We start from the raw sequence: 44,705 nt of genomic DNA, 5'->3' as shown, positions 1-44,705 counted from the left end.
ACCCTGACATTCTGGAGTGCCCATATAAAAACAAAGCCCCGGCTAAAGAGCCAGGGCTTTGTCAGCAGTCTGAGGCCGCCTTAGGGCGGCCTTTTGTATGTGTAAGATTTCTGCCGTTTAAAACGGGACCCAGTCTGCAATTGCGGGCTAGATGACCTGCGGCTGCGGACGTTCTGCGGTATACCGACCGCGTAGCGAAGCAGGGTGGCTTCGCAGTGATTTATCCCGGAGGCTGGATGAACAAATTATGCAGGGCGGCGCTGATCGCTGTACTTTTCTTGGCTGGCGGTTGTGTCACCAGCGAGCTTTACAAAACGCGCGAGTACACCGAGACCCTGGATGCGGTGATGGTGTCGGCGGATGAGCAATGGATGGTCGTGTTGACGCCAGATCATCATTATGTGTTTCCCCTGCCAGAGGTCGTACGCAAAACCTTTGCTGCTGAATTTCACGATCAGGTTAACGCCAGCTTTGAGGGTTTCAGCGTCAGCTCGATGCAACGGGTTTCAGGGCAATACCGGTTTTCTATCCGCCGGGCGCGCGAGGCTGATCGGTCTGCGGCCCTGGCCATTGGTTACCACGCTGAGGGTGATCGGCTGGTTTTTGAAGGCAGCGTTGACGGCACTCGCTATCCGGCGAATGGGCTGCGAGTGGATGAGTCCATGCAAACTCAGGCGTTGAACCGACCTTATCAAATTCGCGTAGAAGAGAGTCTGCGGCCGCATCTGCTGGGTTTGCGCACGCTCGTCACACCGCTTGCGGTTATGGCCGACGGTCTGCTGGTTATTTTTTCCGTTCCGCTGGTGGTGGTAGTTGGCACCGATATCGCTATCAATGGAGTACAGCCTTTCTACAAAAACTGAAGGTTGTGTCGATCTATTAGTGCGACGCTGAGCGGGTATAGCGCAGCCAGATTCCGCCCCTTGACTGCGGTGGTGGGGCGGGTATTGCTGGTCGAGAGGGCATTCGACCGCTTGAGCCCTGCGCACGCTCAGCGTCGGTTGAAACGTTCCACCAGGTTCACCTGTTGCTCGGCCGTGGCGCTCAGTTCGCCGCTGAGGTCGGCGCTGCGTTGCGCGTCCTGTGAGGTGCTGTCGGCCAGGCTGGCGATGTTGGTGACGTTGCGGTTGATCTCTTCGGCGACGTGGCTCTGTTCCTCGGCGGCGCTGGCGATCTGTCCGGCCATGTCGTTGATGCGCTCTATCGCCTGGCGTATCCCCTCGAGCGCCTCATCCGCGGCGATGACCTGTTCCACGCCACGTTCGGCTTGCTCGTTACCGACTCGCATGCTCTCTACAGTGCCCTGTGCGGCTTGCTGCAGGTTGGCTATCAGGCTATGAATCTGCTCGGTGGATTGCGCCGTGCGGCTGGCCAGCGCGCGTACCTCGTCGGCCACCACGGCAAAGCCGCGGCCCTGTTCGCCAGCGCGCGCGGCTTCGATGGCGGCGTTCAGTGCCAGCAGGTTGGTCTGCTCGGCAATGCCCTTGATCACATCGACTACTGTGCCGATTTCGCGCGCATCACTGGCCAGTTTGTTGGTGACGCCCGAAGCGGCATTGACCGCATTCAGCAGGCTCTCGATGGCGCCTCGCGCCTGGGCGGCGACTGTCTTGCCGTGCAGCGCCAGATCGCTGGCGTCGCGGGTGGCGGTGGCGGTGCTTTGCACGTTGCCCGAGACCTCTTGGGTGGCGGCGGCCATTTCGTTGATGGCGGCGGCTACCAGATCGGTTTCGTTGCGTTGCTGCGCCAGTCCGCTACTGCTCTGGGTGGCCAACTGGCTGGCTTCGACCGCCTGCCGTTTGAGTTGCTCGGCGCTGTCGGCAAGGCGTGTTAGACAGGTTTGCAGCCGCGCCTGTTGACTGTGGATGGCCATCTCGATCTGTCCCAGCGCACCTTGGTAGGGCGTGTACATCTGTGCCAGCAAGGGGTCGGTGATGCTGCTGTCGGCGACATTGATGATGCGGGACAGGCGTTGGTCAAATATGGCTTTCAATGCCAGGCCGGCGGGCAGGCCGATAGCTGCACCCAGAGCCACGCCGGACCAGCCCATGGCCGCGCCTGCGGCGGCGCCGACTGCCAGCATCAAGGCACTGGGTATCACGTGCAGCGCTACGCCGGACCAGTCTGCGCCAAAGGCTTTCTTGCCCTTGTTCAGGCGGGCATAGAGGGCTTCTGCGCGTTGCACCTGGCCGGCGGTGGTTTTGACCCGCACCGACTCATAACCCTGGATCTGCCCGCCTTCATAGATGGGAGTGACGAAGGCATTAACCCAGTAATGATCGCCGTTCTTGCAGCGGTTTTTTACGATGCCCATCCAGGCGTGACCCTTTTTCAGGTCGGCCCACATGTGCGCAAACACGGCGGAGGGGGTGTCTGGATGGCGCACCATGTTGTGGGGGCTGCCGATCAGTTCGGTGCGGTCAAAGCCGCTTACGTCTACGAAGGCGTCGTTGCAGTAGGTGATGATACCCTTGAGATTGGTGGTGGAGATCAGGCGTTGCTCTTCCGGAAAGGTGCGCTCGCGCTGAGTTGTTGGCTGATTATTGCGCATGGATGGCGTCCTTGGCTGCAGTAGTGGGAATGAATTCCCATCGAGTTGTCTATTCTTAGGATATCGGCAGCAACCGGAATGGCTGAATAGCCAGTTGCAGACGTGTTTGATCATCAGTACGGTGAAAAGTATAGCAACTAAAGTGCTGGCAATGAGCTAGCCACAAAGAGGATGTCTGAATGTCCGTAGCCAATAGCCTGAATACCCAAGCCTCGCTCGATGTCGAGGGCAAGACCTATGAGTACCATTCGTTGGCGAAAGCCGCGGAAAGGCTCAAGGGCATCGACAAGCTGCCCAAGTCGCTCAAGGTGCTGCTGGAAAATCTGCTGCGCAACGAGGATGGCGTGACCGTAACCCTGGATGATATTCAGGCGATGGCCGGGTGGCTGGATGAACGCAAGTCCGCCCGCGAGATCCAGTACCGCCCGGCGCGGGTGCTGATGCAGGATTTCACCGGGGTGCCGGCGGTGGTCGATCTGGCGGCGATGCGGGATGCCGTGGCCAGGGCGGGTGGCGACCCGCAGCAGATCAATCCGCTGTCACCCGTGGATCTGGTAATCGATCATTCGGTGATGGTGGACCGCTTTGCCAGCGAGCAGGCGTTCGAGCAGAACGTGGAGATCGAGATGCAGCGTAATGGCGAGCGTTACGCTTTTTTGCGCTGGGGTCAGACGGCTTTCAATAACTTCCGCGTGGTGCCGCCAGGCACGGGCATTTGCCACCAGGTAAACCTGGAATATCTGGCGCAGAGCGTGTGGGCCTCCGAGGTGGGCGGCAAGCTCTGGGCCTATCCCGATACTCTGGTAGGTACCGACTCGCACACTACCATGGTCAATGGTCTGGGCGTGCTGGGCTGGGGTGTGGGTGGTATCGAGGCAGAGGCGGCGATGCTCGGCCAGCCGGTATCGATGCTGATCCCCGAGGTAATCGGCTTCAAACTCACCGGCAAGCTGCGCGAAGGCATGACCGCCACCGATCTGGTGCTGACGGTCACGCAGATGCTGCGCAAGCGCGGCGTGGTGGGCAAGTTTGTCGAATTCTATGGCGACGGCCTGGCCGATCTGCCGCTGGCGGACCGTGCGACCATCGCCAATATGGCGCCGGAGTATGGCGCGACTTGCGGCTTCTTCCCGGTGGATGACGTGACCTTGCGCTACCTGCGCCTGAGCGGCCGGCCGGAAGAGGTGGTGGCGCGGGTTGAGGCTTACAGCAAGGCCCAGGGGCTGTGGCGTGACCCCGGTGATGAGCCGGCTTTCACCGATAGTCTGCATCTGGACATGTCCGAAGTAGTAGCCAGCCTGGCCGGGCCCAAGCGCCCGCAGGATCGCGTGGCGTTGCCCGATATTCCCCAGGCCTTTGATGACCTGCTGGCGCTGCAGGTGGCGCCGGCTGACCAGGAGCAGGCGCGGCTGGAAGGCGAGGGCGGCGGTGGTACGGCGGTGGGCGCACAGAACGCCCAGGCGACCATCACGGTCGACGGCAAGGAACATGTGATGAGCCACGGCGCGGTGGTGATTGCGGCTATTACCTCCTGCACCAACACCTCCAACCCGAGCGTGATGATGGCCGCCGGGCTGGTGGCCAAGAAGGCGGTGGAACTCGGGTTGGTACGCAAGCCCTGGGTCAAGTCTTCCCTGGCGCCGGGTTCCAAGGTGGTCACCGATTATCTGGACAAGGCCGGGCTGACGGATTATCTCGACCAGTTGGGTTTCAATCTGGTGGGTTACGGCTGCACCACCTGTATTGGCAACTCCGGCCCGCTGCCGGACGAGATTGCGCATGCGGTCAGCGAGAATGATCTGGTGGTCTCGGCGGTGCTGTCGGGTAACCGCAACTTTGAAGGGCGGGTACATCCGCAGGTGAAGGCCAACTGGCTGGCGTCGCCGCCGCTGGTGGTGGCCTATGCGTTGGCCGGTAACACCCGGCTGAATCTGGCGGAAGAACCGCTGGGTCTGGATGCCGACAACAACCCGGTATTTCTCAAGGACATCTGGCCGAGCAACGCCGAGATTGCCAAGGCGGTGGCGCTGGTGGAAGACGGTATGTTCCGGGCGCGCTATGCCGATGTATTCAGCGGCGACGAACACTGGCAGGCGATTGAGACCAGCGCAGGCAAAACCTATGCCTGGGATGACAACTCCACCTACGTGAAGAATCCGCCGTACTTCGATGATATCGACCAACCGCTCAAGCCCTTGCAGCCGGTCGATCAGGCGCGGGTGCTGGCGGTATTCGGTGACTCCATCACCACCGACCATATCTCGCCCGCCGGCAACATCAAGGCCAGCTCGCCGGCTGGTGAGTATCTGCAGAGCCTGGGCGTCAAGCCCGAGGACTTCAACTCCTACGGCTCACGGCGCGGTAACCACGAGGTGATGATGCGCGGCACCTTCGCCAACATCCGCATCCGTAACCGCATGCTGGGCGGTGAAGAGGGTGGTGAAACCATTCACACGCCCAGTGGCGAACGCATGTCGATCTACCACGCGGCCATGCGCTATCAGCAGGAAGGCACACCTCTGGTGGTGTTTGCCGGCAAGGAATACGGTACCGGCTCCAGCCGCGACTGGGCGGCGAAGGGCACCAATCTGCTGGGCGTGAAGGCGGTGATCGCCGAAAGCTTCGAGCGTATTCACCGCTCGAATCTGGTTGGTATGGGCGTATTGCCGCTGCAGTTCCAGGATGGCCAGAATGTGGGCAGCCTTGGGTTGGATGGGCACGAGCTGGTGGATATTCAGGGCATTGATGATGACCTCAAGCCCGACCAGACGCTCAAGGTAGTGGCTACGACCAGCAACGGCGACAAGGTCAACTTTGAGGTGCTCTGTCGAATCGACACCCGCAACGAAATCGACTACTTCAAGGCCGGCGGGATTCTGCATTACGTATTGCGTGATCTGATCGGTTCCTGATGCGCTGTAGCACCGCTGATCGAGCGCGCTGAACTGCCCGCGGTTCTGCTCGCGCTTGTTAATGAAAGGCCCTGGGTCCTACGCCCGGGGCTTTTTATTGCTTGTTGGCCGGACTGGTGACTGCGCTTCGATAAAGGGCTGAAACCGACACAATTTTTACGCAACGCGGCTGACCGGGAGTATGCTCGGTGAGTGGGGTATTTTCTTGTATGGGATTGGTAAAGGCGAGCGCGCTGAATGCGCGGCTACGTGGGTGCCTTTAGTCCTGCTATATCAATGGAATGCTGTTGTCGCATCGAGGATCAGGATGTTCTTAGAACATGCAGTTGGACCTTGCCCGGAGCTCGAAACCGAGCGGCAACGGCGAGTTGATGAGCTCTATCTCACCAGCCATGGCCAGGATCAGGCATTGGAAAAGCTGGTTGAGCTTACCGCCAGGTGCCTCAAGGCCCCAATCGCCTTTGTATCGATCCTGGATAATCAGCGCCAGTGGTTCCTGGCCCGCGTGGGCCTGGGGATCGAAGAGACGCCGCGCCATCAGTCCTTCTGCGTATATGCCGTTCCGCACCAGCCCCCGCTGCAGGTTACCGATGCCAGTACTGACCCGAGATTTCGCGATAATCCGCTGGTAACCGGCACGCCGGGCATTCGTTTTTATGCGGGCGCACCGCTGATTACAAATGACGGCCTGATGCTGGGGTCGCTGTGCATAATAGATACCAAGCCGCGTAGTGAACTGGATGAACGCCGAGCTGACCACCCTGGAGCAACTGGCCGATCTGGTGATGACGCGGATGACGGCGATGCGTGATCGAAGCTTTATCGATCCGGCCACCCGTTTGTTCAACAGTGTGCGGCTGAGTGACGACATCCTGCGTCTGCATGAGCGGGCGGCCCACAGCAATGTGATCCTCGTAGACGTGTTTGGAGTGCAGTATGTCGAGGATGTGGTAAAGGCGCTCGGGTACGGTTTTTTCAACGACATGCTGATTGAAACCACGCGCTCACTGCAGGAAATGCTGCCTCGCGGCACCAACCTCTACAAGGTGAGCCCCACACGCTTCGCGGTGCTACTGGAAGACAGCTCGCGTGAGACCTGTGAAACACTCAGCGGCCAGTTGCTGGAAAGGTTGAAGCTGCCCGTCCTGTGTCAGGGTATTCCGATTCAAACGCAGGCGGCGATTGGTTTGTTGCCGCTGCATCCAGGCGTGGCTGATCACGCCAGCTGGCTGCGTCTGAGCATCAGCGCCGCCGATTACGCCCTTGGCTTCAGCGAAAGGTGGGCCTGGTTCAAACCGGAGCTCGAAAGGGCGCATCAGCGTTCCTTTGCCTTGCTCGGTGGTATTGCCTCTGCGCTTTCGGCCGACGATCAGTTTCGCCTGGAATATCAGCCCAAACTGAGCATGGTGGATGACCGTTGTACGGGTGTGGAAGCTCTGTTGCGCTGGGAGCATCCAGAGCTGGGCAATGTTGGCCCGGCCGAGTTTATTCCGCTGGCGGAAAAGACCGCGCTGGTGCATGACCTGACCCTGTGGGTGCTGCATGAAGCGTTACGGCAGCTACAGGAATGGCGCTCACAGGGTCTGGATCTGGTGGTCTCAATCAATATTTCGGCCGGTGACCTGGAAACCCCAGTGTTTGCCGAGCAGCTACGGGAAAATATGCAACGCTTTGGCGTCGAGCCCGCAGCGCTTGAGCTGGAGTTTACCGAAAGCGTATTGATCAGCAATCCGCGTGCCGTCAGGGAGCAACTACTGCGCCTCAGGCAGGAAGGTATCCAGGTTGCCATCGATGACTTTGGTACAGGCTACAGCAACTGGTCATATCTGCGCGAAATACCGGCATCGGCGCTGAAGATCGACAAGTCCTTTGTGGATGGCCTGCAGCAACACAGTGTAAATCGGCGGCTGGTTACCACCATCATCGAGCTGGCGCACGAGCTGGGCTATCGGGTCATAGCCGAGGGGGTAGAAACCCAACAGGACTATGATTTGCTGTCGTCCTGGGGCTGCGATGAAGGGCAGGGTTACCTGATAGCCAAGCCGATGTCGCCGGAGGCTCTGGTCACCTGGCTTGCCGGCAGGGCACATCAGGCCTGAGCGGCTAACGGGTCGGCCATACACGGGTGCTGGTTGCGCGTCAGGTATTTGCCAGCGGGCGCCGGGTGACACCCGGCCCGCATGGGTAAGACCGGCTGGCGAGCTTCAGTTGCTCTGAACCAACTGCCGCGCCTGTTGCCAGTCGAAGGTTTCACCGCGTGCTTCGGCCTGGGCGCGATGCTCATCCAGCAACTGGTACTGAGCTATCTCTTCATCGGGCATGAAATGCAGGCAGTCACCGCCAAAATACCAGAGCAGGTCGCGCGGGATCAGGTGGGCGATTTGCGGGTAGCGGCTGATAATCTGGCAGAGAATGTCCTGCCCCAGATACAGGCTGTCGTGGTCGCCCTGTTCCAGCTGTGTCAGCAGCTCATTGAAGCGCTCCATGAACAGCTCGTTGCTTTCTTCCGGCACCTGTTCCAGCAGGGCGGATTGCGCGCGCAGGGTGTCGTACAGGCTTTGCAGCAGGGCAAGGTGATAAGCGTGGTAGCTAAGAGGGGTGGTCATGGCGGGACTCCTGGTTACTCTGGCGCGGGAGTCTAACAGAAAGCATGGCCTGACGTGTCGATGCAGACACGCCAGGCCAGTGGCTCAGGCTTTGTCTTCAGGTGGCGGGAAGGGCTGGTTTTCCAGCACCGCTTCCTGTTCCTGCGCTCCCGTTTCGGCCGGGCTATCCTCCGTTTTCCTGGTGGCTTTGCGGGTCTTTGTGGCGCTTGCCTTGCGCGCTGTGGGATCCATCTCTTCCTTGGAGAAGTCATCCACATCAATCACCGCGCGACGGGCAATGCGCGCGTCGCGCACCAGCTCGGCCTCATCCGGGCTGATCACGCCGGATTCGGCAGCCACATTGAGCATGTCGGCGTCGCTGTCGTGCTCCAGCTCACCGGTGTGAATGGCTTTCGCCAGGCGGGCTTCAATGGGGTCGGCGAGCAACACCTTCTCCAGTGTGCTGTTGACCAGGCCGGTCACATCGTCCGGATCCTGGCTCTGATAGCAGCCCTGCAGCAGGCGATCGCGCGCCGCTCCGGGCTTCATCAGACGGCGCGCGATCTCCGCGCCTACCGCGTCGGATGGCGGCGCCAGGCGGCGGCCCAGTGGGAACACCACTATGCGCAGCAGACCGCCAACCCGCGGGTCAGGGAAGTTGAGCAGCACCTCGTGCAGGCTCTGCTCGATCTTGTACAGCAGATCCTCCACGCCCCAGCGAACAAAGGGCAGGTCTTCTTCATGGCGGCCCTGGTCGTCAAAGTGCTTGAGTGTGGCGCTGGCCAGATAAAGATAGCTGAGCACGTCACCCAGGCGCGCTGACAGGCGCTCACGACGTTTGAGTTCACCGCCCAGCATCAGCATGGCGGCGTCGGTCACCGTAGCAAAGGACGCAGCCAGCCGCGACAGTTGGCGATAATAGAACTGCGTGGCCGGGTAGTCTGGCGTATCAGCCAGGCGACCGCCGGTGAGGCCCAGCAACAAGCTGCCCGAGGCGTTGCTGAGCGAGAAGCCGATATGACGGAACAGCAGGTCGTCGAACTCGGTCAGCGCCGCTTCGTGATCAGGGTTCTGGGTGGCGAGCATCTCCTTGAGTACGAAGGGGTGGCAGCGAATGGCACCCTGGCCGAAGATCATCATGCTGCGGGTAAGGATATTGGCACCTTCTACCGTGATTGAGATGGGAATCGACTGGTAGCCGCGGGCCAGGTAGTTGCTGGGGCCCATGCAGATGCCCTTGCCGCCGTGCACGTCCATAGCGTCGTTGACGCATTGGCGCATGCGCTCGGTGACGTGGTACTTGACCACGGCCGAGAGCACCGAAGGTTTTTCACCCAGGTCGACTGCGCCGGCGGTCATGGTGCGCGCCGCATCCATGACGTAAGCGTTGCCGCCAATGCGCGCCAGGGCTTCCTGAATGCCTTCGAACTCGCCAATCGGCAAGTTGAACTGGCGGCGGATGCTGGCGTAGGCGCCCGTGGTCATGCTGGCCATCTTGGCTGCGCCGGTACCGCCGGCCGGCAGGGAGATGGAACGACCGACCGAGAGGCAGTTCATCAGCATGATCCAGCCCTGGCCGATGCGTTCCTGGCCGCCAATCAGGTAGCTCATGGGAATGAACACATCTTCACCGGAGTTTGGGCCGTTCATGAAGGCCGCATTGAGCGGGAAGTGGCGGCGGCCGATGTTGACGCCCTGGGTATCGGTAGGAATCAGCGCCAGGGTGATGCCGAGAGACTCTTCCTCGCCCAGCAGATGGTCGGGATCGTAGGCCTTGAAGGCCAGACCCAGCACGGTGGCAACGGGACCGAGGGTGATGTAGCGTTTTTCCCAAGTGACCCGCAGGCCGATGACTTCTTCACCTTCCCATTGGCCTTTGCAGATAATCCCCCGGTCGGTCATCGAGCCTGCATCGGAGCCGGCTTCAGGCGCGGTCAGCGCGAAGCAGGGGATTTCTTGGCCGGTGGCCAGGCGCGGCAGATAATGCTGTTTCTGCTCGTCGGTACCGTACTGCAGCAGCAGTTCGGCCGGGCCCAGGGAGTTGGGGACCATGACGGTGGAGCCCAGGTCGCCACTGCGGCTCGCCAGTTTCATGACGATTTGCGAGTGCGCGTAGGCTGAAAAGCCCTTGCCGCCGTATTCCTTGGGGATGATCAGGCCGAAGAAATCGTTGGCCTTGATAAAGTCCCACACAGCTGGCGGCAGGTCCTGGCGCTCGGTGGTGACCTCCCATTCGTTGGTCATGCGGCAGAGTTCTTCTACCGGACCGTCAACAAAGGCCTGCTCTTCGTCAGTCAGCCGCGGTTTGGGGAAGCTGTGCAGCTTGCCCCAATCGGGGCGGCCGCTGAACAGCTCGCCGTCCCACCAGACGGTGCCAGCATCCAGCGCCTCCTGTTCGGTATCGGACAACGGCGGCAAGACTTGTTTGAACCATTTGAACAAAGGTGCGGAAATCTTGTTGCGGCGCACCTCGGGAATGTTGAGCGGAATGGCGATGCAGAGAAATACGGCCCAGAGGACCAGATCGATCACCCAGTGCACCGGACCCAGCAGGGTCATGGCCAGCAGATAAGCGCCCACGCCCAGACAGGCGTTGAGCAGGCTGGTACGAATGTAGGCAACGGCGGCGATGCACAGCACCAGCCCCAGCAGCCAGAGCAGAGTCAGCATGAAGTCTTCCTTCTTCCGGAGATCCAATTGTCAGCATAGTCGCTTTGGCGGGCAGCTAGCCAACAGGTGTCAAAGAAGTGGACCGGCAAGAAGCCCGGCGGTTCCGATGGTAAGGGCGGAACCGCCGGGATAAAGCAGGAAAATCAGCCGACCAGGTTGTCGGTATCTTGTTTCAGGGTTTTGCCGGCAAGGTAATAATGTGCCGAGGCCCAGATATTGACGAAGGTGGCAGCCAAAAGTGCATAGCGCAGGCTGTCGCTTTCGAACCACACGCGCATCAGATCGCTGGCAATGCCGATCAGCTGCGGGCCAAAACCCAGGCCAAACAGATTGAGAATGAACAGCATGATGGCCGAGGCCAGCGCGCGACTACGCAGGGGCGTAAGGCTCTGGATCATGCCGAAGCTGGGCCCGAGGTAGAAGGCGCCCAGGAAGGCGGCGGGCATATAGAAGGCCAGCGCCAGGTAAAGGTTGTCGACCAGATAAAAGGCACAGATGAACGGAATCGCCAACATCTTCGCGGCGCCGACAATCCAGGCATTCCAGCGTGGATCCTTGGCGGCCAGATGATCGGCCAGCATGCCGCCAATATAGGCCCCCAGGCCGCCGACGATCCCCATTACCGGACCCAGGAACATGCCTACTTCACTGGGCGACATGCCGTGGCTACGGATAAGGAAGGCAGGTGCCCAGACAATGGTGCCGTAGCCAACCAGTGCGGTGAGCGTCACGCCGCAGACTACATGGCGGGTGGTGCGTACGCGCCACAGGGAGGCAAAGCCGGCGCGCACATTGACCTTGCCCAGTGGTGGCGGTTTTACCCCGTCAGCAAAGCCGCGTGGCGGCTCTATCATGGTGTAACGCACCAACAGGGCGATCAGCAGGCCGGGTGCGCCAACGATAAAGAAGGCGGCGCGCCAGCCCCACCATTCCGCGACAAAACCGCCGATCAGGAAGCCCAGCATGATGCCGAAGTACACGCCCAGGGCGTAGATCGACATGGCGCTGGAGCGCTTTTCCTTGGGGTAGAGGTCGGCGATCATCGAATGGGAAGAGGGACCCGAACCCGCCTCGCCAATACCCACGCCCACACGGGCGATGGCCAGTTGCCAGAAACTCTGGGCGGTACCGCAGACGGCGGTCATGGCGCTCCAGATGGCGATGGACCAGGCGATAATATTGCGGCGGTTGGAGCGGTCGGCGAACACGGCAATCGGGATGCCCAGTGTGGCGTAGAACAGGGCGAAGGCGATGCCAGACAGAAAGCCCATCTGGGTGTCGGAGAGCATCAGGTCGGCCTTGATCGGCTCGATCAGAATGCCCACGATGTTGCGGTCGATGTGGCTAGAGGTGTACGCCAGTACCAACAGGATAAGGGCGTAGCGGCGATAGGCTGGGGTGATGCGACTGGACATGTCGGTCGCGTCAACCGGGGTTTCCGGCGTCGTGGCCATGGAGTTCTCCGGGGCGATTGTTGTTGTGCCGGCGAGAATACGATGTCTCCATGTGAGCCACAATCGACTGCGCGGTCACATTTGTAGCAAATTTGTAAGTGTTTCTGGGTATTGCAAAAATCCTGACCGAGCGGCGGATCTGGGGTTGATAATCCGCGCTTTGCCCCCATTGTCTGGACTCCACTTCACTGGCTTAAGGCATCTGCATGACGGCAGCTATTCGTATCAGCGGGCTGGAAAAAACCTATTCCAATGGCATGCGTGCGCTCAAGGGGATTGACCTGGAGGTGCGCGAGGGTGATTTCTTCGCGCTGCTGGGGCCCAATGGCGCAGGCAAGTCTACGACCATCGGCATCCTTTCATCATTGGTCAACAAAACCGCTGGTGAGGTCAGGGTGTTTGGCCACAATATCGACACCGACCTGCTGGCTGCCAAACGCTGCATTGGCGTGGTGCCGCAGGAGTTCAACTTCAGCCAGTTCGAGAAGACCATCGACATTCTGGTGAACCAGGCCGGTTACTACGGCATCCCGCATCGCGAGGCCACCCGGCGCGCTGAGCAGTACCTCAAGCGCCTGGGATTGTGGGAGAAGCGCGATGTGCCGTCACGCATGCTCTCCGGCGGCATGAAGCGCCGCCTGATGATCGCCCGTGCGCTCATTCATGAACCCAAGCTGCTGATTCTGGATGAGCCGACCGCCGGAGTGGATATCGAGATTCGCCGGTCCATGTGGCAGTTTCTGCAGGAGATCAATGCGCAGGGCATCACCATAGTGCTGACCACGCACTATCTGGAAGAAGCCGAGCAGTTGTGCAAGCACATCGCGATCATCGATCAAGGTCAGATCATCCACAACACCAGCATGCGCAAGCTGCTCAAGGAGCTGCATGTGGAGACCTTTCTGCTCGATTGCAGCAATTGCTTCGAGCAAGTGCCCGAGATCGCCGGTTATCCGTGCCAGTTGCTGGACGAGCATACCCTGCAGGTGCAGGTGGACAAGCAGCAGGGCATGAACACGCTCTTTGCCGAGCTGAGCCGGCAGAACATAAACGTGGTGAGCATGCGCAACAAGAGCAACCGTCTGGAGGAGCTGTTCCTCATGCTGGTTGATGAAAACGCTGACAAGAAAGGGGCCGCGTGAGATGACGCATTGGCGCAGTGGTTGGGTGGCTTTCACCACCATCCTGTTCAAGGAAATCAAACGTTTTACCCGTATCTGGCCGCAGACGCTGTTGCCGCCGGGTATCGTCATGGCGCTGTACTTCGTGATCTTCGGCAAGATGATCGGCTCGCGCATCGGCGAGATGGATGGCTTTGCCTACATCGATTACATCGTGCCTGGGCTGATCATGATGTCGGTGATCACCAACAGCTATTCCAACGTCGCCTCGAGTTTTTTCAGCACCAAGTTTCAGCGCTCGATTGAAGAGCTGATGGTGGCGCCGGTCTCGCCGCACGTTATTCTGCTGGGTTACACCTTTGGCGGTGTGGCGCGTGGGTTGGCGGTGGGTCTGATCGTGACCTTGATGTCGATGTTCTTTACCCGTCTGCAGATTCACCACATAGGCCTGACCATCTGCGTGGTGTTCTTTACCTCGCTGGTGTTCTCCCTGGGCGGCTTCATCAACTCGGTGTTTGCGCGCACCTTTGATGACATCTCCATCGTGCCGACCTTCGTACTCACGCCGCTGACTTACCTGGGCGGTGTGTTTTACTCGATTCACCTGCTGTCGCCGTTCTGGCAGGGGCTGTCGATGGCCAACCCGATCCTGCACATGGTCAATGCCTTCCGTTACGGCATTCTGGGCGTGTCGGATATCCCCATTGCCACAGCGCTGATCATCATGGCGGTGTTTACGGTGGCGCTGTACAGTCTGAGTTATTGGCTGCTGGTGCGTGGCACTGGCATGCGACAATAATCGAGCTGCTCGCTGGTGTATCGCCAGCGAGGCGACCCCATGGAGACCTTGAGCATGTCTGAACACTCGGCGGAGTCCTCGCCGCTTGGCAAGTCCAGCGCCTATGTCAGCGTTTATACGCCGTCGCTGCTGTTCCCGATCCCGCGTTTGCCCAAGTGGCAGGAGCTGGGTCTGGATGCCACCGCCTTGCCGTTTCACGGCGCGGATATCTGGAACTGCTATGAACTCTCCTGGCTGACGCCCTCTGGCAAGCCTGAAGTGGCTGCGGTTGAGTTTGTATTTCCGATCAAGGCGGCGCGCATAGTCGAGTCCAAGTCGTTCAAGCTCTATCTCAACTCCTTCAACCAGACGGTTTTTCGGGATCGGCATGAAGTGCAGCAGACGCTGGAAACCGATCTGTCGGTTGCCGCCCAGGGCCCGGTGATGGTGCGCTTGTTGAGCATGCAGCAGTTGCATCAGGGCGGCATGCTGCCGCTCGCTGGAGACTGCATCGATGACCTGGATGTGGCAGTCGACTGTTACCAGTATGACCCGTCGCTGCTGGCGCTAAGCCTGCCGCGGGTGGAAGTGAGTGAGCAACTGTGCAGCCATCTGCTCAAATCCAATTGCCCGGTAACCGGCCAGCCCGACTGGGGCAGTCTGCAGATCAGCTATCGCGGGCCGCAGCTGGATCGGGCGGGGCTGCTGCGCTATCTGGTTTCATTCCGTCAGCATGCCGACTTTCATGAGCAGTGTGTCGAGCGCATATTCATGGATCTGCGCGGGCTGCTGGGGGAGGGTGCCGAGTTGACGGTTTATGCCCGCTATGTGCGCCGTGGCGGGCTGGATATCAATCCTTACCGGTCAACCCGCGCGGGTATGCCGCAGAACCTGCGTCTGGCGCGGCAATAGTTTTTTCGGATTGCCCTAAAAGCGCAATGGCTGCGTGAGCCCTGATGCGCTTTAGTTGCGTGGTAGCGCCTTCTGGGATGGTCGAATTCCATCTCGACCAGCAGTCTCGACCAAACCACCGCAGGGCCGGGATGGAGCTCGCCGGTTCCAGGAAGCGGGCTCAGGCGTCGCGCAACAGATCGTGGCGGTTGAGCAGCTCGTAGGCGATTTCGGGATGCTGCTTGATGCAGCGTCGAATGGCGGCTGGAATGGCCTTGCGGGTTTTGCGGCACAGCCCAGGCTGCGGCGAAAAGGCCATACCTATCCCGCGGACCACGCGTATCTCTTCGACGCCGGGTCCTATCTGAAGACGAATACCCAACTGCTCTTGCATGCGTTGCTGCAGGTGCTCGAGTTGTTGCAGCGTGGTCACCTGCTCCAGACGCTCCATCAGTCGCCGCTCCTCGTGCAGCGTCAGGCGCAGGATGCGCGCGTCTGTACTCGGATCGTCCAGCAACTGCTCGCGGTCGCAGTCGCAGGTTCCGGGCGGGCAGGCTTGGCGCAGGGTAATCGCGGTCATGATCGGCAACGGACGTAAGCTTTGGATTATCCTGCGATGTTTCACGAGCTGGCGCAATGACTTCGTTCTGAGTCCAGCCCGGGCAGGCGCGCATTTGGAGCGGTGCCGCGAGCCATCATCAGTTCCGGACTCTGTTTTACTGCAACTAATTCACCGCTGTCGAACTCGAAACTGCTACATCAAACCGGCAGCGTGAGAGCTGATGAAGCCTGCACGCACGCTGCCTGCCCGTAGCGTCGGAGACAAACATGGCGAAGAATGTTTCAGCAGCCGATCTGAATCTTGACCTGAGCCAAAGCGATGAAAAAACGTTGTTCAAGTGGTTCATTGCCAGCTTTCTGTTTGGCAAACGCATTCAGCAGGACATAGCGGTAGAGACCTACCGCGTTATCGTCGAGAAGCACGGGCGCGACACGCCCCGCAAGCTGTGTAACTGCACCTGGCAGGAGTTGGTCAACATGCTGGGCGAGGGCGGGTATACCCGCTACGACGAGTCGACCGCCGAACGATTGCTCGAGCTCTGCAAGAAACTGCACGACGATTATGGTGGCAAGGTTGGCGCCATCCATGAAGCCAGTGACAACCGCAAGGATCTGGAGAAGCGTCTGCAAGAATTCGACGGTATCGGGCCCAAAACGGTAGAAATATTTATGCGCGAGGCGGGCCCGGTTTGGTATTGATCCCAGCGTAAGGGCAGGTGGATCGGAACCCGGCCAACTGGCTGGCGGGCAGGACAGCGAGTGTGGCTTCTTTCGGCGCGCTCCGGGGAGACTGCTGTAGTTTGAACACCGGGCGCGGCTTGATCCTGGAATATTTAGGGTCGGTTTTTTCGCTGGGTGCATGGTATCTTTTTGCGCATGGGCCAAGGTTGGCCATTTATCATTCAATTTTTATGAGAAGGATCTCTATCCATGCATCCTCAATTGCCTTCGTCGGATCAAGACAAGGCTTCGCCTTATCCTGGCCGCTATTTACCTTCAGCTGAACAGGAAGAACCGTATCAGGACGAGTCTGCGCCCAAACATTGGTTGCTGGCGCTTCTGCTTCCTCTTGCTGTGTTACTTGCCCTGGGCATCCTCTGCTGGGTGGTGCCGGAAAAATGGCTGTCTGTTGAATCAATGGACCAGGCTGCCATGGCGATGCCCTTTGAGCCCCCGAGAGTCGAGTCGCCCGTACTGCTCACGGGCGTACCCTTGCCCCCCGAAAATGTGCAGCAAACTCTGCAGCAACGCAGAGCCTTTTTCTCAGGGGATTTCGAGTTTCTAGAGCGGAGCCTTAACCAGCAACGGCAGCAGTCTCTGCTCAGTCGGGAGGGTTCCATCGGCTACAGCCCCTTTATACGAAGCCTGGAAGATACCGCGCTGGCGGGCGTGGATCGCTGCGAGCAATGGTTGCAGGCAATGCCCGAGTCCTACGCAGCGCACTGGGTGTGCGCAGAAGTCTGGAACGACGGTGCCTGGGAAGCGCGCAGCGAAAGGCAGCGTAGTGATATCAATATCGCGCAATCAGTGCTCATAGATGAAAGGCTGCATATTTCCAATCAACTGCTTGAGCGCGCACTGCTCCTGGATGATAAGCCGATAGAGGCGCTGACTCTGCTGGCGGAAAATCATTTTCTTCTCGGAACCCGTGTAGATGAAAGCAGCGTAGCGTGGGAGCGCTTGCTCAATCTGTTTGACGGCGAAATCGATGCGCTGGGAGCTGACCTGTACCCCCGCACGACAGGCTTGGCTAGTTGGTACATCGAGCAGGCTTTGGCGGCTTCACCGCGCTACCTGCCAGCCCATCGGACCTGGGCCAATTTTCTACAGCCAAGATGGGGTGGCGCGGAGGCATTGGTGCTAGGCGCTATTGAGCAAGCACGGCGAGCAGGCATAGCGGAGCCGGACCTGCACGATATGCGCGACGATTTTGTGGTGTATCCCGCCAGTTTCTCGACCCCCGGTGCCACACAGGCTTACTGGGAGGAGGCCATCAGCCAGCAGCCCACGCGCAAGCGACTGGAGGGCTTGATGCATGACCAGGCAGGTCGGGAAAACTGGAAAGCGGTAGTGCCCGCAGCCGAAGCGCTCATTAGCCGTTACCCGGATGACGCTGGTGCTTACTACTGGCTGGCCGAAGCCAGAAAAATGCTTGGCCAGACCGAGCAGGCGCGCGGTGCGAATTTATATGCAACTGCGTTGGGGCATGACGGTGCTACGCAGAATCTGATCATGGCATTTATCCGCGGTGGCCTGGGTGTCGATGAAAACTATGTGGGTCCGAGTCTGCCCGAGATATGCAAATATAGCGCGGCCTTGGGTTCTCCTATTGGTGCCAACTGTCTGGGCGCCGGCTATTTTGAAGGCGGTCAGCCTGGTGTGCCTTTTGTTCGTGATCCTGCGCAAGGTTATGCGTGGCATTTACTTGCTTCCCGCGCGGGGCACTACAACTCCCAGTTTGATCTTGGCTGGATGCTGTATAGCGGAAGGGTGCCTGGACTGGAAAAAGAGGTTGCCCAGGATATGGGGATCTTCTGGTTGCGAAGAGCTGAGGAAAAACAGCACAAGTTCGCCGCTCGCAGGCTTGATGAATTGAACATTGATCGCGCCTCTTGGGCTTACAGCAGCGACAATCTATTCGTGCTGAAAAACACTATCAAAACCAACCTGGCGTGGTTACGTCAGCAGTTGAGGAGCCTCCTGGCATAGTTGCCAAGGCTTTAGAGCAACCTGAACAGGCTTGCGCGGCTGCTGATTTTCTTTGCCCAAGGACAGCGAATGCAGAAATTATCTGGGGGTGTGTTCGGCAGCGCGCTGCTCATTGCTGCTGCACAGGCGCTGGTAGCAATGGCAGAGGGGGATTTACGTTCTATGGAGATAGCACCTGTTACCGAGGGCCACTGGTATCGCCCGGCGGTAGGGGTTAGCTGGCAATGGCAGCTGCTGGTTGATGACGAGCATCCACTGAACACCACCTATGCGGTGGATGTATACAACCTCGACCTGTTCGAGACGTCTTCAGCCACCATCAAGGCATTGCAGGGCTCAGGCCATCGGGTAATCTGCTATTTCTCCGCAGGTACCTATGAAAATTACAGTCAGGATCGCCAGCAGTTCGCGCGTGAAGTCCTGGGCAACGAAGTGGCGGGTTGGCCAGAGGAGCGTTGGCTGGACATCCGCTCCCCAAGCGTAGAGCGCATCATGACTGAGCCGCTTGATATGGCGGCACGCAAGGGCTGCGACGCTGTGGAGCCGGATAATGTGCAAGGTTATCTGGAGGACACAGGGTTTGATTTCAGCGCACAAGACCAGCTTGCCTACAATCGCTTTATCGCCAACCAGGCGCATCGACGCGGACTGGCAGTGGGTTTGAAAAATGACCTTGAGCAGATCAGCGAGCTGGTTGATTACTTCGACTTTACGATCAACGAGCAGTGCTTTCAATACCACGAATGCGAGCAGTTGATGCCCTTCATCGCCGCTGGCAAGCCGGTATTGAACGTGGAGTATCCGCGGGGCGGTCAGAAAGCGACGCCGAACGCAGAGTCCGTTGCCGATCTCTGCATTGCTGCGAATGAACTCGGCTTCAGCACCCTTATTCTGCCGCTGGAGCTGGATGGCCGCTTCCGGGTGTCCTGCCAGCGCTAGCGCTGACATACCGGTTGCCACCCTCTCGCTTGGCCTTGTACATGGCTGAATCGGCAAGCTGGATGAGTTGCAGGTCCTGCTCGGCGTCGTCCGGATAAATTGCCACACCCAGGCTGGGCGTACTGGTCATGCTGTGGCTTTCCAGCAGGTACGGCGCGCTGAGGGCAGCGACAATCTTGCCCGCCACCTGTATTGCGTCGTCCGGCTTGCCTATATTGTCGAGCATAATCGCAAACTCGTCGCCACCCAGCCGGCCAACGGTATCCGACTCGCGTATACAGCGGTTGAGGCGCTGCGCGACCTCTTGCAACAGACGGTCGCCAGTGAGGTGACCCAGGGTATCGTTGATCTGTTTGAAATTATCCATGTCCAGATAGAGCACCGCGACCCGTTGAGTATTCCTGCGTGCCCGCTGCAAGGAAGTTTGCAAGCGATCCATGAAGAGCGCGCGATTCGGCAATTCGGTCAACTGGTCATACTGGGCGAGAAACTCCAGGCGCGAGTGGGCACGCTTGCGTTCTATGGCATCTGCCATCTGGCCGGATACAAAGAGCAGCAGATCCTTGTGCTGTGTGTTGTAGCTGACACTGTCGTCATGGCTCTGCAGTACCATTGCGCCGACGAGTTTGCCGCCGGATATTAGTGGCACGCCCAGCCAGTGCCTGGCCGACGCAGCCTCTACCGAACGCAGGTTTGCAAGCAGGCGTTCGGCCATACTCTCGTTGTTGAGCTTGGCGTTGAGGTCGAGATTATCCGCGTCGCCAACATGAAGTTTTAGCGTGCGGGGCGGCGGCGGGGAAGCAAAGTGATCAACGTGGTAAGGAAAGCTGAGCTGTTCTCTGGCGGCGTCGTAAAGCGCCACAAAGGCGTTCTCAGCGGGTAGGAGCTGGCCGAGTTTGCGATGTATATTGCGATACAAGGTCTGCAGGTTCTCTGCACCGTGCGCTACTTCCGAGATCGCATACAGAGCTGCCTGCAGTGCTTCTGCCTGTTTGCGCTGAGTAATGTCCCGCGCCACACCCACGCGCAGCTGCTCCGCTTCAAACAGTTGCGCAGACCACATGATATGGACGATGTGGCCGTCCTTGTGCAGATAGCGGTTCTCGTGACCAAGCGAGGCGTTGCCCGAGTTGATTTGTGCTACCAGTGCCTGGTTGGCAGCTCTGTCGTCGGGGTGCATGAGATCGAAGGCGGAGCGACCGATCATTTCTTGCGGGGTATAGCCGAACACACGCTCGCTGGCCGCGCTTACCCAGATGTACTTGCCCTGCATGTCGACCACGCAAACCACATCCAGCAGCAGGTCGAGCAACTGGTTTTGCGGTAAATGAAAGGACGGAGACATGCAGGGAACCATGCTGGTGCGCCTGAAGCAATCGCTAGCAGCGTGCTGGCACTATTGTGTTTTAGCAGCAGAGCTTGTTGGAGGCTCTGTCGCGCGAGGCGCAATGTTGAAGCGATATTATGCGTTTCAGCAGTGTCGAAGGAAACCGTTTATATATCACGCATTGTTACGTTCTGTGCTGTCATGCCTGCGGGATCGAGGCTGACCCAGTAACGATGTAATGGGCCGCTGCGAGTCGCAGCTGGGGCGGCGCAAGCGCCGTGCGTTGCCGAGGCGCGGCGGCGCCGGTGTTCCGGCATTGGTGGTAACAGCAGCGCAATGCTTGAGTTTGGCGATGGCTATGCAAATAAAAACCAGGGTTCGCAACATGACTTCGCGCGCAAAAGCGGGATAATGGCGGCCAATTCGTCCCGCTCGCTATTCTGGTGCTCCCCATGGAAATCAAGGTCAACTTTCTCGACAACCTACGGCTTGAAGCCAAGTTTGACGACTTCACGGTGGTGTCTGACCAGCCGATTCGCTACAAGGGCGACGGCTCGGCGCCGGGGCCCTTCGATTATTTTCTGGCCTCGTCGGCGCTGTGCGCGGCCTATTTCGTCAAGCTGTACTGCAATACGCGCAATATTCCTACCGACAATATTCGCCTCTCGCAGAACAATATCGTTGACCCCGAGAACCGCTATAAGCAGACCTTCAAGATTCAGGTCGAGTTGCCGGCGGATATTTCCGACAAGGATCGCCAGGGCATTCTGCGTTCCATCGACCGCTGCACCGTAAAGAAGGCGGTACAGACCGGTCCTGACTTCATCATTGAGGAAGTCGAGAATCTGGACGCCGATGCGCAAGCCCTGCTGATGCCCATGGATGCTGCAGGCGAGGGCACCCGCATTCTGGGCAAGGACCTGCCGCTGGAAGAAACCATCGCCAATATGTCCGGCATCCTGGCGGACCTGGGGATGAAGATCGAGATCGCCTCCTGGCGCAACATCGTGCCCAACGTCTGGTCGTTGCATATTCGCGATGCGCAGTCGCCGCTGTGTTTTACCAACGGCAAGGGCGCCACCAAGGAAGCCGCACTGGCGTCGGCACTCGGCGAGTTTATCGAGCGGCTGAACTGCAACTTCTTCTACAACGATCAGTTCTGGGGCGAAGAGATCGCCGGGGCCGATTTCGTGCATTACCCCAGCGAGCGCTGGTTCCAGCCCGGACGCAAGGATGCACTGCCCAAGGGGCTGCTGGACGACTATTGCCTGGAGATCTACAACCCCGAAGGCGAGCTGCGCGCATCGCATCTGATCGACACCAACTCCGGCAATGTGGAGCGCGGCATCTGCGCGCTGCCTTTTTTGCGTCAGTCCGACGGTGAGTTGGTGTATTTCCCGTCCAACCTGATCGAGAACCTGTTCCTCAGTAACGGCATGAGCGCGGGTAATACCCTGGCTGAAGCCCAGGTTCAGTGCCTGTCGGAGATATTCGAGCGGGCGGTGAAACGCGAGATTCTGGAGGGTGAGATTGCCCTGCCTGACGTTCCGCAAGCGGTGATCGACAAGTACCCGGCCATTGCGGCCGGTATTCAGGGCCTGGAAGAGCAGGGCTTTCCTGTACTGGTGAAGGATGCCTCATTGGGCGGCGAATTCCCGGTGATGTGCGTGACCCTGATGAACCCGCGCACGGGTGGCGTCTTTGCCTCCTTTGGCGCGCATCCCAGTTTTGAAGTGGCGCTGGAGCGCAGCCTCACCGAGCTGCTGCAGGGTCGCAGCTTCGAAGGATTGAACGATCTGCCGCAGCCGACCTTTGAAAGCCAGGCCGTGACCGAACCCAACAACTTTGTTGAACACTTTATCGATTCCAGTGGTGTGGTCTCATGGCGCTTCTTTAGCGCCAAAGCCGACTATGAGTTCGTCGAGTGGGACTTCTCTGCCGAGGGCGAGCAGGCCAATACCGAGGAAGCTGCGACCCTGTTCGGTATTCTGGAAAGCCTTGGCAAGGAAGCCTATATGGCGGTCTACGATGACTTGGGCGCCACCGCCTGTCGCATTCTGGTGCCGGGTTATTCCGAGGTGTACCCGGTCGATGATCTGATCTGGGATAACACCAATAAGGCGCTGTACTTCCGCGACGACATACTCAACCTGCACAGCCTGGATGAAGCGCAGCTGCAGGATCTGGTCGAACGGCTGGAAGAGAGCGAGCTGGATGATTACACCGACATCAAGACGCTGATTGGCATCGAGTTTGATGACAACACCGTCTGGGGCCAGCTGACCATCCTGGAATTGAAGGCGCTGATCTATCTGGCCCTGCAGCAGTTCGAGGAGGCCAAGGAGCTGGTCGAAACCTTCCTGCAATTCAACGACAACACCGTCGAGCGCGGCCTGTTTTATCAGGCGGTGAATGTGGTGCTGGAGGTGCTGCTGGATGACGAGTTGGAGCTCAACGATTTCGAAACCAACTTCCGCCGCATGTTTGGCAGTGAGCGCCTGGACGCAGCCATCGGCTCCACCGATGGCAGTGTGCACTTTTATGGGCTCACGCCGACCAACACACAGCTCGAAGGGCTGGATCGGCATTTGCGCCTGATCGAGAGCTACAAGAAATTGCACGCCGCGCGGCAACGAGCCGCCAGTTGACTCGCTGAGGCAAGGGAGCTGGCGCGCAGTTCAACCTTTGCGCCAGCGATCCCAGGGCGCCACGGGCGTCACTGCTGCGCTCAGGTAGTCCATGAATGCCTTCACCTTCGGTGTTGCGATTTGGCGCTCCCGAGTGAGCACATACAGCTCGCGGCGCCCTGGCATGACCTCGCAACGCCAGCTGTCCAACAGTGGCACCAAAGCGCCTGTGGCGAGCACATCTGCGACCAGCCAGGTGGGAAACAGGACGATGCCTTGCCCCAAGAGCGCCGCGCGCAACAAGCTCCCGGCGTCGTTGCTGCTCAGGCTGCCCTCGACCTCGTACGCCTGTTCTGTTGACGATCCCGCCTGCTGAAAATACCAGCGCTGCCGGCCCAGCTCCCCTTGATAGACCAGACAGTCATGCTCCGCGAGTGCTGCGGGGTTGCTCGGCGTCCCGTGTGTTGTCAGATAAGCAGGCGCGGCGGCCACCACATAATTCATGGGTGCCAGACGCCGGGCAACCAAAGAGGAGTCAGCCAGGTTGCCAACCCGAAAGGTGATGTCGTGTCTTTCGCGTACGGGATCAATAACCCGATCGTTCAACAATAGCTCCACTTTGATGCCTGGAAAGCGTTGCTGGAAGCGGTGCAACATAGGCACAAGCTGGTACTGACCAAACGCGATTGGCGCGTTGATGCGCAGTACGCCGCCGGGTACGGCCTGGGTTTCACGCAGTGCTTCGTTGGCTATAGCCAGGCGCTCGAGAATCTCGCGCACCTCTTCATAGTACTGCCGGCCAGCCTCCGTCAGCGTGACGGCTCGCGTGTGTCGATAGAGCAGTGGTTGGCCCACTGCTTCTTCCAGCGCGCGAATCTGCCGTGAAACAGAGGACACGGCGCGATGAAAATGGCGCGCGGCGGCGGTGAAGCTGCCGGTGGCGGCAACGCGTTCGAATACCAGTAGAGCGTTCAGATCCATGGGTGGGCTCAAGTTGCGTCTCATGCAATAAAGATTTGCGATACTGTCGATTGTAGCAATGATTCGCCTCTACCAGACTGTGGCCATCGGTCCGGCGTAATGCGGGATTTTCTGAGCTATCTGAAAGAGGTATGAACATGCGCAAAGGTACAGCACTGGTAGTTGGTGCCACCGGTATCACCGGCGGCAATCTGGCTGGCTATCTGGTTGCCAGCGGTTGGTCGGTTTATGGGCTGTCGCGTCACGCGACAGTGCAGGGCGGCGTGATCCCGGTCGCCGTTGATCTACTGGACTCGCAAGCGACGCACAAGGCGCTTGCCGGTTTGCCCATTACCCACGTTTTCTACTGCACCTGGGTGCGCCGCGACAACGAGCAGGCCAACATCGAGGCGAACAGCGCGATGATGCGCAACCTGTTTGCGGCGCTGGATGGCGAGCGGCTGCAGCATGCGTCGCTGGTAACCGGTACCAAGCAGTACCTGGGATCGTTCGAGGCCTATGGCAGTGGGCGTATCGAGACGCCATTCCGCGAATCCGAGCCGCGGGTGCCGGGTGACAACTTCTACTATGCATTGGAGGATGTGCTGTTCGAGGCCGCCGAGCAACATGGCTTCAGCTGGAATGTGCACCGTCCGCATACGGTCATCGGTTACGCCCGCGGCAATGCGATGAACATGGGCACCACGCTGGCGGTGTACGCCTCGATCTGCAAGGCGACTGGCCAACCCTTTGTTTTTCCGGGTTCGCAAACCCAGTGGAATGCGCTAACCGATATGACCGATGCGCTGGTGCTGGCGCGGCAGATGGAATGGGCTGCAACCTCACCGGGTGCAGCAAACCAGGCCTTCAATACGGTGAATGGTGATGTGTTTCGCTGGCGCCGCATGTGGCGCGAGATCGGCGAGTACTTCGGCCTTGCCGTAGCCGATTGCCCCGAAGCGCCGCAGCCGCTGGATAGCCGCATGGGCGATGCAAAAGCGGTCTGGGCTGAGCTGGTGCAACAGCACAACCTGGCCGAGCCGGACCTCGACAAGCTGGTGTCCTGGTGGCATACCGATGCAGACCTGGGCCGCGAGCAGGAGTGCGTGAACGACACCACCAAGGCACGCGACTTCGGCTTTGATCACTTCCGCGAAACGCGCAGTGCATTCTTTGACTTGTTTGATCGGCTGCGAGCAGAAAAGCTTATCCCCTGACCCACCCTGGTCACGCCATTTGGGCGCGGCCAGGGTATGCCATACTGGGCTGCCGAATCATGGCGTCGGATTTTTTATGAAAGAAGCATTGGCAGTTCAAGGTCCCGCAGTCGCAGCAGATCGGCTCACAGACCTTTACCAGGCGCACAGCGACGGTGCTGCACCCTGGACCGCCATCACCGATCAGGTGATGGGCGGAGTATCCACGGCGGAGCTGGAGCAGGAGCAGCGGCGGGGCTCGGCCTGCACCTGTCTGCGCGGCCGCACCAGCCTGAAAAATGACGGCGGCTTTGTACAGATGAAGCATGCTGTTGTGCCCAGGGCATCACTTGCCGAGTACAGCGGTATTTTTATCGAACTGTGCGGCCCAGCGCACGAGTACGAGCTTCGGGTGAAAACCAGCCAATTGAGCAAGCCCTGGCAATCATTTCGTAGCGTGCTGGCTGTCGAGCCGCGCTGGACCCGGTTTGTGGTGCCCTACGCTCAATTGAGCGCGCATCGCACGGATATGGCGTTCGACCCCGCCGCGATTTGCAGCCTCGCCATAATTGCCATTGGCAGCGAATTCGACGTGAATGTGTGCGTTCGACGCTTGGGCTTTTATCGCTGAGTGCTGTCACTCACAGGCAGGGCAAGGGCGTTTGAACTCAGAGGTCTAGTTGTCCGCGAGCGCAGCTGTGGCCTTGTGCTGTGCGATAGCTAGGCTGCCGAGGTGGTTGAAGTCCAGCGGCGGCAGTCTTAAATCGCGTTCGAACAGCAAACCGGTTTTGATCCCCGCAACCGTTCGCAGCGCCTGGTGGCGGCTGTAGGGCAGGGCGTTGGCGAGACGAAAGAGATTGTCGCGCAGTACGCCGTAGCGCTTGTCCGATTGAAACAGCGGGGTGAGTGCGCGGCTTGCAAGTTGATAGAAGCGAAGATGTGCGCGGCGCGCGCGGGAGTAATTGGCAAAGGCGTGGGTTAGATCCTGATCCGCTTGAACTGCTGCGGCCAGGTGCCAGCCGTCGATTAGCGCCAGGTTGGCGCCTTGTCCCAGCTGCGGGCTCATGCCATGGGCGGCGTCGCCAATGACCGCAACTCGTCCGTGGTTCCAACGCTGCATGCGCACGTCCGCGTATACCGCTAGTTGCAACTGCTCATGCTGCTGCAGCGAGGCCAGTTGGGTTTCGGTTTCCGGCCATAATTCGCAGACCCGATGCTTCCAGTCTTCTAGTGGCTGGTGTTGCCAGGCTGTGTGGTCCGCGATCTTGAGGCTCCAGAAGAAACTCTGACAGGGCGATTCGGTACCGGGGAAAAGCCCGCTTGGCATCAGGCCGATCATGATCTGCGCGTTGTCGTAGCGTTGCCGCAGGGCATTGCTTGGCGCGATGCTGGCGTCATGACCAATCTGCCAGAGCGCACCCCAGGGGTACGCTCTTACCGATTGCCTCACCGGCAACTTGCCGCGCAAGATCGACTGCGTACCGTTGGCTATGACCAGAGCGTCGAACCCGCTGCACGTGGCGCCGTTGGCTAAGGTAACGCTCAGCTTGCTGGCGCAGGGGTCGCTGAGGTCGCAGATATCGGCGTTGTGCGCAATCTCGACGTCGGCCGCCAAAGCAGCCTGGTACAGCACCTGCAGCAGATTGGCGCGATGCACGCCGAGCCCGTGCGCATCCTGTTGCAGTGTGCCATAGCTGACATCCATCACTAGCCGACCCTGGAGGTTGCGGCCGTCCAGACGGTCAACACGCGACGCCCTGGCGCGAACCTGCTGCTGCAACCCGAGTGCCTCAAGCACCCTGATGCCACTGGGCTGTAAAAGTATCCCTGCACCCACTGCGCGAGGTTCGGCTGAACGTTCAAACAGGGTTACACGGTGGCCCAGTCTGGCAAGCGCGATTGCAGCGGTCAGTCCGGCAGTGCCGCAGCCGGCTATTGCAAAGTGGTGTAGGGACATTCCGTTTCCCGGTTTATGAAATGGCCACAGGAGCATACTGCGGTTTGCTGGGCGTTCCAATGTCGGAAGCAATGTCGGAAGGCCGCGGCTAGTCGGCATGGTGGAAAAGCTTCGCGTTTTCCACCCTACAAAAACATCGATCATTTGCCCGTAGGGTGGAAAACCGCAAGGTGTTTTCCTCCGTTAAGGCACCGGCGCCACACAATCATTACCTGAACTATTCGTCCAGCTGGTGATTCTACTTAATAGGCAGCAGCTGCCTGCCGACAAAAGAGGCTCTCTAAAGAGGCCCATTGGATCCGTGACCAAGGTATTGACGAGGACGACATGATGAACGCAATTGAACTGCTGAAAGACGACCATAAAAAGGTTTTGAAATTGCTGGAAGAAATCACCAACACCACCGAGCGCGCAGTTAAAACGCGCACGGATCTGCTTGCCAAGGTCCAGGCCGAGCTCAGCGTGCATACCACGCTTGAAGAAGATATTTTCTATCCTGCCTACAAGAAAGCCGGTGCGAAATCCGAGGCCAAGATGTACCACGAGGCTGTGGAAGAGCATCGCGCGGTTGAAAAATTGGTGTTGCCTGATCTGCTCAAGACCGATCCAGGCAGTGTTCAGTTCTCGGGCAGAATGAAAGTGTTGAAGGAGCTGCTCGAACATCACATCGAAGAAGAAGAGGATGAGATGTTCAAGGAAGCCAAAGAGCTGCTGAGCAAGGATCAACTCGAAGCCCTGGGTGAACAGATGGCTGCTCGGCAAAAGCAGCTTAAAGCGGCGTAAAGGCAGCCTGATCTATACCAAGGGGCATAGCTGGCTATGCCCCTTGATTGTTGCCAGCGTTGCCTTCAAACGCGTACCCGCTACGCTGGCTCCGGTATCTGCTCGGCATGCACCCTTTGCTGGAGTTCGTCTACCAGAGCATCAACTTTGCGCAACGCCTCTGCACTGGAAGCGGCCAGAGTTTCGCCACCAACTTCCTGCCCTTCTATTGCAATCTGGTGCACCCGAGTGATGCCGATGAACCCAAGGGCAGTTATCAGGTTGGGTTCCAGGTGATTCATGTGCGCCATCTCGCCTCCGGGTCCAAAGCCGATGCCGCCTCGGGCGCTGAGTATCACGGCATGGCGAGGCCTGTCCGCCAGCTTGGGAACGTAGGGATCGGCAGGGTTACTCTCATCCAGTTCCACCGTGCGGCCAGGTCGAATGATCTGATCTACCCACGCCTTTAGCGCCGCTGGCATACCGAAGTTGTACAAGGGAGTGCCAATCACCAATACGTCGGCAGCCACCAGTTCATCGATCAACTGATCGCTTTCGACCAGTACCGTTTGCATCCAGGGCTCACGCTGTTCGGCTGGGGTAAACGAGGAGGCGATCCAGTCATGGTTGATGATGGTGGACGGATGTTGACCAATGTCGCGGTAGGAGAGGGTGTCCTCACTGCGGCGAGCCAGCCACGTGCTGGCGAAGTGTTGAGTAAGTTTGCGGCTGTGCGAGCCATGCTCATCTGTCCCGGCCAAGCCTGGGCGTGCGCTGACGTCAAGTTGCAGAATGTGGGTCATCGTTGCCTCCTGATTGGAGTTGAATTCATCTGTAATTAACTGCAATCTCAGCCTAGGGTCAGGCCTGATAGGCGACAAACGATCATTTCTTGCAGGTATGGATGAGAGGAGTTCATGTATGGCGCAAAGATGGTTGCCATCGCTATCTGCGCTGCGCGCCTTTGAAGCGGCAGCTCGTCACGAAAGTGCCAAGCAGGCGGCGCAGGAGCTTTCCGTCACGGCGACCGCCATCAGCCATCAGATTCGCGGGTTGGAAGAATCCCTTGGCGTTGCCCTCTTCGTCCGCAAGCCGCGACAGCTCGAGCTCACCGTTCAAGGGCGCGAGTTGCAGCAGGTGCTGGAAACCGCATTCGACAGCATCAGTGCAGCGGTAGAGCGTCTCAGCGCTGTGCCTTTTCGGCAAGGCATTACGCTGAGTACCACGCCGGCGGTGGCAGTGCGCTGGCTGCTCTCGTGGGTGTGCATGCTGCGCGACGCGCATCCGAATATTGATTTGCGTATTCACGCCTCGCACGAGCCGGTCGCGCTGGATGGCGTTACCGCGGATATTGCCATCCGCTATGGCGATGGGCACTGGCCGGGGCTGGTGGCTGAAAAACTCTTTGATAATACCTTTATCGCCACCTGCAGCCCGCATCTGGACCTGCACGACCCGGCGCAGCTGCCAGCGCATTCATTGATTCACTTTCGCAATGAAGATGCGGTGTCATCGCCGATCAACTGGGCAGCCTGGCAGAAGCTGGCCAAAGTGCCGAGGCTGGATGTTAATGCGGGGCTGGTGTTCTCTGATGAAACCCACGCTGTTTCCGCAGCGGTAGGTGCTCAGGGTGTGGCGCTCATGAGCCGCCAATTGATTGAGGATGAACTGCGCGAAGGGCGACTGATGCAGCCCTTTGGTCCGGAGATTGAAGGCAAACCCTTTTTTCTCGTGTACCCGGAAAGTAGGCGCAAGGACCCAACCATTCAGGCAGTTCGGGACTGGATAATGGCGGTTCCAGGCGGGCTGTGCTCGGTGTAATTCGCTGCCGGCAATGAGGTGAAACCGCTACGCGGTTTTCACCTCATTGCCAAGGGCGCGCCCAATCAGGGTGCTATGGGCAGTTGGCGCTTGTGCTCCGTGGCGTCGTAGCGGGCGATGATCTTCTGCGCCGCCTCATCGTCCACGCTCTTGCCCAGCAAAAAGGCGTCTATCTGCTCGTAGGTCAGACCGTGAGCGACCTCATCCGGTTTGCCGGGCGCCAGTTCCTCGAGGTCTGCTGTGGGTATCTTGCCGACCAGAGACGCCGGAGCATCCAGCGCGGCGGCAATGCGTCGTACTTGCCCCTTGGTCAGTCCGGTAAGGGGGGCAATGTCGCAGGCGCCATCACCAAACTTGGTAAAGAAGCCCATCACGGCTTCAGCCGCATGGTCGGTCCCTACAACCAGCCCGTCGACAAAGTTGGCGAGGGCGTACTGCGCCACCATACGGGCGCGGGCCTTGACGTTGCCCTTGACGAAATCGCGCTTGCCAGCGCTCGCTTGTTCATCGGCAAAATCGGCCATCATGGCATCTACAGAGCCTTTGATATCAACCGTACGCAACTGATCGGGCTGAATGAACTCGAGCGCTGTCTGTGCATCGGCTTCGTCTGCCTGAACGTCATAGGGCAAGCGCATGGCGTAGAAGGTCACGTCAAAGCCGCCCTGGCGCAAGGATTCGGCTGCAATCTGACACAAGCGGCCGGCAGTAGTGGAATCGACCCCGCCGCTGATGCCTAACACCAGCGCGCGGGTTTTGGCACGCAGCACCGCGTCCTTGATGAAATCAATACGCCGTTCGAGCTCCATTTGCAGCTCGGTGGCCCCTTCAAGATCGGGATTCACTTGCAAAGCGCTGCGAATCTCAGCGCTGCGGCTACTGGAAGCAGTATTCATGCTTGTCTCCTTGGAATGTGTTGCTACACGTACTCTAGACCTATTCGAGGACGGATTCATTCGAATCGTTCGCTCAAAACGTCTCAAACAGGGCATGGCGGTCGAGCCAGCCAGCCTCCGCAGAATCGCCCACAGCGCCCGCACCAGAGGCGTTTCGGTGCCGCGCCAGTGCTGCAGAACGAGAAACCCGTTCGGACAAATAATCGCTTTGGCGCGGGTGCCAGTATCATTTCCGATGATGAAGCAGCATTTTCGCTAGAACTTCATTATGCTCGGAGCGCGCAGGTCATGCGCAGCAATAATAATCATAAAAAAAGATCAATGGAGGTTTACCTTGCCAACACATCATTGGTATCGGGCTGCAGTACCCATGGCACTTTCGGCGCTTGTGCTTAGCGGTTGTTTGGGTGGTGGTGGCGGCGGGGGAGATGATGCGCCACCTGCCGAGGCAGAGACGCCAGAGGTAACCCGTGCACACGATGATCGTGTGTTTACCGCAGAGTTGCCCGCGCCTGCTGCGCTGCCAGCCGCGTTAGCAGGGGCCACTATCTATTTTGGCAAGTATGACGGCTTGCAAGGCGATGCGCTTTACGCTGCCGAACTGCCCGACGGCTGGGATGGCGACGGGCTTGTCATGTGGACGCGAGGCTATGGCGGCGACACCCTGGACGTGGCTCTGCAGGTGCCATCTGACGCCTGGCGCAAAGCCGTTTTGGCTGCTGGCTATGCCTGGGCAGCCTCTTCCTACTCTGCCAACTGGTACGATGCTCGTGCGGGCTTGGAAGATACCAACAAGCTGGCGCTGAATCTGGTGGATTACCTGCAGCAGAATAACGGCATTGGAGTGTCAGCCCCCAACCAATATCTTATCTCGGGCGGTTCTCTCGGCGGCCATATCGCTGCGGCAGCGGTAGAGCGGGAAAATATCGAGCGTACCCAGTTCAAAGTTGAATACGCCGGCGCTGCGCCATTTTGCCAGTCCGAGCAGAATGAGTTTCAGTGGCTCGGTGATTACACTCGAGCGATGATGGAAATTTCGGGTTATGGGGATCAGGAGTATTCGGACTTCCCCGATCTAGTGGGCACTTTCTACAATACCGGGGTGGTATCTGTACTCGTGGCACCGGGCCCTATGGTGACTGCGCTGTTCAATCCGCACCAGGATGGCCGGCCAAACTGGTCTTCTCCCAAAGGCGTTGCCGGTCAGCGTTTGATGGCAATCGCCGAGAACTTGAGCGGTGGCGAGAGGCCTATTTTTGAATATGGTTTTAACACCGTACTGCAAGACATTGTATTGGCCACTGGGGGAGCCGACGGCACCATCAACGGTATCCTTGCAAAACACATCTACGATAATCAGAGCGTTGTCTACCGTTGGACCAACGGTGCTGAGCCTACCGATGAGGAGTTGGACTTCAACGAAGGCGTGACGCGAATCAGCGCCGACCCTGAAGCCAACCCGCTGCGCGCGGATGGCGTGCGCTGGATCCCACTGGTGCAAGGCGACTTTGACGTGCCTGTGCTAACCATGCATACGTTGGGCGACTTCTACGTGCCATTCAAACATCAGCAACTCTACCGTGAGCGCGCCCTGGACAATGGAAGCGCTGACCTTCTGCTGCAGCGTGCGATTCGTGCCCCCAGTCATTGTGATTTCTCTGATGGCGAGGTTCAGGCCGCAATAACTGACTGGTTGGATTGGGTCAACGGCGGCGCCAAGCCCGCCGGTGATGAGGTGCTGGACCCCGCTGTGGTAGCCGATGCCAACTACGGTTGTACCTTTACCGTTGGTGAGCGTCAGGGTTTGCCTGCCTGCGCAGTGGCACGGTAACGACCTATAAAAAGCCATGGCGGACACATCCGCCATGGCTTTTTTTTGCCTTGCCCTAGGGTGGAAAACCGCAAAGCGTTTTCCACCGCTGCTGTTCGGCCTCATTCTTTGCTGGAAAAGCCTTTGGCGTTTTCCACCCTACGGGTCTGATCCCACCATTGCTCCCACCCAGCATGCTCGGACACTGACCTGAACTCTTACCCGCGCAGCACAGTCGAACGCCCGAGATGGGATGAGCTGGAAGCCGGGAATGTGATCAGAGGAAGAAAACCGAAACCTCCATTTATTGCCTGGGCACTGGCGCTGCTTGCGGCAGCGCTCCTGGGTGGCTGCGAGGGCGGGCAATCCGCATTGCATCCTGCCGGGCGGGGTGCCGAAGATATAGCGCAGCTGTTCTGGTGGATGTGGATTGGCGGCGCGTTGATATGGGCTGCTGTCATGGCCATCGCCTTCTATGTCACCCAGGCTCGGCCTGAAGCGCACAGTGAATCCAGCGCCCGCTGGTTGATCCTGGGCGGCGGCATTATCTTCCCCGTGGTAGTTCTTACAGCCCTGTTGAGTTACGGGCTGGCGATGATGCCTGAGCTGCGCTCCTCCGGCGATGCCGATCTGCGTATTGCGGTGGCCGGTGAACAATGGTGGTGGCGGGTGCGCTATGAGGGCGACGCTGGCGGCGCCGTCGAGCTGGCCAATGAAGTTCGTCTGCCGGTTGGACGCAAGGTGATCATCGAGCTCAGCAGCCCGGATGTGATCCACTCGTTCTGGATTCCTTCGCTCGGCGGCAAGGTCGACATGATCCCCGGCCGAGTCAATCAACTGGTACTGGAACCCACCCGCACTGGCGTGTATCGAGGCGTTTGCGCCGAGTATTGCGGCAGTTCTCACGCCTTGATGAAATTCGAAGCCGTGGTGATGCCGGTCGATGAGTTCGATAGCTGGCTCGCAGCCCAGCAGCAACCTGCCCAGGCGGCGCAGAACGCCACTGCCAGACAGGGAATGGCCGCGTTCCTGCGCAATGGATGCGGCGCGTGCCACAGTATTCGCGGTACCGACGCCGATGGCAGCATGGGGCCGGATCTTACCCATGTCGGCAGCCGATTGACGCTGGCCGCTGGCACACTGGGCGCGCAGGTGACTGACTTCGAGCACTGGATAGCCCACACCCACCGCATTAAACCGGACGCCTATATGCCGGCGTTCGACATGTTGCCCGAGGCCGAGCTGCGGGCCATGGCCCATTACCTGAGTGAGCTGAAATGAGCGACCAACGTCAGCCCTTGCCCGCCTATGATCCCAAGTTGGCTCGTGCCCAAGCGGATCGACTCGCTGCAGCCTGGAAGACCCCAACCGGCTGGCGTTACTGGTCTGCGGTCAACAATACCGAAGTGGGGCTCTGGTATACCTGCACGGCCTTTATCTTCTTCCTGTTTGCCGGCGTACTGGCGCTGCTGATGCGTACCCAATTGGCGGTGCCCGAGAATGATCTGCTTTCCGCGGATACCTACAATCAGATGTTCACGCTGCACGGCTCGGTAATGATGTTTCTGTTTGGGGTGCCGATCTTCGAGGCGTTCTCCATTCTTATCCTGCCGCAGTTGCTGGGCGCGAGGGACTTGCCGTTTCCGCGGCTTTCAGCGTTCGGCTTCTGGTGTTTTTTGATTGGCGGTGTCTTTGTCTGTGGTTCGATCTTTTTTGGCGTAGCGCCGCAGGGCGGCTGGTTCATGTATCCGCCGCTGACTACGCAGTACTCCGAGGGGCTGGGTCCGGATATCTGGTTGCTGGGCCTGTCATTTATCGAGGTGGCGTCACTCGCCGCTGCGGTGGAGTTGATCGTTGGCGTACTCAAGACGCGTCCGCCGGGCATGCGCATCAACCTGATTCCGCTGTACGCCTGGTACATTCTGGTGGTCGCCGGGATGATCCTCTTTGCCTTCCCGCCCTTGATTGCCGGGGATTTGCTGTTCGAGATGGAGCGCGCCTTCGACTGGCCCTTCTTCGATCCTTCGCGCGGCGGTGATCCGCTGCTCTGGCAGCACCTGTTCTGGATTTTTGGTCATCCCGAGGTGTATATCATCTTCCTGCCCGCGGTGGCGCTGGTGGCAATGATTGTGCCGACCGCGGCGCAGCGGCCCGTTGTCGGATACGGCTGGATAGTGCTGGCGGCGGTGGGCACCGGATTTATCAGCTTCGGTTTGTGGGTACACCACATGTTCACCACGGGGATGCCGGCGATATCCCTGGCGTTCTTTTCGGCGGCGTCCGAAGCGGTGGCGATTCCCACTGGTGTACAGATTTTCTGCTTTCTCGCCACCGCCTTGGCCGGGCGCTTTGTTCGCTCCGTGCCCATGCTGTTTGTTGCCGGATCGCTCGCCATCTTTGTGCTTGGCGGGCTGACCGGTGTCATGGTTGCCCTGGCGCCGTTCGACTTCCAGGCGCACGACACCTACTTTATCGTGGCTCATCTGCATTACGTGTTGATCGGCGGTGTGCTCTTCCCGGTTATTGCCGGGATCTATTATTTCTATCCGATAATAAGCAACAAGATGCTGTCCAAGCGCCTGGGTCAGCTTGGTTTCTGGCTGATGTTCATCGGCTTCAATGTGGCCTTTCTGCCCATGCATTTCACCGGCCTGCTGGGTATGCCGCGCCGTATTTACACCTACGGCGCCGAGCAGGGCTTTGAGGTGCTCAATATGGTTTCCACCGTGGGTGCCTATGTTCTGGCCGCTGGCGTGGCTTTTATCGTCTGGGACGTGGTTCGGCCCAAGGGTAAACAGCCTTATAGCCCACGCAATCCCTGGAATGCCGGCACGCTGGAGTGGCTGGTCGAGGTGCCAAGTATGCCTTGGGGTGTTCGCTCGATTCCGATCATTCGCAGCCGCTATCCGCTGTGGGATCAGCCCGATCTGACGCGGGATGTCGACCAGGGCCGTTTTTATCTGCCCGATGCCCAGGAGGGTAAGCGCGAAACACTGATCACCAGCATCATCGACGCCGATCCGGTGCAGTGCCTGCGCGTGCCCGGGCCAACGTTCAAGGCGTTGTGGGCGGCGATATTCACCGGCGGGTTGTTCATCTTCGCGACCTACCACTGGTATATGGCGGCGCTGATCAGCGGTGCGCTGGCGTTGGTGACCATCCTGATCTGGCTCTGGACCGGCACTGCGGTGATTCCCGAGCGGGACAGCAAGCACATTGGTCTGGATGTGACGCTGCCGGTTTACGCATCCGGTCGGCAGTCGGTCGGTTGGTGGGCGATGTTTATCACCATGGTGGGTGATATGAGTGCCTTTTTCAGCCTGGTGTTCGGTTACTTCTTTTTCTGGACCAGCCATGATGACTTTCCGCCGCAGCATGGTGCCGAGGCCGGCACCGGCTGGCTGCTGACTGCCCTGGGGCTGGTGCTTGCCGCCTGGCTGCTGACCTTGTTGAGCCGGCGGCTCAACCGTCTTGACCATGGCCTTGGTTTTAACCTCTGCCTTGCCGCCGCGGCGCTGTGCACTGTCGCCGGCGCAGCGTCGCTCTGGGCCGGGCCGCATTTTGCCGGCCTTGATCCCACGCGGGATGTGTATCCGGCGACTGTGTGGGTACTGGTTCTCTGGTGCCTGCTGCACCTGGGCGTAGGCTTGGTGATGTTGCTGTATTGCCTCGCCCGGCGGCTGGCCGGGCGCATGACCGCCAAACACGACATCGATATCCAGAATGTGGGGCTGTACTGGCATTTTCTGGCGATTACCGTGGGCGTAACCGTGGCCGTGGTCGCCGGCTTTCCGGAGGTGGCATGACCGACCAGACCGATCTGCCAGCCGAACGGGTGCCTGAAGCACCCCCTGGCGAAAAGGAATCGTTGTGGCTGATTATCTTCGGTCCCGCGATCTGGGCGATGCACTTTGTGCTGTCCTACGTTACGGCAGCCGTCTGGTGTGCCAAGGTAGCCGGGCGCGATGGTCTGCTGGGGGATGCGCGGCTGATCATTGGCGGCTATACGCTGGTAGCGCTCGCGGGTATCGTGCTCACCGGGTGGGGCGGCTGGAAGCGCCACCAGTTTGGTACCGCCACTGCGCCCCATGATTTTGACAGCCCCGCAGACCGCCACCGCTTTCTCGGCTTTGCCACCTTGCTGCTCTGCGGCCTGAGCTTTGTGGCGACGGTGTTTGTTGCGCTCTCGGTGGTGTTTATCGGGAGTTGCGAATGAGCACGCGCGATCGCGATGATGACGCCAGTTGGCCAGCGGTTCTCAGCAGGGGGCGAGCGATGAAGGCCCCGCTCGCTGGTTTGCGCACGCGCTTACTCAGTTGGCTTGACGGTGGTCTGCTCCGACCGCTGGCGCTGGGTGTGACGCTGACATTATTGGCGCTGGGGCTCGGCGCGCTGGCTGTGACGTCCGCAGGCTTGGTGTCCATTGGGGCCAGCTCCGGTCACTGGTCCGCCACCAGCTGGTTTCTGCATTACAGTATGCGGCGAGCCGTTGCCACCCAATCGCTGGGTATCAAGGTGCCCGCTAATCTGGCTGATCCGGCGCTGATCCTCAAGGGCGCTGGATATTACCAGACCGGATGCCTGGGCTGCCACGGCGCGCCCGGCCTAGGCGAATCGCTGATAGCCCGGCAAATGACGCCGGCGCCGCCGTATCTGCCGCCACGTATCGACAGCTGGGAGGCGCAGGAGCTGTTCTGGATAGTGCGTCACGGCATCAAATTTACCGCCATGCCGGGCTGGCCAGCGCGCCAGCGCGACGATGAAGTCTGGGCGATGGTGGCTTTTCTGCAGCAGCTGCCTGAAATGTCACCTCGGCGCTACAGGGCGCTGGCGGTGGGCGAGGGCGCGGATATTCCGGCATCCTCTGGCATGCTGCAAGCGAATGGCGCGGCCAGCGACCCGCTCGCGCCAGTGCTGGCAGATTGCGCGCGTTGCCACGGGCCCGAAGGCGAGGGCCGCGGTGCGGGCGCCTTTCCGGTGCTGGCAGGGCAGAAGCAGGCGTACTTGCTAGCAAGTCTGCAAGCCTATGCCAGCGGTGAGCGTGCCAGCGGTGTGATGCAGCCCATTGCCGCCCGGCTGGATGAAAAGCAGTTGCAGCAGCTAGCCCAGCATTACGCACAGCTGCCCAGCGTAGCCAGCCAAGCCGCAGCGCAAGTTGACGTGCAGGTCGATGCGCAGGCCATCGCGCGGGGCAAGGTGCTGGCTGCTGCCGGCAATACGAACCAGAAAGTGCCCGCCTGCCGCCATTGTCATGGCCCGTCCGCTATCGAGCGCAACCCGGCTTATCCTGTCCTGGCGGGGCAATATCCCGAATATCTCACCCAGCAGTTGCAGCTTTTTGCGGCGGGTGAGCGCGGGGGCACGCAGTACGCCCATGTCATGCACAGCGCCGGGCGCCGCCTGAATCCGGAACAAATCAGCGATCTGGCTGCCTGTTACGGTTCGCTCACCCCCCCTGCAGAAGGCGCCGCAACGCCTGCAGAAGAAGCCTCTCTGGAGCCCTGACTACTATGTTCGATGCCATCGTCGAGGTTGTGTCCAAAACCGGCTATATCGGCGTGTTCTTCCTGATGTTGCTGGAGAACATCTTTCCGCCCATTCCCTCGGAGGTCATCATGCCGCTGGCGGGCTTCTCCGCCGCCAAGGGCGAGCTGAATTTCTTCGGTGTGGTGGCCGCAGGGACAGCTGGCTCAGTCGTGGGTGCCTTGCCCTGGTACTACCTGGGTGCGCGGCTGGGCAAGGACCGGCTGATGCATTTTGCCGAACGCCACGGTTTCTGGCTGACCATGGGGCCGGAGGATATCGACAAGGCCAACGATTGGTTCAGTCGGCACGGCAGGGCGGCGGTGTTTTTCGGCCGGCTGCTGCCCACCGTACGGACGCTTATTTCGGTCCCGGCGGGCATCGCGCGTATGCCCATGGCAGCGTTCCTTGCCTATTCCACGGTCGGCTCGCTGATCTGGACGGCGTTGCTGGCGCTGGCTGGCTATCTGCTCGAATCCCAGTACGAAAAAGTGGCTGATTACCTGGATCCGCTATCCATGGCGGTCATCGCCTTTATCGTCATCGCCTATTTTTACCGGCTGGTGCGTTTGAAAATGCGCCAGAGGACTTAGTCGAAGACCTCGGACGCCCCTGTGCTGGTTTGATACGCGCGTGCGCTTGCATAAATAGCGGCGCTTTTTCTGCGGTCGGGATATTATTCGCGCCCCTTCCTTCAGCGCCACATCATCATGTCCAGCAACGCCATTTATACCGATCTTTCGGGTTACTACGATCTGATGTGCGCCGATATCGACTATCTGGCCCAGAGCCGCTGTGTGCAACGCCTGCAACACCTCTTCGGCAATGGCGGGACCCGGCATCTCGACCTGGCCTGTGGCACCGGCCCGCACGTGCGACACTTTTTCGATGCCGGCTTTCACAGCAGTGGCCTGGACATCAATCAACCCATGCTGGATCAGGCGCTGATACGCTGCCCGGAAGCGCAATTCTGGTTGCAGGACATGTGCGGCTTCAAGGTCAGCCAGCCGCAAGACCTGATCACCTGCTTCCTCTATTCCATCCATTACAGCGCCAGTATCGAGCGGCTGCAGGCCTGTATCCGCAGCGTGCATGCAGCCCTGGCAGACGGTGGCCTGTTCTGTTTCAACGCAGTGGATAAACACCAGATCGATAACGGCTCCTGGGTTTCGCACAACGCGGGCCATAGCGACGGTCTGCTGAGTTTCAGCTCCGGCTGGCATTATTCCGGAGCGGGCGCACGGCAATTGCTGAAGCTGCGAGTGGAGCGCGCCGGTGCTGAGGGCAAACAGGTCTGGAACGATGAGCACCCGATGGTGGCTGTGAGCTTCGGCGAGCTGCTTGAACTGCTTGCACCGTACTTCGAGGTGCAGCTACTGGAGCACGATTACGAGCGGATTTTGCCTTGGGATCAGGCATCGGGAAATGCGATCTTTGCCTGCGTAAAAAGATAGGCTGGCCACTTTGCCGATGGCTCCCTCGCTCTGCGTGGGAGCCTGGCTGTTGACGCTTTGCGTCGCTGCGGTGCAAGTGCGCGGGGAGGAACAGGCTGCAGGGCTGCATTTCACGCAGGCGGGAGGCTGATCATGTGCATGTCGCTTTACCTGGCGCAGCCTTCGGGATAACGTCGAGTGAAGTGTTGCAACAAACAGGAACGGAAGCAGATAGGCTTCAACCAAACAGGGACGCCATGAATAACAACCCTAGATCCAACGCAGTTCAGGATTTCTCCAACGGCACCGATGTGCCCGTCGCGGTGCTGGTCGATTGCGACAACGTACCGCCGGAAATACTGCCCTATGCCTTGCGCATGGCCGCCCAGTTCGGCCGGGTCGCATTACGCCGTGGCTACGGCAATCACGCCACCTTGGCCAACCGCTGGCAAGAGGCCCTGGTCCGCCTGGCCTTCACGCCCCACCTGCAATACCAGTACGCCTCCGGCAAGAATACTGCAGACATCGCCCTGGCGCTGGACGCACTGGAAGCCATGTTCGACCACCGCGCAGAAACCTTCTGCCTGGTCACCAGCGATTCAGACTTTGCCTACCTGTGCCGCAAACTGCGTGAACGGGGCGCCCGAGTGTGCATTGTCGGGGAAGGTAAAACACCGGAAGCCCTGCGCAATGCCAGCGACCAGTTCTTTGAGTGGTCGCCGGCAGAAGCCGATCCAGATGCCAGCACAGACTCCGCAGAAAAAGTACCAGCCAAAAAAGATCCCGCTGCGAAGCCCAAGGCCGATAAATCCCCATCCGGTAAAGAGCCCGGTAAAGAGCCAGCGAAAGAACTAGTCAAAGAACCCAATAAGGAAGCCGGCAAAACACCAGCCAAGCAGCGGCCGCGCTTTGTCGTGGAAGCGGTTTCGCTTCTGGCCGGCGAGTCGTCAGAGGGCAAAGTCGGGCTGGGTGCGCTCGGCCAATATCTGAAACGCACCGATCCGGCCTTCTCGACAAAGACCTACGGTCATTCGGGCTTGCTGGATATGGTGAAGACATACGATTTGCTGGAGCTGCACCAAGAGGCTGGTGGTAACTGGTCGGTTGGTCTGGCGAATTCGAAGGGAAGCTAGAACTGTAGCGGCGGGACGTTGGCCAGGCAGTACTAGTATTGGCTGGGCCAGAGGTGCAAAGTTGCGCGTCTGGACGCTGAGCGTCCCAGGCTGCGTTCCCACGCGGAGCATGGGAACGATCAGCTCCGGGGATTAGCACGCTTTTTTTGGTGGGGTTTATGGCAGTGGGCTATGGTGAAGCTATCTGCAAGCAGCAAATGGTGCCTCCAGACGTTGAGCTGGGACCTGTGGATGAGAGGTTTTGGACGTTTTTAGCGATAAGCCTGTATGTGATTACAAAAAGGAAAAATGCACATGGAAAGGCCAGAATATGTAGTGCAAGCAGAAATAGCCCGATTAATCCCTGTAGTGGCTGACACCAACCGTGAACAACGAGCGGCATCTATTCTGCTCGCCGCGCTGCGGGGAGTTTATGAATTTCGGCAGGTAATGTTCGCTTCCCTCGGACATCGGGTTAGCGCTCGAGCCAAAATGGGTGCCTGGACTGAAGTTGCTTTGGAATGCGATCTTGATATCCCGAAAAAGGATCGCCCTGATGGCTTGGTGCAATTGGTGACCGGTAGCAAGCAATGGTCTGCTTTGATAGAAGCAAAGATAGGCAATAACGAAGTGGGTGAAGAGCAGCTAAAGCGATACTTGCTACAAGCAAAAAAGAACAAGATAGACGCGGTGATCACGATCACCAACCAGTTTGTGGCCTTGCCTAATCACCACCCGGTTAAGATCCCCAAAACGCTCCTTAAGGGTCTGGAACTTTATCACTGGTCTTGGATGTACGCAGTAACTCAAGCGACCCTACTGCTGGATTCTGGCGACATTACCTCGCCAGATCAGCGATTCATTCTTGAGGAGGTCTTGCGATATTTCAGCCACGACTCTAGCGGGGCAACGCGCTTCGACAGCATGAATCGTGAATGGAAGGATGTCGTCGCCAAGGTGAAGAGCGGAGCGGTTTTGAACAAGACTGCGGAAGAGGTAGAGAATAGTGTTTCAAGCTGGCATCAGGAGCAGCGCGATTTGTGTCTGGTGATGAGTCGTAAGCTGGGCAGACAGATAACGCAGAAAATCAGCAAAGCGCATCGCAATGATCCTGTTCAACGTCTGAAAGATGACTGTGAACTGCTGGCCAAAGAACACAGGCTGACCTGCTGTCTGAGCATCCCGGATGCCGCCGCCGATCTGGATATAACTGCTGATCTGACAAAGCGCACTATTACCTGCGCGATGCGTCTCGGCGCGCCGCAAGACAAAGTACGTAGCTCCGCAAGGGTGAACTGGCTGATTAAACAGGTTAGTAAAGCTAACGCTGACGGCTTTTACGTTAAAGCTATACGTCCCGGTCGTGCCGAAGAAACCCAAACGCCATTGGCGAAGCTCCTGGTAGATGGCAATGCTCTGGAAACGCTTTCTACCAACGTGGTGCCTAGCGCATTCGAGGTTTTCTATATGGCGGATTTAGGTGCTCGTTTCTCCGGCGCGAAAGTTTTCATAGAAGAGCTCGAGAAAGCTGTGCCGCATTTTTATCAGGAAGTAGGGCAAAAGCTCCGAGCATGGGTGGCTCCACCACCTAAATTGCAGAAGCGTGATCCGGTGGAGGTTCTGGGTATTGAAGATAGTGAAGAGGCTGAGCAGGCTGCTATCGAGTCGACCGGTGACTGAAATATTTTACGTTGTGTCGGTTGGGGAGAACATATACCGATGGTTTCCACGCTCTGCGTGGTAACCATTCCGTTATCCGCGAATACTAGATGCTGCTTTATTTAATACGAGCTCAGAGAATGATACCTCTTCGTGACCATCTTTGAGCACTTTGTGGCTGGGATGCCCCTCTTCCGCACTAATTTTTATACACCAGCCTCGAAGCAATTGTTCTTGAGACTTTTCTATCTCTAGCTGACGGCAATAGTCAGAGACAGTTAAATAATTCACTCCGTAATTTTGGTGTGGTGCTGTAGTGGATATTTTTTGGCTAAGCTCATTTAATCGGCGCTCAGTTTGTAGGAATCGTTCTTTTGTTTCACGCTCTAATCTTTCTCGCTCCTCAATTTCTTCAAGGAGTAGCATTACAGCTTTCTTTACTTCGGATCCCTGCTGTATCTGCGGCGGCGGATAGGTACCGTATCGCTGAATGGAGGGTAAAACTTCGTGAAATACCCACCGTTGAAATTTCTTACATGCTGGGCTGTTATCGCGAAGTATTATTCTGAAAAGCCCAGGCTGGGTTACAAATTGGGCATCTTGAGGGTTATCTAATGCAATTTCTGGTACAGAATACTTTTCGTCGGTATCTAGTGCGTCTAATAATGCCTTCGTTAGCCCTCCCAAGCCTACCTTTCTTCCATCTTCGGCAAGAGTAGTATTTTGCTCTGCAAGTATTCTCACCACATCTGCAAGGCAGAATAAAACTTCGCTATCTCGGTATAAGGTGCGTACTTCTTGGTTGCTTTCTGGATAGGCAAGTATAAGGTTCGTTTCGCTCATGAGTTTTGCCTTATAAGAAGATGATTAAGGATGCTTCGCATCTCATAAGAGTGATCGTTCCCACGCGGAGCGTGGGAACGATCAAGTGGTCAAGCTCAATCCCAGCTCAACGCCCCACCAGTCTGATACTCGATAACCCGCGTCTCAAAGAAGTTCTTCTCTTTCTTCAAGTCCATGATTTCGCTCATCCAGGGGAAGGGGTTGCTGGTGCCTGGGTATTCTTCCTTCAGGCCGATTTGGGTGAGGCGGCGGTTGGCGATGAACTTGAGGTAGTCCTCCATCATCGCGGCGTTCATGCCGAGTACGCCGCGGGGCATGGTGTCGCGGGCGTATTCGATTTCCAGCTGCGCGCCTTGCAGGATCATCTGGGTTGCTTCGTCCTTCATGGCATCGTCCCACAGGTGCGGGTTTTCGATCTTGATCTGGTTGATCACGTCGATGCCGAAGTTCAGGTGCATGGATTCGTCGCGCAGGATGTACTGGAACTGCTCGGCGGTGCCGGTCATCTTGTTGCGGCGGCCCATGGACAGGATCTGGGTGAAGCCGCAGTAGAAGAAGATGCCTTCCAGAACGCAGTAGTAGGCGATCAGGTTGCGCAGCAGTTCCTTGTCGGTCTCGACGGTGCCGGTAGTGAAGGTCGGGTCGGAGATCGAACGGGTGTATTTCAGCCCCCAACTGGCCTTTTTCGCGACGCTCGGGATCTCGTGGTACATGTTGAAGATCTCGCCTTCATCCATGCCCAGCGACTCGATGCAGTACTGATAGGCGTGGGTGTGGATCGCCTCTTCGAAGGCCTGACGCAGGATGTACTGGCGGCACTCGGGGTTGGTGATCAAGCGGTACACGGCCAGCACCAGGTTGTTGGCGACCAGACTGTCGGCGGTGGAGAAGAAGCCGAGGTTGCGCTTGACGATGCGGCGCTCGTCTTCGGTCAGGCCGTCTGCGCTCTTCCACAGGGCGATGTCGGCGGTCATGTTGACCTCTTGCGGCATCCAGTGGTTGGCACAACCGTCGAGGTACTTCTGCCAGGCCCATTCGTACTTGAACGGCACCAGCTGGTTGAGGTCGGCGCGGGCGTTGATCATCTGCTTGTCGCCAACCTGCACGCGGGCGGCGGAGCCTTCCAGATCGTCCAGACCTTCCTGAATGTCCAGCTCATCCAGCGCGGCCTTGGCGCGGGCGATGGCGTCGGAGTCGTCCGCGCTGATCTGACGCGCGTCCTCCACCGAACCTTCGGCAATGTTTTCCATTACCGGGCTGTCGGTGAGCGGCGCGCTCGGTTGGGCGGCTGCCTTGGCGGCGGGTGCGGTGGTGGTGTCTTCGCTGTCGAAATCGTCCCAGCTGAGCATGGTGTGTCTCCCTTTGGTCGACAGCCGCAAGCTTTAAGCTGCAAGCGGCAAGTTGTTTGGTGTGGCGGCGGTGAGTGGTGTGAACCTTGGACGCGGCGCCGCGCTTGGGTTTTTCTGGATTCCCGCCTTCGCGGGAATGACGCGAGGGATAGAAATCACGCTGTGTTTTAAGCGCTCCGAGCGGAACTGCTCTTATGCTCGGAGCTGTTTCTGGCCAATGACGGTGGCGCTCACTCGAGCTGCTTGTAGCTTGCAGCTT

At 58.8% G+C, this 44,705-nt stretch carries 35 protein-coding genes and 1 pseudogene; 24 read left to right on the top strand and 12 right to left on the bottom strand.

The features are described from left to right. The first annotated feature begins 236 nt into the window (after window positions 1–236). Window positions 237–863, top strand: a complete 627-nt coding sequence (locus V7756_RS13805; RefSeq protein WP_335610767.1) for a hypothetical protein — start codon at window positions 237–239, stop codon at window positions 861–863. A 128-nt stretch (window positions 864–991) separates the two neighbouring features. Here the strand turns inward: V7756_RS13805 and V7756_RS13800 are convergent, their stop codons facing one another. Then, entirely contained in the window at window positions 992–2,551 is a 1,560-nt protein-coding gene (locus V7756_RS13800; protein ID WP_335610766.1) for a methyl-accepting chemotaxis protein, read from the bottom strand. Between the two features lie 179 nt (window positions 2,552–2,730). Here V7756_RS13800 and acnA point away from each other — a divergent pair, with 179 nt between their 5' ends. From acnA to V7756_RS13785, 3 genes are all read left to right on the top strand, one after another. Further along, window positions 2,731–5,463 (top strand): aconitate hydratase AcnA, encoded by a 2,733-nt coding sequence (gene acnA / locus V7756_RS13795; protein ID WP_335610765.1) that lies wholly within the window; start codon window positions 2,731–2,733, stop codon window positions 5,461–5,463. A gap of 307 nt (window positions 5,464–5,770) precedes the next feature. Beyond that, a complete protein-coding gene (locus tag V7756_RS13790) occupies window positions 5,771–6,274 on the top strand; it encodes a GAF domain-containing protein (RefSeq protein ID WP_335610764.1) in 504 nt (167 codons plus the stop codon). Then, window positions 6,204–7,562, top strand: coding sequence for a putative bifunctional diguanylate cyclase/phosphodiesterase (locus V7756_RS13785; RefSeq protein WP_335610771.1), 1,359 nt, complete (start codon window positions 6,204–6,206; stop codon window positions 7,560–7,562). Before V7756_RS13790 ends, V7756_RS13785 begins: the two co-directional genes overlap by 71 nt. Before the next feature lie 105 nt (window positions 7,563–7,667). On the opposite strand, the gene V7756_RS13780 is transcribed toward V7756_RS13785, so the two are convergent. The 3 genes and pseudogenes from V7756_RS13780 to V7756_RS13770 form a co-directional block, all read right to left on the bottom strand. Next, a complete protein-coding gene (locus V7756_RS13780; protein WP_335610763.1) occupies window positions 7,668–8,069 on the bottom strand; it encodes a PA2817 family protein in 402 nt (133 codons plus the stop codon). A gap of 159 nt (window positions 8,070–8,228) precedes the next feature. Further along, a pseudogene (locus V7756_RS13775) lies at window positions 8,229–10,715 on the bottom strand (acyl-CoA dehydrogenase); the annotation flags it as partial. 146 nt (window positions 10,716–10,861) lie between these two features. After that, window positions 10,862–12,172: a spinster family MFS transporter gene (locus V7756_RS13770; protein WP_335610762.1), complete on the bottom strand. Its 1,311-nt coding sequence runs from the start codon at window positions 12,170–12,172 to the stop codon at window positions 10,862–10,864. Window positions 12,173–12,378: 206 nt separating this feature from the next. On the opposite strand from V7756_RS13770, the gene V7756_RS13765 reads away from it, so the two are divergent. The 3 genes from V7756_RS13765 to queF are packed head-to-tail and all read left to right on the top strand — an operon-like array spanning window position 12,379 to window position 14,983. Further along, window positions 12,379–13,314, top strand: coding sequence for an ABC transporter ATP-binding protein (locus V7756_RS13765; RefSeq protein WP_335610761.1), 936 nt, complete (start codon window positions 12,379–12,381; stop codon window positions 13,312–13,314). Window position 13,315: 1 nt separating this feature from the next. Then, window positions 13,316–14,092 (top strand): ABC transporter permease, encoded by a 777-nt coding sequence (locus tag V7756_RS13760; protein ID WP_335610760.1) that lies wholly within the window; start codon window positions 13,316–13,318, stop codon window positions 14,090–14,092. Between the two features lie 54 nt (window positions 14,093–14,146). Beyond that, the gene (gene queF / locus V7756_RS13755; protein WP_335610759.1) at window positions 14,147–14,983 is read left to right on the top strand and encodes an NADPH-dependent 7-cyano-7-deazaguanine reductase QueF; all 837 of its coding nucleotides are present in this window, start codon (window positions 14,147–14,149) and stop codon (window positions 14,981–14,983) included. Between the two features lie 160 nt (window positions 14,984–15,143). Here queF and V7756_RS13750 read toward each other — a convergent pair whose 3' ends face one another. Then, a complete protein-coding gene (locus V7756_RS13750; RefSeq protein WP_335610758.1) occupies window positions 15,144–15,542 on the bottom strand; it encodes a hypothetical protein in 399 nt (132 codons plus the stop codon). Between the two features lie 248 nt (window positions 15,543–15,790). On the opposite strand from V7756_RS13750, the gene V7756_RS13745 reads away from it, so the two are divergent. The 3 genes from V7756_RS13745 to V7756_RS13735 all read left to right on the top strand — a co-directional run bounded on the left by V7756_RS13745 (window position 15,791) and on the right by V7756_RS13735 (window position 19,171). Beyond that, entirely contained in the window at window positions 15,791–16,222 is a 432-nt protein-coding gene (locus tag V7756_RS13745; RefSeq protein WP_335610757.1) for a DNA methylase, read from the top strand. Between the two features lie 231 nt (window positions 16,223–16,453). Beyond that, window positions 16,454–18,232, top strand: a complete 1,779-nt coding sequence (locus V7756_RS13740; protein WP_335610756.1) for a DUF4034 domain-containing protein — start codon at window positions 16,454–16,456, stop codon at window positions 18,230–18,232. A gap of 69 nt (window positions 18,233–18,301) precedes the next feature. After that, window positions 18,302–19,171 carry an endo alpha-1,4 polygalactosaminidase gene (locus V7756_RS13735; RefSeq protein ID WP_335610755.1) on the top strand — a complete coding sequence of 290 codons (870 nt, stop codon included), beginning with the start codon at window positions 18,302–18,304 and terminating at the stop codon, window positions 19,169–19,171. Here the strand turns inward: V7756_RS13735 and V7756_RS13730 are convergent. Further along, window positions 19,119–20,516: a diguanylate cyclase domain-containing protein gene (locus V7756_RS13730; RefSeq protein WP_335610754.1), complete on the bottom strand. Its 1,398-nt coding sequence runs from the start codon at window positions 20,514–20,516 to the stop codon at window positions 19,119–19,121. The genes V7756_RS13735 and V7756_RS13730 overlap by 53 nt on opposite strands. 434 nt (window positions 20,517–20,950) lie before the next feature. On the opposite strand from V7756_RS13730, the gene V7756_RS13725 reads away from it, so the two are divergent. After that, a complete protein-coding gene (locus tag V7756_RS13725; RefSeq protein ID WP_335610753.1) occupies window positions 20,951–23,146 on the top strand; it encodes an OsmC domain/YcaO domain-containing protein in 2,196 nt (731 codons plus the stop codon). A gap of 30 nt (window positions 23,147–23,176) precedes the next feature. Here V7756_RS13725 and V7756_RS13720 read toward each other — a convergent pair whose 3' ends face one another. Further along, window positions 23,177–24,106, bottom strand: coding sequence for a LysR family transcriptional regulator (locus V7756_RS13720; RefSeq protein ID WP_335610752.1), 930 nt, complete (start codon window positions 24,104–24,106; stop codon window positions 23,177–23,179). A gap of 137 nt (window positions 24,107–24,243) precedes the next feature. Between V7756_RS13720 and V7756_RS13715 the strand changes: the two genes are divergently transcribed. Beyond that, window positions 24,244–25,302: an SDR family oxidoreductase gene (locus V7756_RS13715; RefSeq protein ID WP_335610751.1), complete on the top strand. Its 1,059-nt coding sequence runs from the start codon at window positions 24,244–24,246 to the stop codon at window positions 25,300–25,302. Between the two features lie 76 nt (window positions 25,303–25,378). Next, a complete protein-coding gene (locus V7756_RS13710) occupies window positions 25,379–25,912 on the top strand; it encodes a CIA30 family protein (protein WP_335610750.1) in 534 nt (177 codons plus the stop codon). 45 nt (window positions 25,913–25,957) lie between these two features. Here V7756_RS13710 and V7756_RS13705 read toward each other — a convergent pair whose 3' ends face one another. Next, window positions 25,958–27,238, bottom strand: a complete 1,281-nt coding sequence (locus V7756_RS13705) for an FAD-dependent oxidoreductase (protein WP_335610749.1) — start codon at window positions 27,236–27,238, stop codon at window positions 25,958–25,960. Between the two features lie 330 nt (window positions 27,239–27,568). On the opposite strand from V7756_RS13705, the gene V7756_RS13700 reads away from it, so the two are divergent. Further along, complete coding sequence (locus V7756_RS13700) at window positions 27,569–28,021, top strand: hemerythrin domain-containing protein (protein WP_335610748.1); 453 nt, start codon at window positions 27,569–27,571, stop codon at window positions 28,019–28,021. An 80-nt stretch (window positions 28,022–28,101) separates the two neighbouring features. Here the strand turns inward: V7756_RS13700 and V7756_RS13695 are convergent, their stop codons facing one another. Then, entirely contained in the window at window positions 28,102–28,803 is a 702-nt protein-coding gene (locus V7756_RS13695; RefSeq protein WP_335610747.1) for an FMN-dependent NADH-azoreductase, read from the bottom strand. 118 nt (window positions 28,804–28,921) lie between these two features. Here V7756_RS13695 and V7756_RS13690 point away from each other — a divergent pair, with 118 nt between their 5' ends. After that, window positions 28,922–29,821, top strand: coding sequence for a LysR substrate-binding domain-containing protein (locus V7756_RS13690; protein WP_335610746.1), 900 nt, complete (start codon window positions 28,922–28,924; stop codon window positions 29,819–29,821). Between the two features lie 65 nt (window positions 29,822–29,886). On the opposite strand, the gene nadE is transcribed toward V7756_RS13690, so the two are convergent. Then, the gene (gene nadE, locus V7756_RS13685; RefSeq protein ID WP_335610745.1) at window positions 29,887–30,717 is read right to left on the bottom strand and encodes an ammonia-dependent NAD(+) synthetase; all 831 of its coding nucleotides are present in this window, start codon (window positions 30,715–30,717) and stop codon (window positions 29,887–29,889) included. 334 nt (window positions 30,718–31,051) lie between these two features. Here nadE and V7756_RS13680 point away from each other — a divergent pair, with 334 nt between their 5' ends. The 9 genes from V7756_RS13680 to V7756_RS13640 all read left to right on the top strand — a co-directional run bounded on the left by V7756_RS13680 (window position 31,052) and on the right by V7756_RS13640 (window position 42,275). After that, window positions 31,052–32,548, top strand: a complete 1,497-nt coding sequence (locus V7756_RS13680) for an alpha/beta hydrolase (RefSeq protein ID WP_335610744.1) — start codon at window positions 31,052–31,054, stop codon at window positions 32,546–32,548. Window positions 32,549–32,800: 252 nt separating this feature from the next. Further along, window positions 32,801–33,808: a cytochrome c oxidase subunit II gene (coxB, locus tag V7756_RS13675; RefSeq protein ID WP_335610743.1), complete on the top strand. Its 1,008-nt coding sequence runs from the start codon at window positions 32,801–32,803 to the stop codon at window positions 33,806–33,808. After that, window positions 33,805–36,333 (top strand): cytochrome c oxidase subunit I, encoded by a 2,529-nt coding sequence (gene ctaD / locus V7756_RS13670; RefSeq protein WP_335610742.1) that lies wholly within the window; start codon window positions 33,805–33,807, stop codon window positions 36,331–36,333. Before coxB ends, ctaD begins: the two co-directional genes overlap by 4 nt. Continuing rightward, window positions 36,330–36,743, top strand: a complete 414-nt coding sequence (locus tag V7756_RS13665) for a hypothetical protein (protein ID WP_335610741.1) — start codon at window positions 36,330–36,332, stop codon at window positions 36,741–36,743. The genes ctaD and V7756_RS13665 overlap by 4 nt, the downstream gene beginning before the upstream one ends. Beyond that, window positions 36,740–38,032: a c-type cytochrome gene (locus V7756_RS13660; RefSeq protein WP_335610740.1), complete on the top strand. Its 1,293-nt coding sequence runs from the start codon at window positions 36,740–36,742 to the stop codon at window positions 38,030–38,032. Before V7756_RS13665 ends, V7756_RS13660 begins: the two co-directional genes overlap by 4 nt. A 5-nt stretch (window positions 38,033–38,037) precedes the next feature. Further along, the gene (locus V7756_RS13655; RefSeq protein ID WP_335610739.1) at window positions 38,038–38,643 is read left to right on the top strand and encodes a DedA family protein; all 606 of its coding nucleotides are present in this window, start codon (window positions 38,038–38,040) and stop codon (window positions 38,641–38,643) included. A 117-nt stretch (window positions 38,644–38,760) separates the two neighbouring features. After that, window positions 38,761–39,504, top strand: coding sequence for a class I SAM-dependent DNA methyltransferase (locus tag V7756_RS13650; RefSeq protein WP_335610738.1), 744 nt, complete (start codon window positions 38,761–38,763; stop codon window positions 39,502–39,504). A gap of 236 nt (window positions 39,505–39,740) precedes the next feature. Continuing rightward, window positions 39,741–40,616 (top strand): NYN domain-containing protein, encoded by an 876-nt coding sequence (locus tag V7756_RS13645; protein WP_335610737.1) that lies wholly within the window; start codon window positions 39,741–39,743, stop codon window positions 40,614–40,616. Window positions 40,617–40,910: 294 nt separating this feature from the next. Then, entirely contained in the window at window positions 40,911–42,275 is a 1,365-nt protein-coding gene (locus tag V7756_RS13640) for a hypothetical protein (RefSeq protein ID WP_335610736.1), read from the top strand. 72 nt (window positions 42,276–42,347) lie between these two features. Here V7756_RS13640 and V7756_RS13635 read toward each other — a convergent pair whose 3' ends face one another. After that, the gene (locus tag V7756_RS13635) at window positions 42,348–43,097 is read right to left on the bottom strand and encodes a BRO-N domain-containing protein (RefSeq protein WP_335610735.1); all 750 of its coding nucleotides are present in this window, start codon (window positions 43,095–43,097) and stop codon (window positions 42,348–42,350) included. A gap of 95 nt (window positions 43,098–43,192) precedes the next feature. Then, window positions 43,193–44,446, bottom strand: a complete 1,254-nt coding sequence (locus V7756_RS13630) for a ribonucleotide-diphosphate reductase subunit beta (RefSeq protein WP_335610734.1) — start codon at window positions 44,444–44,446, stop codon at window positions 43,193–43,195. Window positions 44,447–44,705: the final 259 nt, after the last annotated feature.

Origin of the sequence: Halopseudomonas sp. (genome assembly GCF_036961105.1) — a bacterium.
In the GTDB taxonomy this organism is placed as follows: Bacteria; Pseudomonadota; Gammaproteobacteria; order Pseudomonadales; family Pseudomonadaceae; genus Halopseudomonas.
Note: the sequence above shows the minus strand (reverse complement) of the source record. Positions and strands in the feature narration are given on the sequence as shown.

Coding starts and splice junctions, on each gene's coding strand:
- V7756_RS13800 (WP_335610766.1), bottom strand. CDS start 2,551: ATGCGCAATAATCAGCCAACAACTCAGCGCGAGCGCACCTTTCCGGAA.
- V7756_RS13655 (WP_335610739.1), top strand. CDS start 38,038: ATGTTCGATGCCATCGTCGAGGTTGTGTCCAAAACCGGCTATATCGGC.
- V7756_RS13695 (WP_335610747.1), bottom strand. CDS start 28,803: ATGACCCACATTCTGCAACTTGACGTCAGCGCACGCCCAGGCTTGGCC.
- V7756_RS13630 (WP_335610734.1), bottom strand. CDS start 44,446: ATGCTCAGCTGGGACGATTTCGACAGCGAAGACACCACCACCGCACCC.
- nadE (WP_335610745.1), bottom strand. CDS start 30,717: ATGAATACTGCTTCCAGTAGCCGCAGCGCTGAGATTCGCAGCGCTTTG.
- V7756_RS13770 (WP_335610762.1), bottom strand. CDS start 12,172: ATGGCCACGACGCCGGAAACCCCGGTTGACGCGACCGACATGTCCAGT.
- V7756_RS13735 (WP_335610755.1), top strand. CDS start 18,302: ATGCAGAAATTATCTGGGGGTGTGTTCGGCAGCGCGCTGCTCATTGCT.
- V7756_RS13645 (WP_335610737.1), top strand. CDS start 39,741: ATGAATAACAACCCTAGATCCAACGCAGTTCAGGATTTCTCCAACGGC.
- V7756_RS13785 (WP_335610771.1), top strand. CDS start 6,204: ATGAACGCCGAGCTGACCACCCTGGAGCAACTGGCCGATCTGGTGATG.
- V7756_RS13725 (WP_335610753.1), top strand. CDS start 20,951: ATGGAAATCAAGGTCAACTTTCTCGACAACCTACGGCTTGAAGCCAAG.
- V7756_RS13665 (WP_335610741.1), top strand. CDS start 36,330: ATGACCGACCAGACCGATCTGCCAGCCGAACGGGTGCCTGAAGCACCC.
- V7756_RS13760 (WP_335610760.1), top strand. CDS start 13,316: ATGACGCATTGGCGCAGTGGTTGGGTGGCTTTCACCACCATCCTGTTC.
- V7756_RS13805 (WP_335610767.1), top strand. CDS start 237: ATGAACAAATTATGCAGGGCGGCGCTGATCGCTGTACTTTTCTTGGCT.
- V7756_RS13700 (WP_335610748.1), top strand. CDS start 27,569: ATGAACGCAATTGAACTGCTGAAAGACGACCATAAAAAGGTTTTGAAA.
- V7756_RS13690 (WP_335610746.1), top strand. CDS start 28,922: ATGGCGCAAAGATGGTTGCCATCGCTATCTGCGCTGCGCGCCTTTGAA.
- V7756_RS13780 (WP_335610763.1), bottom strand. CDS start 8,069: ATGACCACCCCTCTTAGCTACCACGCTTATCACCTTGCCCTGCTGCAA.
- V7756_RS13640 (WP_335610736.1), top strand. CDS start 40,911: ATGGAAAGGCCAGAATATGTAGTGCAAGCAGAAATAGCCCGATTAATC.
- V7756_RS13790 (WP_335610764.1), top strand. CDS start 5,771: ATGTTCTTAGAACATGCAGTTGGACCTTGCCCGGAGCTCGAAACCGAG.
- V7756_RS13660 (WP_335610740.1), top strand. CDS start 36,740: ATGAGCACGCGCGATCGCGATGATGACGCCAGTTGGCCAGCGGTTCTC.
- ctaD (WP_335610742.1), top strand. CDS start 33,805: ATGAGCGACCAACGTCAGCCCTTGCCCGCCTATGATCCCAAGTTGGCT.
- V7756_RS13740 (WP_335610756.1), top strand. CDS start 16,454: ATGCATCCTCAATTGCCTTCGTCGGATCAAGACAAGGCTTCGCCTTAT.
- V7756_RS13705 (WP_335610749.1), bottom strand. CDS start 27,238: ATGTCCCTACACCACTTTGCAATAGCCGGCTGCGGCACTGCCGGACTG.
- V7756_RS13750 (WP_335610758.1), bottom strand. CDS start 15,542: ATGACCGCGATTACCCTGCGCCAAGCCTGCCCGCCCGGAACCTGCGAC.
- V7756_RS13745 (WP_335610757.1), top strand. CDS start 15,791: ATGGCGAAGAATGTTTCAGCAGCCGATCTGAATCTTGACCTGAGCCAA.
- V7756_RS13710 (WP_335610750.1), top strand. CDS start 25,379: ATGAAAGAAGCATTGGCAGTTCAAGGTCCCGCAGTCGCAGCAGATCGG.
- V7756_RS13720 (WP_335610752.1), bottom strand. CDS start 24,106: ATGGATCTGAACGCTCTACTGGTATTCGAACGCGTTGCCGCCACCGGC.
- V7756_RS13765 (WP_335610761.1), top strand. CDS start 12,379: ATGACGGCAGCTATTCGTATCAGCGGGCTGGAAAAAACCTATTCCAAT.
- V7756_RS13715 (WP_335610751.1), top strand. CDS start 24,244: ATGCGCAAAGGTACAGCACTGGTAGTTGGTGCCACCGGTATCACCGGC.
- V7756_RS13650 (WP_335610738.1), top strand. CDS start 38,761: ATGTCCAGCAACGCCATTTATACCGATCTTTCGGGTTACTACGATCTG.
- acnA (WP_335610765.1), top strand. CDS start 2,731: ATGTCCGTAGCCAATAGCCTGAATACCCAAGCCTCGCTCGATGTCGAG.
- V7756_RS13635 (WP_335610735.1), bottom strand. CDS start 43,097: ATGAGCGAAACGAACCTTATACTTGCCTATCCAGAAAGCAACCAAGAA.
- V7756_RS13730 (WP_335610754.1), bottom strand. CDS start 20,516: ATGTCTCCGTCCTTTCATTTACCGCAAAACCAGTTGCTCGACCTGCTG.
- queF (WP_335610759.1), top strand. CDS start 14,147: ATGTCTGAACACTCGGCGGAGTCCTCGCCGCTTGGCAAGTCCAGCGCC.